48 protein-coding genes and 1 tRNA gene (1 of these 49 only partly in view) are annotated in these 57,671 nt (G+C 40.5%); 20 read left to right on the forward strand and 29 right to left on the reverse strand.

Annotated elements, in window-relative coordinates; translation table 11 throughout:
- Positions 1 to 92: 92 nt before the first annotated feature.
- The 7 genes from ACO6S2_RS18560 to ACO6S2_RS18590 all read right to left on the reverse strand — a co-directional run bounded on the left by ACO6S2_RS18560 (position 93) and on the right by ACO6S2_RS18590 (position 10,320).
- A complete protein-coding gene (locus ACO6S2_RS18560; protein WP_422360058.1) occupies positions 93 to 680 on the reverse strand; it encodes a 3'-5' exonuclease in 588 nt (195 codons plus the stop codon).
- A gap of 7 nt (positions 681 to 687) precedes the next feature.
- Positions 688 to 2,139, reverse strand: coding sequence for a Na+/H+ antiporter NhaC (gene nhaC, locus ACO6S2_RS18565; protein ID WP_422360059.1), 1,452 nt, complete (start codon positions 2,137 to 2,139; stop codon positions 688 to 690).
- A gap of 281 nt (positions 2,140 to 2,420) precedes the next feature.
- Positions 2,421 to 3,587 carry a proline dehydrogenase family protein gene (locus ACO6S2_RS18570; RefSeq protein ID WP_422360060.1) on the reverse strand — a complete coding sequence of 389 codons (1,167 nt, stop codon included), beginning with the start codon at positions 3,585 to 3,587 and terminating at the stop codon, positions 2,421 to 2,423.
- 123 nt (positions 3,588 to 3,710) lie between these two features.
- Entirely contained in the window at positions 3,711 to 7,112 is a 3,402-nt protein-coding gene (locus ACO6S2_RS18575) for an efflux RND transporter permease subunit (protein WP_422360061.1), read from the reverse strand.
- Positions 7,113 to 7,141: 29 nt separating this feature from the next.
- Complete coding sequence (locus ACO6S2_RS18580) at positions 7,142 to 8,320, reverse strand: efflux RND transporter periplasmic adaptor subunit (protein ID WP_422360062.1); 1,179 nt, start codon at positions 8,318 to 8,320, stop codon at positions 7,142 to 7,144.
- 25 nt (positions 8,321 to 8,345) lie between these two features.
- Positions 8,346 to 9,614, reverse strand: a complete 1,269-nt coding sequence (locus tag ACO6S2_RS18585) for a TolC family protein (RefSeq protein ID WP_422360063.1) — start codon at positions 9,612 to 9,614, stop codon at positions 8,346 to 8,348.
- 79 nt (positions 9,615 to 9,693) lie between these two features.
- Positions 9,694 to 10,320 carry a TetR/AcrR family transcriptional regulator gene (locus ACO6S2_RS18590; protein ID WP_422360064.1) on the reverse strand — a complete coding sequence of 209 codons (627 nt, stop codon included), beginning with the start codon at positions 10,318 to 10,320 and terminating at the stop codon, positions 9,694 to 9,696.
- Between the two features lie 107 nt (positions 10,321 to 10,427).
- Here ACO6S2_RS18590 and ACO6S2_RS18595 point away from each other — a divergent pair, with 107 nt between their 5' ends.
- The 8 genes from ACO6S2_RS18595 to ACO6S2_RS18630 all read left to right on the forward strand — a co-directional run bounded on the left by ACO6S2_RS18595 (position 10,428) and on the right by ACO6S2_RS18630 (position 18,759).
- Complete coding sequence (locus ACO6S2_RS18595) at positions 10,428 to 11,255, forward strand: alpha/beta fold hydrolase (RefSeq protein ID WP_422360065.1); 828 nt, start codon at positions 10,428 to 10,430, stop codon at positions 11,253 to 11,255.
- Between the two features lie 97 nt (positions 11,256 to 11,352).
- Entirely contained in the window at positions 11,353 to 12,189 is an 837-nt protein-coding gene (locus tag ACO6S2_RS18600; RefSeq protein ID WP_422360066.1) for a TonB family protein, read from the forward strand.
- Between the two features lie 90 nt (positions 12,190 to 12,279).
- Entirely contained in the window at positions 12,280 to 15,930 is a 3,651-nt protein-coding gene (purL, locus tag ACO6S2_RS18605; protein WP_422360067.1) for a phosphoribosylformylglycinamidine synthase, read from the forward strand.
- Between the two features lie 97 nt (positions 15,931 to 16,027).
- Positions 16,028 to 16,100, forward strand: a tRNA-Gln gene (locus ACO6S2_RS18610).
- Positions 16,101 to 16,157: 57 nt separating this feature from the next.
- Entirely contained in the window at positions 16,158 to 17,087 is a 930-nt protein-coding gene (locus tag ACO6S2_RS18615) for a ribose-phosphate pyrophosphokinase (RefSeq protein ID WP_422360068.1), read from the forward strand.
- A gap of 15 nt (positions 17,088 to 17,102) precedes the next feature.
- Entirely contained in the window at positions 17,103 to 17,744 is a 642-nt protein-coding gene (locus tag ACO6S2_RS18620) for a 50S ribosomal protein L25/general stress protein Ctc (protein WP_422360069.1), read from the forward strand.
- Positions 17,745 to 17,840: 96 nt separating this feature from the next.
- Positions 17,841 to 18,401, forward strand: a complete 561-nt coding sequence (gene pth, locus ACO6S2_RS18625; protein ID WP_422360070.1) for an aminoacyl-tRNA hydrolase — start codon at positions 17,841 to 17,843, stop codon at positions 18,399 to 18,401.
- 118 nt (positions 18,402 to 18,519) lie between these two features.
- Positions 18,520 to 18,759, forward strand: a complete 240-nt coding sequence (locus tag ACO6S2_RS18630) for a hypothetical protein (protein ID WP_422360071.1) — start codon at positions 18,520 to 18,522, stop codon at positions 18,757 to 18,759.
- 103 nt (positions 18,760 to 18,862) lie between these two features.
- Here the strand turns inward: ACO6S2_RS18630 and ACO6S2_RS18635 are convergent, their stop codons facing one another.
- Positions 18,863 to 20,056, reverse strand: a complete 1,194-nt coding sequence (locus tag ACO6S2_RS18635) for an ABC transporter permease (RefSeq protein WP_422360072.1) — start codon at positions 20,054 to 20,056, stop codon at positions 18,863 to 18,865.
- A 307-nt stretch (positions 20,057 to 20,363) separates the two neighbouring features.
- On the opposite strand from ACO6S2_RS18635, the gene queA reads away from it, so the two are divergent.
- Together queA and ACO6S2_RS18645 are read left to right on the forward strand one after the other, a co-directional pair.
- A complete protein-coding gene (queA, locus tag ACO6S2_RS18640; protein WP_318170629.1) occupies positions 20,364 to 21,410 on the forward strand; it encodes a tRNA preQ1(34) S-adenosylmethionine ribosyltransferase-isomerase QueA in 1,047 nt (348 codons plus the stop codon).
- Between the two features lie 85 nt (positions 21,411 to 21,495).
- Positions 21,496 to 22,167 carry a 2-C-methyl-D-erythritol 4-phosphate cytidylyltransferase gene (locus ACO6S2_RS18645; protein WP_422360073.1) on the forward strand — a complete coding sequence of 224 codons (672 nt, stop codon included), beginning with the start codon at positions 21,496 to 21,498 and terminating at the stop codon, positions 22,165 to 22,167.
- A gap of 63 nt (positions 22,168 to 22,230) precedes the next feature.
- On the opposite strand, the gene ACO6S2_RS18650 is transcribed toward ACO6S2_RS18645, so the two are convergent.
- Both ACO6S2_RS18650 and ACO6S2_RS18655 read right to left on the reverse strand, forming a co-directional pair.
- Positions 22,231 to 22,452, reverse strand: coding sequence for a DUF2795 domain-containing protein (locus tag ACO6S2_RS18650; RefSeq protein WP_318170627.1), 222 nt, complete (start codon positions 22,450 to 22,452; stop codon positions 22,231 to 22,233).
- A gap of 186 nt (positions 22,453 to 22,638) precedes the next feature.
- Entirely contained in the window at positions 22,639 to 23,907 is a 1,269-nt protein-coding gene (locus ACO6S2_RS18655) for a DUF349 domain-containing protein (RefSeq protein ID WP_422360074.1), read from the reverse strand.
- Between the two features lie 103 nt (positions 23,908 to 24,010).
- On the opposite strand from ACO6S2_RS18655, the gene ettA reads away from it, so the two are divergent.
- Together ettA and ACO6S2_RS18665 are read left to right on the forward strand one after the other, a co-directional pair.
- On the forward strand, positions 24,011 to 25,690 hold the full coding sequence (gene ettA / locus ACO6S2_RS18660) for an energy-dependent translational throttle protein EttA (protein WP_422360075.1): 1,680 nt from the start codon (positions 24,011 to 24,013) through the stop codon (positions 25,688 to 25,690).
- Between the two features lie 87 nt (positions 25,691 to 25,777).
- Positions 25,778 to 27,577: an ATP-binding protein gene (locus tag ACO6S2_RS18665; protein WP_422360076.1), complete on the forward strand. Its 1,800-nt coding sequence runs from the start codon at positions 25,778 to 25,780 to the stop codon at positions 27,575 to 27,577.
- Here the strand turns inward: ACO6S2_RS18665 and ACO6S2_RS18670 are convergent.
- The gene (locus ACO6S2_RS18670) at positions 27,574 to 28,128 is read right to left on the reverse strand and encodes a cysteine hydrolase family protein (RefSeq protein WP_422360077.1); all 555 of its coding nucleotides are present in this window, start codon (positions 28,126 to 28,128) and stop codon (positions 27,574 to 27,576) included. The genes ACO6S2_RS18665 and ACO6S2_RS18670 overlap by 4 nt on opposite strands.
- 103 nt (positions 28,129 to 28,231) lie before the next feature.
- On the opposite strand from ACO6S2_RS18670, the gene ACO6S2_RS18675 reads away from it, so the two are divergent.
- Positions 28,232 to 28,765 carry a hypothetical protein gene (locus tag ACO6S2_RS18675; protein WP_422360078.1) on the forward strand — a complete coding sequence of 178 codons (534 nt, stop codon included), beginning with the start codon at positions 28,232 to 28,234 and terminating at the stop codon, positions 28,763 to 28,765.
- A 54-nt stretch (positions 28,766 to 28,819) separates the two neighbouring features.
- Here ACO6S2_RS18675 and ACO6S2_RS18680 read toward each other — a convergent pair whose 3' ends face one another.
- The 4 genes from ACO6S2_RS18680 to ACO6S2_RS18695 form a co-directional block, all read right to left on the reverse strand.
- Positions 28,820 to 29,893, reverse strand: a complete 1,074-nt coding sequence (locus ACO6S2_RS18680; protein ID WP_422360079.1) for a hypothetical protein — start codon at positions 29,891 to 29,893, stop codon at positions 28,820 to 28,822.
- An 83-nt stretch (positions 29,894 to 29,976) separates the two neighbouring features.
- A complete protein-coding gene (locus tag ACO6S2_RS18685) occupies positions 29,977 to 30,510 on the reverse strand; it encodes a sigma-70 family RNA polymerase sigma factor (RefSeq protein WP_422360080.1) in 534 nt (177 codons plus the stop codon).
- Positions 30,494 to 31,621, reverse strand: a complete 1,128-nt coding sequence (locus ACO6S2_RS18690) for an MFS transporter (RefSeq protein WP_422360081.1) — start codon at positions 31,619 to 31,621, stop codon at positions 30,494 to 30,496. The genes ACO6S2_RS18685 and ACO6S2_RS18690 overlap by 17 nt, the downstream gene beginning before the upstream one ends.
- An 18-nt stretch (positions 31,622 to 31,639) precedes the next feature.
- Positions 31,640 to 31,807: a hypothetical protein gene (locus tag ACO6S2_RS18695; RefSeq protein WP_422360082.1), complete on the reverse strand. Its 168-nt coding sequence runs from the start codon at positions 31,805 to 31,807 to the stop codon at positions 31,640 to 31,642.
- Positions 31,808 to 31,957: 150 nt separating this feature from the next.
- On the opposite strand from ACO6S2_RS18695, the gene ACO6S2_RS18700 reads away from it, so the two are divergent.
- Together ACO6S2_RS18700 and ACO6S2_RS18705 are read left to right on the forward strand one after the other, a co-directional pair.
- Entirely contained in the window at positions 31,958 to 32,290 is a 333-nt protein-coding gene (locus ACO6S2_RS18700; RefSeq protein WP_422360083.1) for a PadR family transcriptional regulator, read from the forward strand.
- Entirely contained in the window at positions 32,290 to 34,971 is a 2,682-nt protein-coding gene (locus ACO6S2_RS18705) for an ABC transporter permease (RefSeq protein WP_422360084.1), read from the forward strand. Before ACO6S2_RS18700 ends, ACO6S2_RS18705 begins: the two co-directional genes overlap by 1 nt.
- An 80-nt stretch (positions 34,972 to 35,051) precedes the next feature.
- Here the strand turns inward: ACO6S2_RS18705 and ACO6S2_RS18710 are convergent, their stop codons facing one another.
- Complete coding sequence (locus tag ACO6S2_RS18710) at positions 35,052 to 35,390, reverse strand: T9SS type A sorting domain-containing protein (RefSeq protein ID WP_422360085.1); 339 nt, start codon at positions 35,388 to 35,390, stop codon at positions 35,052 to 35,054.
- A gap of 153 nt (positions 35,391 to 35,543) precedes the next feature.
- Here ACO6S2_RS18710 and ACO6S2_RS18715 point away from each other — a divergent pair, with 153 nt between their 5' ends.
- The 5 genes from ACO6S2_RS18715 (at position 35,544) to ACO6S2_RS18735 (ending at position 42,232) form a co-directional block, all read left to right on the forward strand.
- Entirely contained in the window at positions 35,544 to 36,071 is a 528-nt protein-coding gene (locus ACO6S2_RS18715; protein ID WP_422360086.1) for an RNA polymerase sigma factor, read from the forward strand.
- 51 nt (positions 36,072 to 36,122) lie between these two features.
- Positions 36,123 to 37,043, forward strand: coding sequence for a FecR family protein (locus ACO6S2_RS18720; protein WP_422360087.1), 921 nt, complete (start codon positions 36,123 to 36,125; stop codon positions 37,041 to 37,043).
- Between the two features lie 16 nt (positions 37,044 to 37,059).
- A complete protein-coding gene (locus ACO6S2_RS18725) occupies positions 37,060 to 39,603 on the forward strand; it encodes a TonB-dependent receptor plug domain-containing protein (protein ID WP_422360088.1) in 2,544 nt (847 codons plus the stop codon).
- Positions 39,604 to 39,683: 80 nt separating this feature from the next.
- On the forward strand, positions 39,684 to 41,498 hold the full coding sequence (locus ACO6S2_RS18730) for a histidine kinase dimerization/phosphoacceptor domain -containing protein (RefSeq protein ID WP_422360089.1): 1,815 nt from the start codon (positions 39,684 to 39,686) through the stop codon (positions 41,496 to 41,498).
- Positions 41,499 to 41,512: 14 nt separating this feature from the next.
- Complete coding sequence (locus tag ACO6S2_RS18735) at positions 41,513 to 42,232, forward strand: LytR/AlgR family response regulator transcription factor (RefSeq protein WP_422360090.1); 720 nt, start codon at positions 41,513 to 41,515, stop codon at positions 42,230 to 42,232.
- Between the two features lie 47 nt (positions 42,233 to 42,279).
- On the opposite strand, the gene ACO6S2_RS18740 is transcribed toward ACO6S2_RS18735, so the two are convergent.
- The 13 genes from ACO6S2_RS18740 to ACO6S2_RS18800 all read right to left on the reverse strand — a co-directional run.
- Complete coding sequence (locus ACO6S2_RS18740) at positions 42,280 to 44,169, reverse strand: amidophosphoribosyltransferase (protein ID WP_422360091.1); 1,890 nt, start codon at positions 44,167 to 44,169, stop codon at positions 42,280 to 42,282.
- 8 nt (positions 44,170 to 44,177) lie between these two features.
- The gene (locus tag ACO6S2_RS18745; protein WP_422360092.1) at positions 44,178 to 45,647 is read right to left on the reverse strand and encodes an NADH-quinone oxidoreductase subunit N; all 1,470 of its coding nucleotides are present in this window, start codon (positions 45,645 to 45,647) and stop codon (positions 44,178 to 44,180) included.
- Positions 45,644 to 47,281, reverse strand: a complete 1,638-nt coding sequence (locus ACO6S2_RS18750; RefSeq protein ID WP_422360093.1) for a complex I subunit 4 family protein — start codon at positions 47,279 to 47,281, stop codon at positions 45,644 to 45,646. Before ACO6S2_RS18750 ends, ACO6S2_RS18745 begins: the two co-directional genes overlap by 4 nt.
- A gap of 2 nt (positions 47,282 to 47,283) precedes the next feature.
- On the reverse strand, positions 47,284 to 49,227 hold the full coding sequence (locus ACO6S2_RS18755) for an NADH-quinone oxidoreductase subunit L (RefSeq protein WP_422360094.1): 1,944 nt from the start codon (positions 49,225 to 49,227) through the stop codon (positions 47,284 to 47,286).
- The gene (nuoK, locus tag ACO6S2_RS18760; protein ID WP_422360095.1) at positions 49,227 to 49,529 is read right to left on the reverse strand and encodes an NADH-quinone oxidoreductase subunit NuoK; all 303 of its coding nucleotides are present in this window, start codon (positions 49,527 to 49,529) and stop codon (positions 49,227 to 49,229) included. The genes ACO6S2_RS18755 and nuoK overlap by 1 nt, the downstream gene beginning before the upstream one ends.
- Positions 49,516 to 50,043 (reverse strand): NADH-quinone oxidoreductase subunit J, encoded by a 528-nt coding sequence (locus tag ACO6S2_RS18765; RefSeq protein WP_422360096.1) that lies wholly within the window; start codon positions 50,041 to 50,043, stop codon positions 49,516 to 49,518. The genes nuoK and ACO6S2_RS18765 overlap by 14 nt, the downstream gene beginning before the upstream one ends.
- On the reverse strand, positions 50,044 to 51,174 hold the full coding sequence (locus ACO6S2_RS18770) for a 4Fe-4S binding protein (RefSeq protein ID WP_422360097.1): 1,131 nt from the start codon (positions 51,172 to 51,174) through the stop codon (positions 50,044 to 50,046).
- A 13-nt stretch (positions 51,175 to 51,187) separates the two neighbouring features.
- Positions 51,188 to 52,228 carry an NADH-quinone oxidoreductase subunit NuoH gene (nuoH, locus tag ACO6S2_RS18775; RefSeq protein WP_422360098.1) on the reverse strand — a complete coding sequence of 347 codons (1,041 nt, stop codon included), beginning with the start codon at positions 52,226 to 52,228 and terminating at the stop codon, positions 51,188 to 51,190.
- A 125-nt stretch (positions 52,229 to 52,353) separates the two neighbouring features.
- Positions 52,354 to 53,160, reverse strand: coding sequence for a glutamate racemase (murI, locus tag ACO6S2_RS18780; RefSeq protein WP_422360099.1), 807 nt, complete (start codon positions 53,158 to 53,160; stop codon positions 52,354 to 52,356).
- A gap of 64 nt (positions 53,161 to 53,224) precedes the next feature.
- Positions 53,225 to 55,231, reverse strand: coding sequence for a tetratricopeptide repeat protein (locus tag ACO6S2_RS18785; protein ID WP_422360100.1), 2,007 nt, complete (start codon positions 55,229 to 55,231; stop codon positions 53,225 to 53,227).
- 169 nt (positions 55,232 to 55,400) lie between these two features.
- The gene (locus ACO6S2_RS18790; protein WP_422360101.1) at positions 55,401 to 55,550 is read right to left on the reverse strand and encodes a hypothetical protein; all 150 of its coding nucleotides are present in this window, start codon (positions 55,548 to 55,550) and stop codon (positions 55,401 to 55,403) included.
- 179 nt (positions 55,551 to 55,729) lie between these two features.
- Positions 55,730 to 56,332, reverse strand: a complete 603-nt coding sequence (locus ACO6S2_RS18795; protein ID WP_422360102.1) for a hypothetical protein — start codon at positions 56,330 to 56,332, stop codon at positions 55,730 to 55,732.
- A 75-nt stretch (positions 56,333 to 56,407) separates the two neighbouring features.
- Positions 56,408 to 57,671, reverse strand: partial view of a fibronectin type III domain-containing protein gene (locus tag ACO6S2_RS18800; protein ID WP_422360103.1) — the final stretch only. The gene runs 4,883 nt beyond the window's last position; 1,264 of the gene's 6,147 nt are visible here — the last part of the coding sequence; its start codon lies off the right edge, out of view; it ends in the stop codon at positions 56,408 to 56,410.

A 57,671-nucleotide genomic window follows, 5' to 3' on the forward strand; every position in this document is an offset into this window, starting at 1 on the left:
AGAAACCCAATACGCTGCCTAACAATAAATATAGAAATATTTTAGCAAGCAGGATTGCAATGGTTTCTGAAAATATCCGGAAATAATGAGGCTTAGTTAGACTTTGCCTGAATTTCCATCATTTTGTTATAGATATCCAGACATATCCATGCATCTGTAGCTGCATAGCTTATTTGAGATTCAGTCAAGACCTCGTTTTCCCAATTGGATACTTGCTGACTTTTTGAAATCCTGTGATTCATAAACATACCGGCATAATTTCTTGCCCCGATACTTTCAAATCCGAGTGTAGCTCCAAGCTCATTAAGATCAACAAATCCACTGGGTTTGAAATTTCTCAGTTTCTGTAAATCCTTGATATCATCTCGAATACCAATCCCAACAATTTTTATCTTTGAGTCCTCAAAAAGACTCACAATATCTTCTGAAAGGCTGATTTTATTGAGCCTAAATAAAAATGCCATATTTGGCAACGACAGCTGTAACAAGGCCACTGGATAGGACTCCCCTTTTCTAAACGCTGGTTTTGTTTCTGTATCAAAACCTATAATTTCGGCCTCTCTGAGAGCCTCAACTGCTTCCTTTACTTGACTTTCTTCGTCGATTATCTGATACTCCCCTTCATATTTCATCAACGGAAGTGCGTTAACTTCCTGCTTCGTAATCTTCCTAATCTTCATTCAAATATTATTTTTTGTCACTCAGTCTTCGAATCTTAATTTTTAAATATCCGAATAATATAGTCATAAAAGGGCTAATGATATTAAAAAAACAATACGGAGCAAAAGCTAAGACGCCTACACCTAAGACACTGGAGTGATAAGCGCCACAGGTATTCCAAGGTACCAGCACAGAAGTTACCGTCCCAGAGTCCTCCAATGTTCGGCTTAGATTTTCAGGAGCCAAATCCTTTTCCTTGTATAGGTCAGCATACATTCTTCCTGGCACCACAATAGCAAGATATTGATCGGAAGCAGTGGCGTTGAAGAACATACAAGTGCCTGCAGTAGAAGCAATCAATGCTCCGCTCGACTCAATCCTTTTCATAATGGCCTGAGCAATGACTCTGAGCATACCTGCACCTTCCATTACTCCACCAAACATCATGGCAGACATAATCAGCCAGATGGTATTCAGCATTTTAAACATACCTCCCGAACTCAAGAGTTCGTTCACCATTTCATTAGAGGTTGTGACACCCACATGTCCGTACAAGGCCTTCATCACTCCTACAAACATGGTCTTCCAGTACTCACCAGAATAACCTGACACTTCGCTAATTACCTCTCTTTGGAAAATCAGGGCAAACAAAATCCCTAACAAAGTTCCAACCATCAAAGCAGGAAAAGCCGGCACCTTCTTCACGATTAGTATAATCACAACCACAGGAACAATAAACAACCACCCTGATATGTAAAACTTCGAAGATATCGCTTCTAATACCTCTCCGGTATTCACGTTTGCCTCTGTAGTGGTATTGAAAAAGCCCATAACCAGAAAGATCACCAACGTTATTGCGATCGATGGAAAGGTTGTGTAGACCATATATCGGATATGAGTAAACAAGTCTGTGCCAGCCATGGCCGGTGCGAGGTTCGTTGTATCCGAAAGTGGTGACATCTTATCACCAAAATATGCACCTGACAGGATTGCTCCTGCAACAATTCCTTCATGTATTCCCATCGCCTGACCAATACCAATCAAAGCGATACCAACTGTCGCCGCCGTGGTCCATGAACTTCCTGTAGCCATAGATACGATAGCGCAAACTATGCATGCCGCAAAAAGGAATATAGTGGGATTTAGAATCTGAAGTCCGTAATAAATCATAGCAGGTACGATCCCGCTAATCAACCAACTCCCGGCTAAGGAGCCTATCATCAATAAGATCAATATTGAGCCCATGGCTGAAGTAATGCTCTTAACCATAGACTTTTCGATATCCTTCCATTTATATCCCAAACGTGAGGCCAATATGGCCGCTACCATGGCGGACAGAATTAAAACAATCTGGTTGGATCCGGAAAGGGCATCATCTCCGAAGATGGAAACATTGACGGATAAAAAAACTATGAGGAATATTATAGGTATGAATGCCTCAATAAGCGAAGGCTCTCTCTTCTCACTGCTTGTACTCATTCGCTAGTGCATTTTTGGTATAAAAAATATCGTTTCTGGGGCACCAAACTAAAAACATATACTCAGTCTATCAGACGCATTTTTTGCATATTAGCAGCAAGGGTCCCATGTAAAAACTCGGAAGTTAATCATTTTTGACCAACCAAAAAGCAGTGTTCAAAAATTACCAATCAAAATAAGTACTGATGATAAAATAGTATCAGACAAAAAGGCTGTACAAACCTTGCGGTAAAGATTAATCTCTTCCAGATTTTAAACTTTATGAGAAGTAAGAGTCAATATTATTTCGACTTTCGTCGGGCAATCTCCTTTTTCACCAAAGTGAATTCACGGCTGCTTTGTCCGGCAATAGAAGTATTCTCTTCTGCACGCCTCATTAAATAAGGTAAAACCTTAGCAACTGGCCCATAAGGGACATACTTAGCTACATTGTAACCTTCGTTCGCCAATGTATAAGATAGATTGTCGCTCATTCCATAGAGCTGTGCAAAATAGACTTTCGGATCAGCCTTGGCTATACCATGGTGATCCATGAGCTCAGCGGTAAGCCTGGAGCTGTTCTCATTGTGTGTTCCCGCACACAGATAAACTTCATTGATATTTTCTAAACAATAGGTAACCGCCGCGTCGTAGTCTTTGTCCGAAGCTTCTTTGTTCGGCTGAATCGGGTCTTGATATCCTTTGCGTTCTGCTCTTTCTCGTTCCTTCTCCATATAGGCTCCCCGAACAAGCTTAGCACCTATTTTGAAACCTTTGTCTAATCCCAATTGATGTGCATCTTTCAAATTTTGTAAGGATGCCGTTCGATACATCTGATAGGTGTTGAATATGTACACTGTTTCCTTATTGTACTTCTCCATCATGGCATATACTACCTCGTCAATTACATCCTGAATCCAGGTTTCTTCTGCATCAATGAAAAGGTATTTGTGCACTTCCACTGCCTTAGCACAAATCTGGTCTACCCTTTCTAGAAATGTCTCATATCGACTGGATTCATCAGGAGTTAACGGGTCTCCACTTTGCTTTTTGGCTAGTAAATCAAAAGCTGTGAAACCAGTAAGTTTCATTACTCCAGTTGGAATATGCGTGTTATTTGACGCCATCTCTAACGAGCGAATGATCTCATCTCGGTTGAAATCGAACACCTTCTCCGACTCCTCGCCTTCTACAGAGTAATCCAATATGGTATGGATATTTGATGCCGCCAATTTTTCTACAGTCCCTTTTGAATCCTCTAAAGACTCCCCTCCACAAAACTGAGCAAAAATGGTTTTTTTGATCATCCACTTGATTGGCAAATGAATTTTCAAGGCAAAGACGGTCATCCAAATCCCAATCTTGGCTATTGCAGGATTGTTCATGGTAAGGAACAGAAAATGCATCCTTTTCAAATCAAAATTCGACTTGTCTGCGAATGCCACTTTGGTGTCATCGAAGTTTATCATTGGTCAATAATTGTTGCTCATTTTTTGGACGGCAAATATATGCACGAATTCCTTTTAAAAAGATACAAAAAAAGCGAGACCTTTTACAAGACCTCGCTTCTATTACCTTTTGCTCATAGGATCTTAACTTATCCCAAGTTTCCTATTCACCTTGGCAAAGAATAAATACATCACTGGCACAATGATCAACGTTAAGAACGTCGCGAAGGTCAATCCATAAATGATCGTCCATGACATTGGCCCCCAAAAAGCTACATTGTCTCCACCTAAGAAAAAATCTGCGTCGTAGACTGAGAATAATTTCAAGAAGTCAATATTGATACCTACTGCCAACGGAATCAAACCTAGTATCGTGGTGATTGCTGTAAGTAGTACCGGGCGAAGTCTGGTGGCTCCAGCGGTAATAATTGAATTCACAATCTCTTCGAATGGCAGCTTGTCAACTCCCAGCTCAGCACGCTTTCTATCTCGGCTCAATTCAATAAAGTCAATTAATACAATAGCATTGTTTACCACAATACCTGCCAACGAAATAATACCAATCATGGTCATCACCACAGAGAACTTCATTCCAAAAATAACCAAGCCTAAGAAGACACCAATGGTACTTAGTACTACAGACATCATGATGATAAAAGGAGCTGTTACCTTATTAAACTGTGAAACAATGATCAGGAATATCATAAACACAGCGATCATCAACGCCTTACTCAAGAAAGCCATTTCTTTAGCTTGCTTTTCTTGCTCTCCACCAAATTTGTACTCGTAACCCACGGGCAAGTCAAAACTGGTTAACAACTCCTTTATTTGATCATTGATTTGTGTTGGATTATATCCACCGATCACATTAGAACTGATGGTAACCACTCGCTTAAGATCCTTTCTTCTTACCGAACCATAAGTAGAACTCAACTCCGCTTTCGCTACCGAATTGATGGGTATGCTTCGCATTTCTCCACTGGTTTGGTTTCTGTACACCACACTCTTATTCATGAGGGCATCTACATCGTATCGATATTTCTCCTTCAACCTGAGTTGAATTTCGTAATCATCTTCACCCTCTTTGTACTTAGAAATTTCCTTTCCAAAGAGTGCTGTTCTGACCTCCATGGCAATGGACTGAGTAGAAAGACCAAATCTTCTTGCCTTCTCGCGATCAATGTTTACGATCAATTCTGGCTTACCAGTCTCAAGATCCATCTTGAGTTTTTCAATACCCTCGATTCCTGAGTTGTTGATATAGCTCTTCATACGCTCGGACACATCAATCAGGGTTTCGAAATTGTCTCCAGAAATTTCAATACTGATTGGCTTACCTGCCGGTGGTCCGTCTGCATTTTGATCTACTGTTACTAATACACCAGGGTGACCTCGCATTGCATTCCTTAAATCATCCAGCGCATCCTTTGTGGAAATGCCATTTCGATCTTTAAACTCCTTAAAATCGACGGTAATCCTTGCCTTATTCGGGGTGGACTTCTGACCAAATGCAGAAGAGTCATTGGGATCAGCCGTGCCCTCTCCTACATTGGCAATTACAGACTCTACGATTCCCATGTATGGCATAATCACCTCCATCACCCTAGCCTCAATTTTTTCAGCAAAGGTGTTGGTGGTTTCTACATCCGTCCCAATAGGATATTCAATGAAAACATTAATATACTTAGGGTCTGTTTTTGGGAAATATTCTACCTCGGGAGGAAAAATTGCCATCAACACGAATGAGAAGAAAAGCATACCTACAGTTCCCCAGAAGAAGGCGTAAGGTTTCCATCCAGCCAGTGCATATTTAAGCGTTTTGCTATAGATGCCCTCAATCCAAGGCAAGAATACACTCTGAAATCTTCTAGAAAGTGGCACCAAGACGTATACATTCACACCGGTAATTAAAGCTACGGCAAACGCCAGATTGCTAAATACGGCAGAACCCATCACCAAGAACATCAAGCCAATCACAAGGGCTGCTCCAATAATGGTTAAAATCTTACGATCGTTTCTTTTTTCACCAGAATCTAATTTCATAAAAATGGCGATCAATACAGGATTGATAACCAAAGCCACAAACAATGAAGAACCCAGAGTTACCATTAGGGTAATAGGTAGGTACTTCATGAATTCGCCCATAATTCCTGGCCAGAAGGCCAGAGGTAAAAATGCTGCTAAAGTAGTGGCAGTAGATGCAATAATAGGTAGCGCAACTTCTCCTACGCCTCGTTTAGTGGCTTCAAAGGCTGACAAGCCTTCCTCACGCAAACGATAAACATTCTCTACAACCACAATACCATTATCCACTAGCATACCCAATGCCATGATCAATGAAAACAAAACCATCATATTGATCGTAATGCCAAACGCCCCGAGTACAAGGAAAGACATGAACATAGACAGTGGTATGGCCACTCCTACGAATAAGGCATTTCTTGATCCAAGGAAGAAGAGCAAAACAAGTACTACCAGAATAACCCCAGAAATAATGTTGTTTTCCAAACTATCCACCATATCCCGAGTTTGCTGAGACTGGTCATTGGTAATTGTGATTTCCAAATTGGCTGGAAAGACATTCTTCTTTGCATTTTCAAGGATGGCATTGATTTTATCTGTGGCGATCAAGAGGTTTTCACCACTTCTTTTGATCACATCTACCATCACTACAGGCTGTCCACCTAATCGAGCATAATTCTGCTTTTCTTTATAGTCAAACTCGACTTCTGCTATATCTCCGAGATAGACAATGTTGCCTTTCTCGTTTTTGATTACCACATCCAACAAATCCTCTGGCCTTTCGAACTCTCCAACCACACGAATAGAACGTCTGATATCCCCTTCTTTAAGGTTACCACCTGAAAGGGTAATGTTCTCCGCTCTTACAGCATTTTCGATATCACCGAAATTGACCAAACGAGACTCCATCTGATATGGGTCAACATTTACACGAACTTCTTTTTCATCAATCCCACGAATTTCAACCTTTGAAATTTCTGTCAGTTTTTCAATTTCATCCTCCAGATACTCAGCATAATCATTGAGTTGGCGAATACTGTAATCCCCCGATAAATTGATATTTAGAACTGGAAACTCAGAAAAATTCATCTCAAACACATTAGGATCATTTTCCAAGTCAGACGGTAACTCAGGCTTCGCTCGGTCCACCGCGTCTTTCACCTTAGTTAATGCATCTTCTATTTCCGTATCTGGGGTAAACTCTACAATAATTGTAGAATAGTCCTGAACCGATGTCGATTTGATTTCATCTACATCGGCGATTGTATTGAGTTCCTTCTCAATCGGTCGAGTGATTAGGTTTTCCATATCCACAGGCGAATTACCTGGGTGCGGTGTCCCTATGTAAACAATGGGCTGCTGTATCTCTGGAAAACTTTCCTTTGGTAAAGTGATATATGTGGAAATACCCATAGTCACAATCAGGAAGGTAATCACCATCACTGTTGTCCTGTTAGTCAGGGACAACGTGGTAAGCCCAAATTGCTTATTTATTTTCTTTTCATCTTGCTTATTCTCAGCCATGATAAAATTTGGTTAAATATTGTTTGAGTTTATTTTGCGGCCGTATTGGAATTGGACTGAGTCGCTCCTTCATTGATCATCTTCACAATAGCTCCTTCAGACAATTCTCGGTATCCTTTAAAAGCAATTTTCTGATTCTCCTTCACACCTTGCACAATTTCTGTCTCATTGTTGAATGACAATCCGGTCTGAATGTGCAACTTTTTAGCCACCATATTTTCTCCATCTTTCACCAATTCATACACATAACTTCCCTTCTGATCTTTCTGAATCAATTTGGTAGGTAACTTAAAAGCTACATCATTGTTGTAATCTTCTAAATTCAAAACCACCACCTGATTCGGTTTTACAGGAAAATCTAGCTTAGGAAGGGAAATCTCGATTTCAAAGGTTCTATTCTGACTGTTAATCACTTGACCAACAGACTTGATAATTGACTTCAATCTCTTGTCTTGTGAAGGAAAGTAAATTTCAACTGGATCAGACTTCTTGAACTTGCCTATGTACCGCTCAGAAACGTCCGCATTGATATGAATATCATTCGGGTTTACAATTCTGAGAAGTGGCATACCTGGTTGAGCCATTTCACCTTTTTTCGCTATCACGGCATCTATACTGCCTGAAAAAGGCGCCTCAATTCTACTTTGTCTCAATTGAGACTTAGCGGTCGCTAACTTTCTCTCCAAAGACTCTTTATTATTCTTAGCCTGTAAATATTGAATTTCAGTTCCAATATTCTTTTTCCAGAGATTTGCCTGTTTTTCAGCTACAACAGTTGCCAATTCCAAAGCCGTTTCAAGTTCTGCAATATTGTTTCTAGTCACCTCATCGTCCAACACGATCAAAGTTTGACCTGCTTTTACATTTTGACCCTCCTTTATATATACCGTTTTGATTTCACCTGGAATCTTAGCACTTACATTTACGTTCCGTCGAGACTCTACTCCTCCACGAACTTCTATTTTGTGCTTGAAAGACTCTGGTTTAACTGTAATTGCCGTTACCAGTACAGAGTTACTTGTCGCTTCCAAGAAGGAAGGATCCATCTCTGCTATTTCCTTTTCCAAAGACTTTATTTGAGCCTGGAGCTCTACAGCCTGTGCTTTCATTTCAGACAAAGAAGCTTTTTTGGCATCAAGGTCCGCTTCACCACCACCGCATGCGCTCGCAAGGACAACAATGGCCAGTAGATAAATATATTTTGTCATGATTGTTAGTTTTTCGTTGTTGAATTTATAGCAAAACACCGTAGGCTTTTTGCAGGTCAATTTTTGATATCAGCGCATCATAAAGCGCATTGTAATAGTTTATTTGTGCTTGTTTAAATGTGGCATCTGCATCGATTACTTCAATGTTGGAACCAACCCCCTCATTGTATTTGATTTTGGCTACTTCGTATACCTCTTGAGACAGCTCCATATTTTCACGCTGTGCCTGCATCATTTCGATTTGCCTATTATAGGTAGTGAGCGCCTGTTCGATTTCCACATCAATATTATTCTCCAGCAAATTCAAAGAATAGTCTATTTGTTGAGCTTGCAATTGTCTTTGTTGCACTTGACGCCTCTTTCTCATACCGTCGAAAATGGGTACAGTCGCTCGCAATCCTATCGCACCCGCACCAAACCACTGATCAGTGAACACATCACCCAACGATGTGTTACCGGTATTCCTACCATAGTTGGCCACCAGGTCAATTTTTGGATAGTATTTGGCTCTCACATTTTTTATATCCAATTGCTTGAGTTCCTTTTGTATATTCATTTGTGAATACTCGATTCGATTCTCATAAGCAAAACCTTTCGATTGTTCGAAATTAAAATATCCAATAGATTGAATTTCTGTGGTAAGCTGCAAAGGAGTATTTGGCTTCAGTCCCATTTGAAACTTGAGAAGTGATTTAGACAAATCAACAATCTGCTGATAGTTTTCTTTCTCCACCTTCACATTATTAAACTGCACCTTGACCCTATTCACATCAATTTTCTCAGCAAACCCATTCTCGTACATTACTTCAGTTTCTTGTAACAAAGAATCCAGTCTGGAATAGTTACGTTCAACCAGAGCCAACCGCTCTACATTTACCAGTACTCCAAAATAGGCCTTAGATACTGCCTCTGCAATATCAATCTTTGTCTTAATATGGTCTTTCTTAGAAAGTTGGGTAAAAGTTTTTGCCGCTTCCAATCCAATAAAAAAGGAACCATCGAATACCATCTGAGTTAGTCCAAAATCAAAACCAGATGTATAAGGAATTCCAAACTCTAGAGCAACAGCCTCTCCTTCCGGAACTCCTGGTGGAAATCCATTTGAAGACTCTACAATAGTCTGTTGAATCTTATAGTTGTGCATCAGGCTTGCATTTGCATTGACCTGAGGCAGTCCGTCAGCAAGAATTTCACCGACTTGCTTGTCAGCAATTTCCTCTTCCAATCTGGCGTTTTTCACCTGCTGGTTATTCTCTAAAGCATAATCAATCGCCTCCTGCAAAGAGACGCTCATCGACTCGGAGTTTTGGCCCAAGCTCACCTGGTGAACTGCCACAAAACCCATTGTAAGTAGTAGTAAAAGTATTGGTTGTTTAATTACTCTCATAAGATTTAGCATCTATCAAGCTATCATATAGTTCTTGACCTTTTACGGTCATTAGTCCGTGTACGAAATGATCAAAAAGTGTCATTTGTACCTCGGTAAAATCAAATTTGTCTCTTGGAAATATCTTTTCATCAAAACTCAGTTCTATAGACTCCACACGGAACGTTGAAATTATTTCTGCATCTAGTACTTTTCTAAAATATCCCTCGCTTTTGCCTCTTGCAATGACATCCAGAATAGTGTTTTTAATAAAAACACCCTTGTATTCTAGCCAAAGTGCCCAAGCATTCGGGTGATATTTTTGAATGTCAAACAGCATAGAAGGATTAATCTCCTTGACATGCTCTCGAATACAATGTGAAAGTTTGAACAATTCGTCAATAGCATTTTCGGCAGAAGACTTCACTGTGGCCATTTCTGATCGCTCACGATCTATATGCCCCTTCGTGATAAGTGTAACCAGTTCGTCTTTATCCTTAAAAAACTGATATATCGTCTTTTTAGAAATCGCGAGCTCTCTTGCTATATCATCCATAGACACACTGCGCACCCCATATCTATTAAATAGTGCTTCAGCGTTTTCTAATATTTTCTCCTTCGTATTATTAATCATTGTACCGCAAAGAAACTAAGGAAACTTTATGTTTACCAAAAGTTTCCGAAGTTTCTACGAACAAAATCAATATTTGTTCGAATTTTTCTGGTATTTTTTTGTCCGCAATGAACCATTCACCCCAACTATATACTTATTCCTCGTCCATTCAACTTGAATATGCTCTCTTTGGTAAGGGCGTAAAAAAGCTAGTTTGTTTTCACGGATTTGGTCAAAACTTAATGGTATTCAATGACTTATCTACAAAACTCGATGACCACCAAATAGTGAGTATCAACTTGCTTTTTCATGGAAAAAGCCGTCGGCAAGAAGGCCCAAAATATTTACACCAAAATGAATGGAAAGACATATTTGATGGGTTTCTAAATCACCTGAAGATTAATCACTTCTCAGTTTTGGGATACAGTTTAGGTGGTCGATACACGGCTAGCACGCTAAAGTCTTTCGAAAATCGAATCGATCATTGTATACTTATTGCTCCTGATGGCATCGTGAAACGTAGCTCCTATGAGTTCGCTACTTTTCCTTTGGGTTCGGAGCAGTTGTTCGGTTTCTTCATGAAAAACCCCAAACCGTTTTTTATTTTTCTCTCCTTGATTGAAAAAACAAAACTATTTAACCAATGGACCATTGACTTTTCGCGAGCTCAGCTCCAAGATGAGGAACAGCGGATGAGAGTCTATCATTCTTGGATTACTTTGCGAAAATTTAGGATGCGACAACTCGAGCTTATCAAAAGGATCAACGCTGGCAATTTTCAGTCCACGGTTATTTTCGGTAAATACGATAAAATCATTCAGCCCAAACGACATTTCTATTTCTTAAATCAAATCCCAAAAGCTAAAGTCATTATCTTAGACACAGGACATACCAAACTTTTGAATGAATCTTTTGCCGAAGTATCTGACGTTCTTAACAAATCCAAATCCTTATAAATTACTCATCATTTGCCTCTTTATTCAGGGTATTTGTATAGCTCAAGCTAGTAGAACTCTATATTTTGACAAAGCAGGAAATCAAGTAGATCAAAATATGGCCTACTACTCAGCCACAGGCGCTATGCCTGCAGGCAAAAATTATTTTGTGGGAAAAGTCACTGAGAAATTCATTTCTAACGGAAAGGCTAAAGCAAAAAAGACATATGATAAAAGTGGCCAACAAACTGGTATTGGAGTCGAGTATTATGAAAGCGGTCAGCTTAAAGAAAAATACCAACTGAAAAATGGTCACATTTTTGGCGGCTACGTTTTCTGGTATCCCAATGGAGTCAAAGCCTTGGAACGAGAATACACAGGGTATTCCAATTCAACTGAAATTAATCACCGCACCTATAATGCGTGGGACTCTCTTGGCAATCAAATAATCAAAGATGGAATGGGCAATCTGATTGAATACTATGATGACTTAAGCATTTCAGCCAAGGGAAAAATATATAAAGGCATGAGAAGTGGAACATGGAAAGGGTACTACCCAAATGGAAACTCTTTTTACACTGAAAAATATAAGGGGGGAGAACTGGTTAGCGGCTCAAGCATAAAAACAGATAGTTCAAAACACAGCTATACACAAATTAATGTTTTGCCATCACCAGAAATTGGCTTCCCGAAGTATTATGAAAAACTGACCAAGGAAATGAAATACCCTAAAAGTGCTAAAAAAATAGGACTTCAGGGTACTGTGCATATCGTCTATACGATTGACAAAAAAGGTCAAGTTTCAGACTATTACATCCTCAAAGGATTAAGTCCAGACTGCGATCAGGAAGCCTTAAGAATATTCGAAGAAACACCGGTGGAGTGGATTCCAGGAACTTCCAGAGGCAACCCTCAATCCTTTATCCTTTCGCTCCCGGTTTCATTCAAACTGTAACCAAAGAAAAATCAGCAATAATACTATATCCCATACCCAAATTTTAAGTCAATCATCTTACTTTTGCGGCTTATAAACAGTCCTTCTTCGATGATCTTTATATTCAAGAAAAACCCCACCACCTACTACCTTCTGAAATCAAAATCTGACCTTGACTCTGCCAACATAAAAAAGCTTCAATGGCTTTTCGGAGATGCAGAGGTATTGAGTGAAAAAAATCTTGCTGGTTCATTCATTGGACCGCGTCAGGAGATGATTACTCCATGGAGTACCAATGCAGTCGAGATTACGCAAAACATGGGCGTCGAAGGCATTGAAAGAATCGAAGAGTTTTATACAGAGGGCCACTTCGACCCAATGCTCAATCAAAAGTATGATGCGCTGAATGAAGAAGTATTCATCATCAACAATCAGCCTGAACCAATACAGGATATCGAAGACATCAGAAGCTACAACCAAAGCGAAGGTTTAGCGCTGAGTGAAGAGGAAGTAGTTTATTTAGAAGGTGTTTCAGAAAGATTAGGCAGACCACTGACCGACAGTGAAGTGTTTGGATTTTCTCAGGTCAATAGTGAACATTGTCGCCACAAGATTTTCAATGGTCAGTTTATTATAGATGGCGAAGAAAAAGAAACTTCGCTTTTTAAGCTTATCAGAAAAACTTCTGAAACTCATCCAGGACAAATCGAATCAGCTTACAAAGACAACGTGGCTTTTGTCAAAGGGCCAAAAATGGAGCAGTTTGCACCCAAGACTCAGAACAAGGCAGACTTCTTCGAGACCAAAGACATAGACTCCGTGATCTCGCTTAAGGCGGAAACACACAACTTCCCGACAACCGTAGAACCGTTCAATGGTGCTGCAACAGGTTCAGGCGGAGAAATCAGAGACCGTATGGCTGGTGGCCAAGGCAGTATTCCATTGGCTGGAACAGCAGTGTACATGACCTCTTACCCTAGACTAGAAAAAGGGAAAAAGTGGGAAGAAAATATAGAAGCTCGAGATTGGTTGTACCAAACGCCACTTGATATTCTAATCAAAGCTTCAAACGGCGCCAGTGACTTTGGAAACAAGTTCGGTCAGCCAGTGATCTGCGGAAGTGTACTCACCTTCGAACATGAAGAAAATGGCGAAACGCAAGGTTTCGACAAAGTAATCATGATGGCCGGAGGTGTAGGCTTCGGAAAACTATCTGATGCACAGAAAAAACCATTGACCAAAGGAGACAAAATTGTAGTGATGGGTGGCGACAACTACCGCATCGGCATGGGAGGTGGTGCCGTATCTTCTGTCACCACAGGAGAATTGGCCAATGCCATAGAGCTCAATGCCATTCAGCGTTCGAACCCAGAAATGCAAAAGAGAGTAGCTAATGCGTTAAGAGCGTTAGCAGAAAGTGATAACAATCCAATTGTCTCTGTACATGATCATGGTGCGGGGGGACACTTAAATTGCCTTTCTGAATTAATCGAAGACATTGGAGGTCAGATCAACATTGATCAATTGCCTGTAGGCGACCCTACTCTCTCTAATAAGGAGGTCATCGGCAACGAGTCTCAAGAAAGAATGGGATTAGCAATTGCTGACAAAGATATCCCTGGACTGAAAGAAATAGCTGATCGAGAAAGAGCACCGCTATTTGTGGCTGGTGAAGCCACGGGTGACATGAAGTTCACCATGAAACACAAAGACAGCGAAAAGGCAGCTATGGACTGGGGGCTTTCGGATATGTTTGGCTCTGCGCCAAAAACCATATTGAAAGACAAAAAGCTCCAAAAGCCTTACCAATCGGTAACTGCCAATGACGCCAATTTTGTAGAAGACTTGAAGCAAGTGCTTCAGTTGGAAGCCGTGGCCTGTAAAGATTGGTTAACAAATAAAGTAGACCGATCAGTAACCGGACGAGTAGCCAAACAACAGACTTGTGGCGAGATCCAACTACCACTAAATAACGTGGCCGTGATGGCATTGGACTTTGTGAATAACAAAGGTATTGCTACTTCTATTGGGCATGCGCCTGTAGCTGCCATAGCCAATCCAGCCAAAGGTTCGCAACTAGCGATTACCAAAGCTTTAACCAATATCATTTGGGCACCATTGACTCATGGACTGGATGGCGTATCGCTTAGCGCCAACTGGATGTGGCCTACCAAAACAGATGGTGAAAGAGCCAGACTATACCAAGCAGTAGAAGCTGTGAGTGAATATGCTATCGCCCTGGGTATTAACATTCCTACCGGAAAGGATTCCTTATCAATGACCCAGAAGTACAACGATGGCAAAACTGTAGATTCACCTGGTACAGTGATCATCTCTACTGTAGGTGAGGTTTCTGACATTCGTCAAACAATAACACCAGACATTAAACCAGTAAAGGATTCAACATTATTGTATATTCCTTTATCAGATGGATCATTCGCTCTGGATGGATCCAGTTTTGGACAGATCAAAAATGCTGTAGGTACCAACCCAGCTACTTCACCTGAAGCAGGATACTTTAAGAAAGCATTTGCAGCAGTTCAACAATTAATCAAAGAAGGAAATGTATTGGCCGGCCACGATGTATCTGCGGGTGGTTTGATCACTACCCTGCTTGAAATGAACTTCCCTACTACACAAAGTGGAGCTAACATCGACCTAACAACTTTAGGCAACAACTTAGCCCAGATTGCATTTAGCGAAAGTCCTGCCTTGGTTATTCAAGTAGCTCAGGATGCTTCCTTGGAGGCACTGTCTGAAATCACATTTGAAAAAATTGGCACCGTCAATCTGAACAGAGCATTCAATATCAATGGCCTCTCTCTCAATATAGATGAGTTAAGAGATACTTGGTTCAAAACTTCTTATTTGCTAGAGCAACATCAGACAGCAGCTGCTGATGCTAAATCGAGATTTGAAAGCTATAAGAGTCAAGCGCTACAATATCAATTTCCAACGAACTGGACAGGCCACTTTGGCGACCTGGGTATCAACCAAAAAAGAAAAGAACAATCTGGCACAAAAGCAGCTATCATCCGAGAAAAAGGAGTGAATGGAGACAGAGAAATGGCCTACGCATTACATCTCGCAGGTTTTGATGTGAAGGACGTACACATGACGGATCTGATCGCTGGCAGAGAAGATTTGTCGGATGTCAACATGATCGTCTTTGTAGGAGGCTTCTCTAACTCAGATGTACTAGGATCAGCCAAAGGTTGGGCAGGTGCTTTCCTTTACAACGAGAAAGCCAATACAGCACTGAAGAATTTCTATGCCAGACCCGACACGCTAAGCTTGGGCGTTTGTAATGGATGTCAGCTTATGATGGAATTGGGATTAGTCTTCCCTGAAATTGAAAACCATCCAAAAATGGCTCACAATGCTTCCGGCAAGTTTGAATCAATCTTCCTGGATGTAACTATCCCTCAAAATGATTCTGTGATGCTAGGCAATTTATCCAATACAAGGATGGGGATATGGGTAGCTCACGGCGAGGGAAAATTTGAATTACCACAAGCAGAAAGTGACTATACTGTTTGTATGAAATACGCCAATGAAGCCTACCCTGGCAATCCTAATGGATCAGATTACAATGTAGCGGGTGTATATTCAAAAGACGGAAGACATCTGGCCATGATGCCTCACCTGGAACGCTCACTCTTTCCATGGAACTGGGCACACCACACCGATTCATCACACGAAATTACCCCATGGATTCAAGCATTTGTAAACGCCAAGGATTGGGTAGAGGAACACAAGTAAAAAAAAGTAAAATTATTTAGCTTTTTTAGTTCCAACGCTTGGCATTATTCAAGCAAATCTCTACTTTTGTGTTCCCAAAATAAAAGGGGTACTACACTGGTCTATGGTGTAACTGGCAACACGTCTGGTTTTGGTCCAGAAGAGTCTAGGTTCGAGCCCTAGTAGACCAACTAAAAAGAAGCTATCTCTACTGAGATAGCTTCTTTTATTTCACTAACGCACGAGACATGTCTGCAGTTAAAATCTTCGCCGGAAACGGTTCCAAAGAATTAGCCACCAAAATCGCTAATAGTTACGGTAAACCACTTGGAAATTCTACTTCCAAGAAATTCAGCGACGGCGAGCTCTCTTTTAGTTATAACGAAACGGTTCGTGGATGCGACGTTTTCATTATTCAATCCACAGGTCCTTCTGATAACCTTATCGAGCTTTTGCTCATGATTGATGCAGCTAAAAGAGCAAGTGCCAAATCTGTAACCTGTGTGGTTCCTTATTATGGTTACGCCCGCCAGGACAGAAAAGACAAGCCAAGAGTTTCGATCGCAGCCAAGCTAATGGCAAATGTACTACAGGCTTCCGGAGCAGATAGACTCATGACTTGCGACCTGCATGCTGATCAGATTCAGGGGTTTTTCGACATCCCGGTTGATCACTTGGTAAGTGCTTCTATTTTCGTACCATACATCAAGAATTTAAAATTAGACAACTTAATTTTTGCAGCACCAGATGTTGGTAGCACGAAGAGAGTAAGAGAGTTTGCGAAATTCTTTGAAGCAGAAATGGTCGTTTGCGACAAGCACAGAAAAAGAGCTAACGAAGTAGCTTCTATGCAAGTCATTGGAGATGTAGAAGGTAAGGACGTGATCCTGGTCGATGATATCATTGACACTGCTGGCACCTTGACCAAAGCAGCCAATCTATTGAAAGAAAAAGGCGCTGTATCTGTGAGAGCATTCTGTACGCACCCAATTCTATCTGGTAAGGCTTACGAGAATGTAGACAATTCTGAATTGGAAGAATTGGTCGTAACAGACAGTATAAAGATAAACGAAGGTCAATCTTCGAAAATTAAAGTGGCAAGTATGGCAGAGTTGTTCGCGAAAGCGATCAGAAAAATCCATGACCACGAATCAATTAGTTCATTATTTATTCAATAATATATTTAAAGTAGTATGAAAACTATAGAGATTGTAGGGTATAAAAGAGCGAATCTCGGCAAAACTGAAGCGAAAAATCTTCGTGCCGAAGGCCATGTACCATGTGTAATTTACGGTGGCGAAGAACAAATTCACTTCTACGCACCAGCAATTCTTTTCAGAGAATTGGTTTATACTTCTGAAGCACACTTTGTAAAAGTGAACGTTGAAGGAGCTGAGTATGACTGTATCATGCAGGACATTCAATTTCACCCAGTAAGTGAAATGATTGTACACGTTGACTTCTTGCAGTGGTTCACTGGCAAGACTATCAAAATGGATATTCCAGTTCACTTGACAGGTGTATCTAAAGGTGTATCTAACGGTGGTACTTTGATCCACAAAAGAAGATCATTGTCTATCAAAGCCTTGCCTAAAAACATGCCTGAGCATATCGACCTTGATATTACAGAGCTTGATTTCGGTAAAGCCATCAAAGTAAGTGACGTAATTACTGACAACTTTGAAATCTTGGATACTCCACAAGCATCAATTGCAGTGGTAGAAGTACCTAGAGCATTGAGAGGCAAGTCAGCTGACGAATTAGAAGGCGAAGGTGAAGAAGGAGCTGAAGGCGAAGAGGCAGCAGAAGGAGCTGAGGCACCTGCAGCTGAATAAGCTACTGAAAACAAAATTTCAAAAATCCTGCTCTTCGAGTAGGATTTTTTTTTGACTAATTTTTATAAGTATTAATTTTCTCCTAAAAACAAACGAATGAAATATCTCATAGCAGGCCTTGGCAATATTGGCCCAGAGTATGAACTCACTCGTCACAATATTGGCTTCTTGGTTTTAGACCGATTGGCAGAGGCCCAGGGTGCGAAATTCGAACACACCAAACTGGCCAACAAATGTGAATTCAAATACAAAGGAAGAACCATCCACTTGATCAAACCTACGACCTACATGAATCTTAGTGGCAAGGCTGTTAACTTTTGGATGCAAGACCTTAAAGTAACCAAGGAGAATATACTAGTAATTACAGATGACATAGCTCTTCCTCATGGCAATCTTCGTATGAGAGCCAAAGGAAGTAACGCTGGCCACAATGGCTTGAAAAATATTGACGAGCAAACCGGCGGCAACAATTATGCTCGTTTAAAATTTGGCATAGGCAATGATTTCCATAAAGGGCAACAGGTCGATTATGTATTGAGTCAATTCTCAAAAGAGCAACTAGAAAACCTGCCATTCGACATGGACAAAGCCTGTGATATGGTACTTTCTTTTTGCACGATTGGAATTTCCAGAACAATGAACCAATTCAACGACTGACTCACAAATCACTGCAAATCAGCATGTTGAGTCAAACCGTTAACAAACATTAACATTTTTTCTTGGTAAAGTGAAAATTACGTTCTAGCTTCAAGTTTCACTAAACCAATTCGTATTTATGAAGTTTTTAAGAAACCTTAGTTTGATTGCTGCGGCAATGAGTTTTTTGTTTGTAGTAGGATGTGGCTCTAAAAGCTCATCTGAAAGCACAGAAGAGGCTCCAATGGAAGAAGCTACTGAAGCTGTAGAAGAAGCAGTGGAAGAAACTACTGACATGGCTGAAGAAGCAATGGAAGCAGTGGACTCTTTAGCTACTGAAGCCGTAGAGGCTGTTGACAGTGTGGCTGCAGAAAATTAAGAAAGCTTACGGGAAAAATTAAAAAATTGAAATCAGCTATTTAAAACTAAAGATTTCATAAAATCCTGGAAAATTTCAAAGTCCCGATGAATCGGGACTTTTTTTATGACCTTATGGCTATAACCGGATCCATTTTGGCTGCCATACCAGCAGGAACAATTCCTGATATTACTCCGATCACCACCGAGACACTCAGTCCTATTGCTATATTTTTCAAATTCATAATAAGCTCCAGACTGCCCAAGTCTAAAAACGTCAATAGGTAAACCAAAAAAATACCGAACATTCCCCCAAACAGGCTTAGGAAAATAGACTCAAACAAAAACTGATAAAGAATGAAGTTATTTTTTGCTCCTAGTGACTTCTGAATGCCTATTATATTCGTTCGCTCACGAACGGATACAAACATGATGTTGGCAATCCCAAAGCCACCCACCAGAATAGAAAAACTACCAATGATCCAGCCAGCTACATTCAACACACCAAAAATCTGACTCAAGAAAGTAGCAAACGCCTCTGGCCGATTCATAGCAAAGCTGTTATCCTCTTTCGGCTTAAGGCCTCTCTTCTTACGCACCAATCCAGTGAGTTCTCCTTCCAGTCGTTCTTGACCAGGGTCATCCGCCATTCCTTTGATATTAATAGACGAACCCAAACCTTTGTGCTTACTCACTAAATAGAATTTACTAAGGGTTTTATAGGGAATCAAGATATTATCATCATTACTAGGTGTATCTAACAAGGCTTCTCCTTCTTCTTCTATCACCCCTATCACTCTAAACTTAGTACCCTTGACTTTTACTTCTTTACCTAGTGCCGATTGAAACGGAAAAAGTTCGCTTGCAGAACGCTGACCAATAAGCGCGACATTACTTGCATTCTCGGTTTCCTGAATACTAAAGTATCGTCCGGCTTGCAGTTGCAGGTCATTTATATCTTTGTAGCCATAAGACACACCAATCATATTTAACCCCGAACTACTACTGCTTCCTTGCTTAGCGGTAATATTCGATTTGTAGGCATAAATAGCTATTCCATCATGATTTACCAGGTTTGCTTGCAAATACTTGAATTCCTCATAATCTGGATTCGGTCTTTGGTAATACTTCCACCAAGGGTAGAATTTACCCCCAAACTGGTAAGGCCACTTTTCAAGGATGATATTATCAGCGCCTAAAAAATTGAGACTGTTATTGATGTTTCGCTGCAGGGAATCCACCAAGGTAAAAACCGAAATAATTGCAAAAATACCAATCGTAACCCCAAGGAATGACAAGACCGTCCTCATCATATTCATCTTGAGGGCATTGAAAGCAAACCTGAAACTCTCCCAAATCAACCGGAAAATCAACATCTTATAATAAATTTATTTACGAGCAATATTTATCAGAACAATTTACTAATTTTGCCCTCTTATTTTGACGTATTGGTCGTACAATCGTTACTTTTATTACATGAATGCAATTGAATATTTTAAACTTCCTTTTTCAACCATTTATTCAATTCAGAATCCATTCCAAAAAACAGATTTAGATGAAGCAAACCACGAGTGCAACAAATCGTACTGGCGTGTTTCATGTACTGATTAAATAAAATACAAACAGATGAAATTATCAGAATTCAAATTTGACCTCCCACCAGGATTGCTAGCGCTTTATCCTACCGAAAACCGTGACGAGTCTCGATTGATGGTCGTGCATAAGGATACTGGGGAGATCGAGCATAAAGTATTCAAAGATTTAATCAGTTATTTAGATGAGGGTGATAGTGTAATCCTCAACGACACCAAGGTATTTCCTGCCAGATTATATGGCAACAAGGAAAAGACAGGAGCTAAAATTGAGGTTTTTCTACTGAGAGAACTCAACAAAGAACTTCACCTTTGGGATGTGTTGGTAGACCCTGCTAGAAAAATTAGAGTAGGCAACAAATTGTATTTTGGAGAAGGTGATTTGGTTGCAGAAGTAATCGACAACACAACTTCGAGAGGAAGGACCATCAGATTCCTTTTTGACGGAACGGATGAGGAATTCTACAAGTCGATTGACGAGTTAGGAGAAACACCGTTACCAAAAGAAATCGCTAGAAAAACTGAGCCAGAAGATAGAGAAAGATTTCAAACAATCTATGCTGATAAAGTTGGTGCCGTAGCTGCCCCTACTGCAGGCATTCACTTCACCAGACAAATGCTAAAGAGACTGGAGCTGCAAGGTGTGGATACCAAGGCTATTACATTACACTTGGGTTTAGGAACTTTTAGACCTGTGGATGTTGAAGATTTGACCAAGCACAAAATGGATTCTGAAAACTACATCGTTCCAGAAGACACGGCTACATTGGTCAACAAAGTCTTGGATGATAAGAAAAAGGTTTGCGCAATAGGAACCACCGTTCTAAGAGCACTAGAATCTTCCGTATCCGCCAATGGCAGACTCAAAGCGAATGAAGGTTGGACCGACAAATTCATCTTTCCTCCTTACGACTTTAAAATCGTAAAGTCATTAGTTACCAACTTCCATTTGCCAGAATCCACACTACTCATGAATGCAGCGGCATTCGGTGGATTTGATTTGATTATGGAAGCTTACCAAGTGGCTATTAAGGAGAAGTATAGATTTTTCAGCTATGGAGATGCCATGCTGATTATCTAATAAGTTTAAAAAAATCATAGAATGAAAAACTCCGAAGATACCTTCGGAGTTTTTTTGTTTTATAGAATCACCTAATATTGTTGCAATGAAAAATTACGCTGTGATCGTAGCTGGGGGCTCTGGTAGCCGAATGCAATCCAATCAGCCCAAGCAGTTTCTAGAGCTTGCTGGCAAACCGGTCCTGATGCATACTTTGGAGGCCTTTGCGGATTGTGGCCTTGACATGCACATCATTTTAGTATTACCAGCCGATCACATAGATACGTGGCAGAAGTTAGTAAGCTTACTTCAATTTAATATTGCACATCAAATTACCTTGGGTGGAGCCACTCGGTTCGACTCAGTTCAAAATGGACTCAATGAAATTAAAGGAGAAGGTATAGTAGCCATACATGATGGTGCACGTCCGCTGATTTCTACAGAGGTAATCAAACGAACGGTGAATCAAGCAAAAAAAACGGGGAATGGAGTTGCGGCGGTTCAAGCAAAAGACTCCATCAGGCAAATGAAAGATGGTAAAAGTCTTGCCGTCGATCGTAGTCAATTTTATTCAGTCCAAACTCCACAAACCTTTAATGTTGGCTTAATAAAAAAAGCCTTTGATCAAAGTCAGACCAATCAGTTTACCGATGACGCTAGTGTGATAGAAGCTTTTGGAGAAAAGGTAGAGTTGGTGGAAGGGAGTTATGACAACCTGAAGATCACCACACCTGAAGATCTAATTATTGCCGAATCAATACTAAAGCTGAGAAAATAAAAGGCCTGACCTTTCGAAGAAAGCCAGGCTTAATTTCTTATTGCTGTAATTGGCAGCGAGTATCTAGTACTCGTCTTCGTTAAAGAAGAAGTCTTCTTTGGTAGGATAATCTGGCCAAATTTCTTCAATCGTCTCAAAGGGATGTCCATCTTCCTCTAACTCTTGCAAGTTTTCTACCACTTCCAAAGGAGCCCCTGATCGAATGGAATAATCAATCAATTCATCTTTTGAAGCCGGCCAAGGTGCGTCCTCCAAATACGATGCTAATTCTAATGTCCAATACATAATTTACTTCCTTTAATTCTGGTGTTTTATATAATCGTGCAAAAATAAATTTTTCAACCAATAATCAAACTATTGACTCCCTTATCTCAAAATTTATTTTAACTGAATATAATCTGTATCAAAAAAAAATACAACTGATCTTAAAATGATTCTGATGTTTTTTTTGAACTCCTAACGCAACGGACATTAGAGTTGTTTTATTTTCTCCTGACATTCTTTCAAGAGATTTTTTTTCAGCGCTACTTTTTCCTGTTGGGTTTTAAGCTTGTCGTTGAGCATATCTACAAAAGAGCCTTTGTTGATATGCATATTTCCCATGTTCTCATTAAAAGATTTGAGTTCAGTTTCGTCTCTATGCAAGAGGTCTCGAATCACCCTTGTCAAATCCTTCAACTGACTTTTCTGATCCTTCTTAGCAAACCCTTTATTCTTTTTGTGAGTCAGGTTCCAAACAAATTGTCTCTCCTGCCACTCTCTGGAAAGCTGTATAAATGATTCGTGAACTTCTGGATGGGCTTTCTTTGAAACATGTCCACTATTTTTCCATTTTGCCTTCAAAGCCTCAAAAGCCTGCACATCGCTACCAAATGCATTTCCAACAAGTGTTTTCAACTCAGCAAGAATTTCTTGCTTTGATTTTAGGCTTTGCTTTTCGTCCTTTGCTTTGAGCTTACGGTCTGAGCTCCTTCTTTTCTTCTGCTTATCAAAATAATCTTGAGTAACCTTCCAATACGTATCGTTGATTGTTTTGTATTCTTTTTCAGGGATTCGCCCTACTTCCTTCCACTCTTTCTGAAGTTCTTTCACCCTATCCACACTAGACTGAAATTCTTTTTTCTCAATGAAGGATTTGATCTCAGAAATAATTGATTGATACGCATCAATCCGAGCTTTGACCAATAGTTTCTTATCCTCTGTGAAGGCGTTTCTTTTTTCGAAGAAGCCATCTACTCCTGATTTAAACTTTTCTTCTAATTCAGCCCTCACAGACTGATCAGCACTACCTGTCTTCAACCACCTGGATTTCAAATCTTTGATTTGTTCGAACGCCTCTTCTTGGTCATTGTTCGATAAGATAGCATCCAGTTCTAAAAGCAAGGCTTGCTTAATGTCTGTGTTTTTAGCTCGATTCTTCTGCACATAGTCCTCTAGTAATGACTTCAATGGGACTATTCTATCTAGCAAAAGTTGATAATCTCCTAAACCATCGTGTGAAGGTATGGAGTCCTCTATGTTCTGAAGACTAGATAAAAAAGAACCTTTGTTACTCTGAGTATTGATCTTATCTTCTATCTCATCCAGCTTAGCTTTTAGCTTTTCGTATCGAGTAGTGAAATAAGCAACTGCCGCTTCTATTTCATCCTCTTTGATTTCTTTTAACTGGAGCGCCTCTACCTGACCAAAAGCTGATCGAAAGAGAGCATTATTTTCTACGTGACCGAATGGTATTTCCACAATATTTGGCAAATGCCTTTTCTTTGATAAATCGGCTGCAAATTTACAAAATCAGGCCAAAGGCAGAATATTTTTTGCATATTTGTCGGAAAAATTACTACCCATGAGCGACGAGAAAATCATCTTTTCAATGGCTGGAGTAAACAAGATTTACCCACCTCAAAAGCAAGTACTCAAAAACATCTACCTCTCTTTTTTTTACGGAGCCAAAATTGGTGTTTTAGGTCTTAATGGATCTGGAAAGTCGTCGCTGCTAAAAATCATTGCAGGTATTGACAAAGAATATCAAGGTGAAGTAGTTTCTTCCAATGAGTACAGTGTCGGGCTACTCGAGCAAGAACCTCAATTAGACCCTTCTAAAACTGTCAAGCAGGTGGTAGAAGAAGGTGTGCAAGAGATAGTGGATCTTTTACAGCAATTTGAGGAAATCAATGCCAAGTTTGCAGATCCTGAAGTACTGGACAATCCTGACGCTATGGATAAGTTGATCCAAGACCAAGCGGTAGTACAAGAGAAATTGGACGCTTCCAATGCCTGGGAATTGGATAGTAGACTAGAACGTGCCATGGATGCCCTGAGAACTCCGCCTGGAGATGCAGAAATAAAAAACCTATCCGGAGGAGAAAAAAGAAGAGTGGCACTATGTCGTCTGCTACTTCAAGAGCCGGATGTACTTCTATTAGACGAACCTACGAACCATCTAGACGCAGAATCGGTTTTATGGTTAGAACAGCACCTCAATCAATATAAAGGGACGGTTATCGCTGTAACTCACGATAGATATTTCCTTGATAACGTAGCGGGATGGATTTTAGAATTAGACCGAGGAGAAGGTATTCCTTGGAAAGGCAATTATTCTTCCTGGTTGAACCAGAAACAAAAAAGACTGGCTCAGGAAGAGAAAACCGAGTCCAAAAGACAAAAGACACTTGAGCGAGAACTTGAATGGGTTCGCATGACACCAAAAGGTAGACAGGCAAAAGGCAAAGCCAGACTAGCAGCTTATGACAAACTCGCCGGGCAAGATGCCAGCGAGAGAGAAAGCAAGTTAGAACTCTACATCCCACCAGGACCAAGATTGGGTGATAAGGTAATAGAGGTAGAAGGCGTATCTAAAGCTTTTGGAGACAAGTTACTTTACGAAAATCTAACGTTTTCTCTTCCACAAGCCGGGATTGTTGGGATTGTTGGACCCAATGGGGCTGGTAAGACCACTTTGTTCAATATGATTACCGGAAAGGAAAAACCAGACAGTGGAACCTTCGACATAGGATCAACTGTGCAAATCGCTTATGTAGATCAAGAGCATGATGATCTTGATCCAAATAAATCCGTTTGGGAGGTTATTTCCGAAGGAAACGAGTTGATTGAATTAGGCGGTAAGCAAATGAATTCACGGGCTTATGTGAGCAAGTTCAACTTTGGAGGATCAGATCAAGGCAAGAAAGTAAGTGCTTTATCTGGTGGTGAGCGTAACCGTGTCCATCTGGCCATGACACTCAAACAAGGAGCCAACTTACTCCTCCTAGATGAACCGACCAACGACCTAGATGTAAATACGCTCCGAGCACTCGAAGAGGCTTTGGAAAACTTCGCAGGTTGCGCAGTTATCATTAGTCACGACAGATGGTTTTTGGATAGAGTTTGTACGCATACTTTAGCTTTTGAAGGCGACAGCCAAGTATATTTCTTTGATGGGCCATTTTCGGCTTATGAAGAAAATCGCCTCAAACGTCAAGGTAATGTTGAGCCTAAGAGAATAAAGTATAAGAAGCTTCAATAGTAAATTACCAAGAAGTCATACTAAATTGATTTCATTTATGAGCTTTATCATATTGCTAAACCCAAGTTATTTCCGCATATTTATCCTATGCGCTTATTTTTTCTGAGTCTAACCTTTTTAGTATTTATTTCTCCCAGTGTGTTGGCTGATTCCTGGGATCAGGCCCAAAAGGATAAAAAAGCAGAGTTAGATTTATTATGGTTTACCTCTAGACCCTTTGTCCAGCATAATGCTAAACAGGAATTGATTGGCCTTGAATACGAGTTAATCGAGGCTTTCAGGGAATATCTACTTCAAAAGCATGAAATAGAGTTGAAGTTGAATTGGATCAAAGATGAAAGCTTCAATGATGTTCTTACCAATATAAACTCCTCTGGTAAACCAAATAAATTCGGAGTATCAGCTTTTTCCATTACGGAAGAAAGAAAGCAACAAGTTCAATTCACAAACTCATATCTGCCCGATATCAGTGTCCTTGTATCTAGTCAAGGGACCCCCATAGTACGCGACTTAGAGCAGGTAAACGAGCTCATGAATGATCTGGTGGCAGTTACCATTAAAGGCACAACCTATGAAAAACATCTCATCCGATTGAAGGAGGAACTTCAGATGAATTATGAGATTCGATATATTGATAGTGATGAAAATCTTTTAGACCACATCAGTAAATCTGACCATATGTTTGGGTTCATAGATTTACCCATTTATCTCATATGGCTCAAAAATGGCCGAGATCTTACCCGTCAGAATTTCTTCACCATCCGAGGAATTGGTTACGGCTTTATCATGCCCCAGTCTAGCGACTGGAATGTTCCATTCAATGAATTTCTTGCTGACGAAGATTTTAAAGCCACAATATCGAGTATCATATCTAAGTATCTTGGCAATGAGTTATATCAATTTATTGACAACGCCTATGACCGAGAACAACTAGGCACCTATATCCTAACCAAAGAAAAAGAAATACAGTTGGCCCTGATCAAGAATGCCAACTTAAAACTTGAAGAAGAGAAAACTTACAAACGTATGCTGTTGCTTGGAATTGGTGTGGTATTGCTGTTCTTGGTAATTATTATGTACTTTTTCTACAACAACCAGAAAACAACGAAGCTCATCATAGCACAAAAAGATCAAATCGAGTTGCAACAGAAGGACATCGAACAAAAGAATGAGCAATTAATAAACAGAAATGCTCAGTTGTTAGCATTGAATGAGGATAAAAATAACCTAGTAAACATTTTGGCACATGATCTTAGATCTCCACTAAACAACATCCTAGGGCTATCTGGAATTATGGTGAATGAAAGCAAGAAGCTGGATGAAGAGCAAAAAGATTATTTAGATAAGATTGGAGCAACCGCCAATCGCATGAATCAAATGATTACCAAAATTCTTAATCCTCATACACTTGAAGGCCACAATAAAGAAATATTGAAAGAGGATGTGAAAGTAAGCCAATTGGTTAATGATTTGGTTTCCAGATATGTGCCAGTTGCCACTAATAAAAACATTGAAATCAAAGTAAAAAAAGAGCAAAATCTGACGCTCAAAACAGATCATATGTTGCTTTTTTTGGTTCTCGAGAATTTGCTTTCGAATGCCGTTAAGTTTTCGCCTTCAGATACAATTGTATTATTAAATGTTGAAAAGAAAGAGGATCAAGTCATTTTCTCTGTAAGTGACCAAGGGCCTGGATTTACAGAAGAAGACAAGCAATTGGTATTCCAGCGATTTCAAAAACTAAGTGCTGAACCGACAGGCAACGAATCATCTACTGGTCTGGGATTGTCCATTGTAAAAAAATATGTAAAGGATTTGGGAGGTAAAGTTTGGCTCGAATCCGAAGTTGGTAAAGGCAGTTCCTTTTTTGTGAGTCTTTCCAATTAATTCTCTCCCAGTACTGTTTGGGTATCTATAATTTCAGCAAATTCTCCCTTTAATGTAGCTAATGAAGTGAAATGGATTGTTTCCGCATCATAGGATTCGCCACGTATTCCAATTTTATTAAACGCTGCAGTTGCATCAGAAACTACCTGCACTTGATATCCTAAATTCGCCGCCATTCGGGCTGTGCTGGAAATGCAATGCTCTGTGGTGAGACCTACAATAACCACATCTTCAATCTCCTGTTCGTCAAGTAGCTCTTTTAATTTTGTATCCACAAATGCGCTATTCATTTGTTTTTCTATTACAGGTTCACCGTGAGCTGGAGCCACCATTGCTTTTATCTGGTTGCCTTGTTTAGAGGGATGCAAAGGAGAATCTTCATTCGTTGAATTGTGCTTAATATGAAAAATAGGACAATTTCTATCTCGAAAAAACTGCAGCAATCTGCTACAGTTGACCTCTGCATTAGAATTATTTCGCTGCCCTCCATAAAAATCGAGTTGGTCCAGTCCATCTTGAATATCGATAAGAAGTAAGGCTTTTTTAGTCATAAATTGAATCACTTAAAACAGTAAATCCCTGAGTATAAGGACGTTTATCAAAATTGCAAAGTTAATTAGCTAAATTGAAGTATAACAAACTTATAATTTACCAATGAAACTATTAAACTCAACGATTTGCGCCTTGTTAGTACTAGGTGCCTGTCAACCGCCCCAAGACAATGCAGTGAATGAAGCATTTGAGAAAAATTCAAAAGTGATAGAAGCCTATGTGGAAGGTTACCAAACCGAAAATCTAAATTATGACGCCTGGTATGCAGATGATGTAGTAATCCTAGGAACGGCATTTGGAGCACCCGACTCAGTAAGTCTTAAAGAAATCAAAGAACAGGACAAAATGTTTTTAGCTGATTTTGACTTAGAGTTGACCACGGACCTCGTACTTCTACCTGGAGTAGATGTAGAAACCAAAAAAGCCGATGGCTCTGTCCGATACTATGGTGATTGGAAAATGATCATGTCAGCAACTGACTCTACAGAAGAGAGGTCCGTAGTTGTGAAAGTGTACGAATCTTTTGATTTCAATGAAGAGGGAAAGATTGTCTTTCAACAATCTTACGGAGACATGTCCGCAGCATATGACTATTTAGTGAACGGTGATGCGGCAGAAGACGATCAAGAAATGTAATTAACCTAAAGCTTTTGATTCTGGCCGTCAAGAATAGAATTCCTGGCGGCTTTTTTATGGAGCATAATACTCTAAAACCTGCTGGCTCAGCTCCGCATAGCTCTGATCATTAGTCAAAGCTGCCATATAGTAAAAGGCGTAAACAGTTTTTTCTACATCAACCTTCTTCTCCCTTCCTCCGAGTGACTCTCCACCAGGATACACCCTGGTATTTCCTTCTGTACTTATCTCACCCGACTCCAGCACTCGGGAGAATTGCCAATCAGCCGAGCAAGAAAGGCCATCATTTAGTACGTTATGCAATTCAACACCCGAACCTAACAAAGCATACAATTCAAAGCCTAACTTAAGCGCCACACCATTATAGCTAGAGTCCCAACCCTGAGCTTCAATAAAGTATCCTGCGGTTTGCTCCCGTAGCGTCATAGCATGGCCTGCCAAGCCCAAGCCAGTTTGCTGAGCATTAGCATCCTCTAAATATGCTCCAAGAGTATAAAATGCCAAACCATCAAAGAGTAACCTATTGGGTGACGCTCGATCGTATTCCTGTATCAATTCTAAATTTGACTTAAGATAGGTCAACAGACTTTCTATATTAGTTTGCAAGCCTTCAATCGTTTGTTTTGAAGCATGGTCATCCGGCAGCCCCTGGTACCACTCCGAACTTTCAAACGCATGAAGACTTATGCCGAGCCCATAGGCAAAAAAGAAACTTCCACTCGCCAAATCAGCAGGTAACGGCTGACGATCCGCAGGTGCATCCGGAGGAGCTATGAACTCAAAATCACCAGCTTCAGTCTGATACAAAAAGCTATAATTTATACTCTTTACCCATTCGCTCAATGCTTCTTCGCTTTCAAAGTGCACGGCATAGTTAGCCAGGTGGGTAGCCGCCAGCTGAAAGCGTGCATGAGCATAACCATTCTTGTTTCTTCCCAGCGCACCTTCCTCGTCTGGTTCCTCAACAAATCCAGTCAGTACTTCATCAGGTACAGCATCTATCAAATCCGAATAAGATAAGGAATTATTGAGCGCAACAGATTCACATGAATAAGTCGCTTGGTCTTCCTCCTCCTTGCATGACATAAACACAAATACAAAGGATAAAATAAATGCTGCTGATTTCATAGCCGCAAATGTATCAACAATTTGAAAAATGAATAAAAAAATGGTTAGCTGACAGTGCAACGCTCACTTCTAACTTGTCGTGGCTAATCAGACTTTGTTGCGCAAGAACTCTTTTTCTTATATTGTACGATACTACCTTTCACACCTTGTTCCACATGGCAACATTCGGATATTAACACTTTAAGCTTTTTTCTACCTCTCTGTATTTTAGATCGTAAGGTGGTGTAATTTATATCTAGCTGTTTGGCGATTTCTTTTTGCGGAATTCGCTTCAGCTCAGACAGCTGCAACACTTGTCTGTATTCATCTGGTAGCTGATCAATAAAGGGAGCGATACAGCTACTCAGTTCATGCACAACATCCGCTAGTTCTTCCTCTCGGAATACCTGCTCATCAAGCTCATTGGTTGCTATTCTCTTTTTTCGGTAATAATCAACAATCGTGTTTTTAGCGACGGCGTACACCCAACTTTTCACGCTACCCATGGCTGAGTCATCAGATTTCACCAACTTGTAAAAAACCTCTTGAGTCAAATCTTCAGCGTCTTCCCTATTCGATATTCTTTTCTTAATAAATTGAGAAAGAGGTTTATACAAATTGTCAATTTGAGTTTTCATAACGGAATTTATAATTCAAAAAAATTAAGGCGCTCACTACAGAAACGATCATGAATAAGTAATGTTGACCTATACTATTCAAAAGCCCTATACCTACAAAGGCCCCAACACCCGCTCCTAAATCCCACCATGAGCTTACTTGAGAGACTGTCAACAACTGATTCTGTGTAGAACGCATAGCTACCAGAGGAGCAAAACATACGACTACTGTATTAAAAAAGAAACAAAATACTATGCCCTCTACGACAAAGCCTATGGCAATCAAAAAGAGACCAAGCAAACAACACCACACAGAAAAGTTGAACATGATCGCCGGAGATATTCGCATGGACACAAAGCCACTCAATAAAGAAACCCCAATCATAAACAACCGAGAAAGAAGCATGTAGCTAGCCGCTGTGACGATCAAGTCGGAAGTCTCATGAATAGAAACACTCAGCAAGTGAGCCAACCCAACAATCAAAATACCGTCAATAGTGCAGGCCAGAACAAACACCAGCAGGTTAATTGGCGTAGGGGCAAAAGTCTTTCTGAATTCAATTCGATTAGAACCAACCTGAACGGCAGGGGTAAAAAGTGAAAATACTACTGCAGGTAAACTGCACACGGCCAGAACCAAAAAAGCCATACCAATTCCAAATTGGACCACCAGCCACGGGCCTAACATAAATGCAAACAAAACTGCCAGTGACTTCAGGCTTTGAGTAGCTCCAAAGGCCAATCCTCTACCTGATTTAAACTGCGCAGCAATACCCAGAGTAGAGGTTTTCATTCCGGAATAAGCTAAGCCCCAAACAATTCTTGCCACCAGCATTGACCACAATCCAATACTCAATCCATAGATGGAGGTTGTAATTACCCCCAAGAGTCCCGAAAGCATTAGCACCTTTTTTATTCCAAAATGACGCACAAGGTTGGCTACCCAGGTATTTCCAATGATTCTCACAAAGCGGTTTGCAGATAAAAGAACGCCAATTCCAAAAACTGGAATGTTTAATGAAGCGGCATACACAGGCAATACTGGATATAGCACTGCATCACCAAGGCCAGCGAAAGCCATGACTCCGCTGGCCAAAAGGGCTGCCTTGAGATTTCCTTTTTCCTCAAGCATTAATTCGGGAAAATTTGGTTAACAACAACCTGTAGTGGCGGCATTCACCTCTTTTGTTTCACTTTTATCACAGCAAAGCGACCCATCAGATGGCTGATCACAGCAGATCTCGTTAGTGTTTGAAGCTGCCTCATTTGTGGTACAACATCCGTTTACATTTTCTGATTTTAAATCTTTCTTTTTCATGATTATAAAAATATGTTTCATAGGCTAAGACGAAGGCGTTTAAAAATGATGCACTTTTTAAGAGCGAAAGATGCTCTACAACATTTGTTGTACAAAAACGCAACTAATTATTTTATTTCTTGTATAATTGTACAACAAACCCCTAAAATCATGAAAGGAGAACATTTAGGTGAACTGGAAGAATTAGTACTGCTGACCATTGGCTCACTCTACCAAGAAGCTTATGCTGTGGCGATTCTCGAAGAGATTAAAAAAAACACCAACAGAAAAATGGATGTGACGGCCATTCATTCCGTCTTGCGAAGGCTGGAAAAGAAAGGCTATACCAAATCTGAAATGGGTGGAGCTACAGCAGAACGCGGTGGTCGACGCAAGCGATACTTTGTTTTGACACAGATAGGAAGAAAAGTCTTGGACGACACCATGGAACTCAGAGTCTCACTTTACAACAAGATGCCCAAACTGGCATTTGCTGGAATCTAATGAATCCTCAACCGCCCAAATGGGCTGATCGGTTCCTAGCCTGGTTTTGTCATCCAGATTTACTCGAAGATTTGCAGGGTGACCTCTATGAGATTTTCGAACAGAAACTACTTCAGGGTCAGAAGAGAAAAGCTCAATATCTCTACATCTGGCTGGTACTACGCTCCTTTCGTTGGTCAGCCTTAAAAGAAAATCAAAAACTCAAAAACTCATTTTTTACCATGACAAAAAACAACATAAAAATCGCCATCAGGGTGCTTTGGAGAGACAAATTCAATAGTGCCATCAATTTGCTGGGTCTTACCCTTGGCATTACTTGTTTTCTACTTCTAGGGCTCTATGTCAAGCAAGAAGTTACTTACGACCACTTTCACAGCAAAAAGGATCGCATCTATCGCAGCTGGGTTAAAGAGGATTATGGAGATGGGCGGGAGTTTTTCAATTCACACACACCACTACTCTTTGAAGCATTGTTTGAAGATAACTTTCCTGAAGTCGAAAGGTCCGTTCAGTACATTGAACATGACTTTTTGGTCGGACGCAATGAAAATCGAATTGATGAAATCATTGCGTTGGTAAGCCCTGACTTCTTAGAAGTCTTCGATGTTCCTCTGATTTATGGAGATAAATCTACTTTTCTACCTTCTAGAGAGCACATTGTTATTTCACGAAGTTATGCCGAGAAGTATTTTGGGTTGGAGAACCCAATGGGCAAGACGATAGCTGTTGAAGTGGACACCTTAATTCATGACTTGACTGTCTCAGCAGTATTTGAAGATTTTCCCGTCGAGTCTAGTATCCGCTTTGATATGGCAATCTCTGCCGAAAATGGTCGTCGGATTTACCGAGATCGACTATATACTTCATGGTTTAATATAATACCAGAGACCTATGTTCTTCTCAAAGAAGGCACATCTATTTCGTCTATGGAAAGTAAAACACAAGACGTAGTCTTGAGCCAAGGGGTAACCTACGGAGATGAGCCACTGGAAAAAGATCAATACCAAATCGGATTTCAACCTTTGACGGATATTCATTTGAATCCAGACATTCCATTAGGTACTGCGCCAGTAGGCAATCCTCAATATGTAATCATCCTTGGTGCTATTGGCTTCCTAGTATTAATCATGGCCTGTGTCAATTACACTACCCTGTCAGCAGGCCAATCTTTAAAAAGGTCAAAAGAAGTTGGAATGCGAAAAGTACTTGGTGCTTCTAAACGTACTTTGATCTATCAATATTTAAGTGAAAGCTTGGTGTTGGCCGTAGTAGCTATGACGATCGGTACAGTAATTACATTTTTCTTAATCCCAACATTCAATGCCCTGACGGGCACAGAGATTTTCTTTCAATTCGAATGGTGGCACACGGGAATTTATTTGGCCATTGGGCTTGCCATAGGACTACTCGCTGGCGCCTACCCAGCACTCATTATTACTGCCTTTAAAACCATTAATATTATCAATGGAAGTAATCAGTCCACTGGAAAACTCGCCGCGCGAAAAGGACTCGTCATTTTACAGTTCTTGGTGACAGTTTTTCTAATTAGCACAGTTCTAATCATGCGCCAACAAATCAATTTCCTGATGGACAAAGATCTTGGCTACGATTATAAAGCTGTAATCTCTTCTGAATTGCCCATAGACCCCAACGGCCGTGGAATCCGTGATGCACTCAAATCGGGTCTGGACAACGGGGAGTTGCTAAAAGCAAAACTTGAAAAGCATCCCAAAATATCAAAAATAGCCATTGGCAACCACCTTTTCGGCTCCAATGGCTGGACGCATGTAGCATTTAATGATGATAATGATGACTTCAAATGGTTCCGTTTGTTGGTAGTCAATGCTGAATATTTGAGTGCATTCAACATTGAACCGATACAAGGTAGAAATTTTGAAGTAGGCAATGGGTTAGACAAAAGGCAGTCGGTAATCATCAATCAAAGTGCAGCCAAATATTTTGGTTTAGAAAACCCCGTTGGAGGAAAATTGCCTGGCCCTGAATTTGGTGAGCATCAAATCGTTGGGGTTGTAAAAGATTTTCACTATTCCTCTCTACATACTGAAGTAGAGCCTTTAGTAATCGTCCAAAACATTATGCCAATATTCGCTGGTGTTACGGATGCGGATGTGAAGGATTCATACTCACCTAAAATTGTATTTACCTATAGCGGAAATAATTTACACGATGCCATCGAGATTTTGGAAAATGAATGGGAGACCACATTTCCATCCGAAGCACCAAACTTCGAATTCATAGATGATCGCATCAGCAGACAGTACGAAAGCGAAGCACGTCTAAATAAGCTTATCGTGATTGCCACAATCCTCTCCATACTTATTGCCGGCCTTGGCCTGTTTGGATTGATTATGCTGGTCGCCAATAGTAAAATCAAAGAGATCGGCATTCGAAAAGTCATGGGGGCTTCTCCACTTTCGATATTTCAGCTACTCATCAAGGGATTTGTTATTCAGCTAATACTCGCGATTGTATTGTCTGTACCTTTAACTCTCTACCTAATCAATCAATGGCTGGAAAATTTTGCTTATCGAGTAGATATCGGCAGTTTGCCATTTGTTCTTAGCGGGCTTGCGACGCTTCTCATTGCTGTGGCCGTGGTGGTGTATCATACCATTCAAGCCACGCGAATCAATCCCATTGAGTCCTTGAGAGTAGAGTAAAGTAGAATAAAACAAGAAAGTCAGCCTTTGGTAAATAATTCCACCAACGGGCTGACTTTTCTATAACCTCAAATTGTGTCTTATTGCACTACCACTTTATACATACTTTCCAAATCACCCTGTTTATGATGAATCATGTATATTCCTTTTTTCCAATTCCCAACAAATATGGAAAGCTCAGTGAAGGTCTCATTGACCTGATAAACGTTGCGCCCGGAAAGGTCCATGATTTCCAGCCGTGATGCTTGTCCATCAAACTGGATTCGCTTAATATTCAAATACTCAACCGCTGGGTTAGGGAAAATTTCAATCGTACTCGTAAGGCCTAAGTCTTCTTCCAATTCTAATTGATTTTGTCCCCAGCTGTTGTTTAAACAAGTGATTAATCCAAAAAATAAAACTATCGTTAACCTTTTCATCCTATCATTTTCCTTTCTGATAAATACAACGAGATCGTCTTCACTCTCCCTACTTGATTTCAATTGAACCAAAGATTGTTCCAATTTTTTTCAAGGTGATTGTTTCGTCTATCTCAAGGTGATTATATTTGGAATTCAATACCCTAAAGAACTATGGATCAACCCTCTGTTTGCGAAGAACAGTCCTTTACTCGCTTGCATCAATCCCATGCTACCGCTCTTCAGAATTTTTTATTCTATCGATTTGGCAGTTTGGAAAAAGCAAAAGATTGTGCACAAGAAGCCTTCGTCAGACTTTGGAACAACTGTAGTAAAGTAGCGTTTGACAAAGCGAAGAGCTTTCTGTTCACTACAGCTAACCGTATCTTTTTAGATGATGCGGCTCATCAAAAAGTAGTACTGAAGTTTGAAAAAAGAAGTGACACTGCAGAGGCTCAATCAGAAACCAACCCTGAATTTCTATACCAGATTGATGAATTCAAAGAACAGTTAGAGTCTGTTGTCTCAAACCTCCCAGAAAAACAGAGAGTAGTCTTTTTGATGAGTAGAATAGACAAAATGAAAAATCAGGAGATCGCAGATACCTTGGAAATTTCGGTAAAAACAGTAGAAAAACATATCACATCGTCTTTAAAATCAATTCGAGCCAATCTAGACGAACTAAATCATTTTTCAATTTAGGTAGGGTTTCCAAAACGTTAGCCGTCATAACATCAGACAAACGAAAAAGTCATGGAAAATAATCACAAAGACAAAGATGCAATTCTCGCCCAATGGCTGAATGGAGACATCTCAGCAGATGAAGCTGAAAAGCATTTGTCTCGTGATGAATTCATGAAGTATCAACAAATATTAGATGAAGTAGACACCTGGACACCGAGTTTAGAAGCATCTACTATCAACCTGAACGAAATTTTAAATTCAAAGAAAGAGGCCAAGGTCGTAAAAATGACTACTTGGAAATATGCTTCTATAGCGGCAGCCATAGTCTTAGCTGTTTTCCTTGGCCCTAGACTCTATGAGTCAATAACAACCGTTACTTATGAAACGGCTTATGGAGAAACACAGACCATAGATTTACCAGATGGCAGCTCAACACTTTATTTAAGTGCCAATTCCAAAGTGAAATGGAAAAAAGGAGATTGGAAAAGCGGCAAAAGAATATTGAACCTGGAAGGAAAAGCCTACATCGAAGTGCCAGAAAAAGGGAGCTTCGACGTTATTACATCTGAAGGAACGGTCTCAGTCCTTGGTACCCGATTTACCGTCTATCAAATGGAGCAAGCGCTACATGCAGTATGCTATGAAGGTCGTGTAAAAGCTACAGCTCCAAAGGGCGAATCTGTAGAGCTCTCCAAAGGAGAATCTAGCTTGTTTTTCGAAGGATTATGGAGTGCCAAAAGGTTCTTTGATGCAGCCTATCCGGAATGGATTCAGGGGCATTTAGCCTTTGACAATGCACCGCTCAAGCAAGTATTAGATGAACTATCATCCAACTATGGCATCAAGGTTGACATTGGAGGAATTAATCTGGCCCGACGATTTACAGGATCTATCCCTAAGGATAATCTTGATCAATCCCTGAAAATTATCTTCCCAACCTTGGGCATCTCTTATCGATTGGACGACAATACCCTATATTTGTCCGAGTAAGAGAGAAAAGTTGAAAATGCGATATTTATTGATCACACTTTTGGTGTGCGCTGGGATGAGTCTATTATATGCGCAACAAAAAGCGCCATTTCTGGAATCCATCAAACATTATGAGTCCACATTGGACGCAAAATTCTCCTACGATCCAGTCATTTTTTCTGAAATTGATCAAGATTTTGACACCAACCAGAGCTTTCCTGAGTTTACCTCTTTGGCTGAATCTCAGCTACCCATCAAGATTCAAAAAGTAGGTGAAAGTTATTATACCATATCATTGACAGAAAGCACATATGCCTTGTCGCTGTCAGATTCATTGGCCTCTAAAGCCATAGAACCTCCATTTTTCTTTCTAATCAATTCCGTTCCGGTAGATATAAAGCTTAGTGACGAAAAGGCCACTTTCCGATATAAACCCAGCATGAAAGACACGTTGATTGTCTATGTACCCGGTTTTGAAAAAAAGGTAATTCCTGTTTGTCAATTGTTGAACTCAAAAACTCTCGACATACCACTAATGACACAAACTTACCTGTTGAGTGATGTGGTAGTAGAAGACTACGTTACCAAAGGTATCAATCTGGATCCGGCTAATCAGAAAATTTCGATTGACGTCAAGGATCTTCCCTTATTGCCCGGAGAAACCGATGGCGACATCTTTGCTTCATTGGCTGCCCTTCCAGGGATCACTACACCAGATGGGCGCCCTGGAAATCTATTCATCAGAGGAACTTCTCCTGATCAATCGCTCATTCTTTTTGACAATATCCCGATGTACCACCGCGGTCATTATTTTGGAACTATTTCCCCTTACAACCCAAAAACGGTCAATAATGTAGAAGTTTTTAGAAGTGGATATCATCCTAGAATGGGCGGAAGAGTCGGTGGTGCTGTTTTTATTAACTCAGAACAAGAGATAAACAATGATTCACAATATGGTATTGGTGCGAATACTCTTTATGCCATGGCCTATGCCAAAACACCATTAGCTAACAATAAGATTGGGTTAGTTGTGGGTGCTAGGCATTCATACCCTTCAAGTATCAGATCACCAAAGCTTGACGCAATTACCGAATCAGTTTTCGCCGCTACTGGAATATCCGATGATCAAGGAAACATTGGAACCGACGTGCGAGTTAAATTCCAGGATTACCATGCCAAGGTTATATTAAAACCCAATGAAAAGCATAAGGTCACGATATCTGGAATATATAGCGACTCTGACCTAAGATATGAGTTAATTGATGCGCCTCCGGGAATTGATGAACATATAGATTTTGAAAACTATGGAGTAAATACTGTATGGAGCTTTAAGATTGATCAGAAATGGACAGGGTCCTTAATAAACACGCTGGGTCAATATACTTATTCTACAGAATCACCCGTGCCCATGGGCGAGCAAAAAACAGAAAACACTATTCAAGATTACAATGCACGATTGGAGTTATCTCAAACGAACCATCAATCTCATCAACTTCAATTAGGTGTGGACTACCAACTACAGTCATCCGCACTAGACTATAGCAATATCACTAGTCAAATAACTAGTGGAAATATGGAATCTGTTGTTCGAAATGAGTCAGTTGATGCTCACACTATTTCCCCTTTTGCAAACATGCATTGGTTTGGCAAACAAATAAATCTTCAGCTGGGCTTGAGAGGTAGTTTTTATAGCCCAACCCAAACTTTTTATTTATCACCTAGAGTTTCAGCCAATTACTCAGTAAATCAATCGTTTGACTTAAAGGCCTCAGCTGGACGTTATCATCAGTTTCTCAGTCAAGTCCGAAATTTACAAATAGGTACTGGAGGATTTGATAATGCGCTTTGGCAATTAGCTTCTCAGGACCAAGGAAGCGTAATTTCTGGTTCTCAATTCATGACTGGCTTCATGTTAAACAAAAACCGATGGCTATTAGATGTGGAAGCCTTTTATAAAGTGGCTAATAACATCACCTACTATGAAAGTCTATTCTTTGACAATACCAGCGACTTTTTTACGGCTGACAATGTGCTTTATGGCATTGATACCTATCTCCGAAAGGAAATTACCTCGTCCACTTCTGCTTGGTTAGGTTATTCTTACGGAGGGTCTAAAATTACGTTGGACACTACCAATCAAACCACCTACAAATCAAAATACGTTCAACCGCATGTCTTTTATATCGGCAGCGCCTACCAAAAAAACCGATGGAAGTTCTCAGGGGTTTGGAAATACGGTTCAGGACTAAATGGCCAATCCCTGGAAATTGCCTATGTACGAGGAATATATGAACGAGCACAAGACAATCGCCCTCCTGGATCCCCAAGAGCCCCAGATCCATTTGCCGACCAACCAGAGCGCTATCCTAATGTACACTCTTTGGATTTATCGGTTTCTTACAAAATACCCCAAACTGAGCAACGCCCATGGTCTGTTTCATTCGGGTTGTCTGTCATAAATGTATATGATCAGGAAAATCTAATCGATCGAGCATTTCGAGGAAACCCTCCTCCTCCGCGATGGATCGACAGAAATGCCCTAGGGTTTGCTCCAAACCTGATGATTATGTTTGAGTGGTAATTATTTACAAATAACTCCATCATAGCTTTGAAAGAATTAAGGAAAGCACTTAACTTGATTCTTTCTAAAATGGAGCCTTCATGTTTAAAAAGCTAGCCAAGCAATCATTCTTTTTGTTTACAACAATTTTTGCTTTATGGACTTCACCTTACCAAACCAATGGACAGAATAGAATAGACAGTCTGAAACAACAACTCAGTCTACAATCGTCTGATAATCTGAAAATCAGTTTACATGTACAACTTGGTCAGGAGCAAAGGCTCATTGGCCAGCACGACTCCAGCCTTATACATTTTCAACACGCACTTGATTATTATCGGTCCAATGATAGTAAAAAGAAGGAAGCCGATCTTATCGTCGAGATCGGAGAAACGTATAGAAACAATGATGTTCCAGATCGAGCCATGGACTTTTTTCTACAAGGAATCAAAATTTATGAGCCGCTACAGGATTATGCTGGAATTGCAACAACCTACAATAAAATGGCCGACCTTGTTATGCGCCAAAATGATTACCCACGGGCAAAAATATATTCAAATACAGTAAAGGAAATTTTAGCACTTTCGCCCTATTTTCCTGCCAGAGCACATTGGTATATGAATAGAGGTAGAATATTCAATAGCGACATGCAGTTTGACAGTGCGATTCACTATCATCAACTCGCCATTGACCTGTTTGACTCTCTTCACATGTATCACGACAAGGGGAGAGCACTTCACAATAGGGCCAACTCCCTGCGAGAATTGGGAAGGTTTGACGAAGCTATGGAGCTATGCCAACAAGCGCTTGATATTCCTGAACTTAGTGCCAATATCAAAAGTCAAATATTCACCATTCTCTTAATTGCCAACATATATCAAGACACCAATCAACTAGAAAAAGCCGTTGAATATTCCTTAAAAGGACTCGAACTGGCCACCAAACACAACTTTATGGATCGCAAGCGTGTAGCGCTGCTATACCTTTCTCAGACTTATGAAAGAGCCCGGTCATACGATTCAGCCTACTTTTATCACAAGCGGTATGCTAATATGATTGAATCCATTTTTGACAAGGAAAAATACGAGCAGGTTAATCGTTTAAACACGCTATATGAAACAGAAAAGAAAGAGCAAACCATCGCTATCCAGCGAGCCAACCTTGCACTACAAGAAAACCGACAAAATCAGCTCTATTATGGCATAGGTTTTTCTATTTTAATAGGAGCCATTCTATCAATTGCTTACGTGCAAAAGACCCGTACCAACAAGCTCTTGAGCCAACAAAAATTGGAGATAGAAAAACAGAACAGTGAACGAGAAGTACTGTTGAAAGAAATTCACCACCGAGTCAAAAACAACCTTCAGGTTATTTCAAGTCTACTGAGTATGCAATCCAGAAAGATGAAAGACAGTGATGCTAAAGTAGCTGTAAAAGAAGGGCAGAGTCGTATCAAATCCATGTCTCTCATTCATCAAAAGTTGTATAGCGAAGGCAACCTTTCAAGGATTAATATGAAGGAGTACATTGATGACCTAAGTGGCTTCTTATTCAAAAGTTACAAGACTGAAGCTCAAATTGAGCAATTGGTAGAAGCTGATAACGTTTCTCTAGATGTTGACACGGCAGTGCCACTCGGACTGATTATCAATGAACTAATTTCTAATGCCTTGAAATACGCCTTCGAACCTGAAGAGCAAGGTCAGGTATCCATTAGACTACATAAAAAACAAAAGACTTATGAGCTTCAAGTAGCGGATACTGGTAAAGGTCTGCCCAAAGATTTTGATAAAAAACAGAGCATGGGGATGCGTCTGGTTCATATTTTAGTTGACCAATTGGATGCAGATTTACAAATTGATCAATCAAAAGGTTTATTATTTACAATAATTTTTACTGATAAAAGAGCTGCATAATTTATTTTAACAAAATGATTAGTGTACTCATAGTTGAAGATGAATTGATCATCGCCAATGATCTGCAAGACATTCTGGAATCCAATGATTATCATGTCATTGGCATTGCCAAAAGTTATGACCTGGCTATCAAAAAGCTTTCAACAGAGCAGCCAGACATTGTACTCCTCGACATCCAAATTGATGGAACCAAGGATGGTATTGATTTAGCCAATACGATTAAAAATGAGTACGAACTACCATTTATTTTTATATCATCCCATACAGACCGAGCGACATTAGATCGTGCCAAAGAATGTAAACCATATGGTTTTTTGGTCAAACCTTTTGAAGATGATGATGTTCTTGTGGCTGTAGAAATGGCATTAAGCAACTTCTCCAAAGAACAAAACAACAACGAAGACAATCAAGACTTCACCATCAATGAAAGCCTCTTCATTAGGCAAAAGAATACGGCCGTGAAGGTCGCCTACGATGATATTCTGTACGCTAGCTCAGATGCCAACTACTGCACACTCTATACAGAAGACAAAAAGTTTGTCATGCGGTCAACGCTAAAAGAGTTGGAAAACAGGTTAGATGACAAAAGATTTTTTCGGTGCCACAAATCGCATTTAGTCAATCTGAATCACCTCTCATCTGTGAACAGTGAGTGCATTACAATTAAGAACGTCGAGCTCCCCATAGGACGTGACCAGCAAGCTTTACTCATGAGCCAGATTAATAAGATATAAAAAAGGCCACACAAGTGGCCTTTTTTATATCTATTACAATTTTCCAACTAATACGCTCTCACAGTCACACCCTTCATAAAGTTTACAAAGGCCTTGTTCACTACTCTATTTCCTCCAACAGTTGGAAAGTCACCAGTAAAGTACCAGTCTCCTTCATGATCCGGACATGCTTTGTGTAAATTATCCACTGATTGGAAAATCACTTCCAATTCAGCCTTCATGCCTTCAGGGCGAACAATATCTGTAATTTTCGCTGAAACTTGATCTGCTGTAAATGGCTTATAGAGCTCTTGCACATGATTTGGTGCATCTGGATTGCCTACGGACTCTTCACATTTGGCTAGCACTTCTTCTAGCATGTACGATTTATCGTTTTCCTCCAATAGTTCGAGTACAGCGCGGAAAGCCACAAAGTCCTTCATCCTACTCATATCAATTCCATAACAGTCAGGAAATCTAATCTGAGGTGCTGAAGAAACAATCACGATTTTCTTTGGTTCCAGTCGATCCAGTAAAGTCAAAATACTCTTTTCAAGTGTAGTTCCTCGTACGATAGAATCATCAATGATCACAAGGTTATCTACGCCTTTATTCACCACTTCGTAAGTGGTATCATATACGTTAGCGACTAATTCATCTCTAGAAGAATCATCAGCAATGAAGGTTCGAAGTTTGGCGTCTTTGATGACCATTTTTTCCACCCTTGGGCGGAAAGAAAGTACATCCTCTAGGTCTCCACTATGCGGTTTGCCTTCCAGTATTATTTCTTTGCGCTTGGCAACCAAGTACTCATCCAGTCCACTCATGAGACCCAAAAAGGCAGTTTCCGCCGAATTAGGAATAAATGAGAAGATAGTATTCTTCAGGTCAAAGTTGACCGACTCAAGCACTTTCGGTACAAGCAACTCACCTAGCTTCTTTCTTTCACGATAAATATCAGGATCAGAACTTCTAGAGAAGTAGATTCTTTCAAAACTGCATGACTTCTTTGGCAGCATATCTATAAACTGCTCTTCTGAGAAGCTACCATCTTGATTGATAATCAATGCGTGGCCAGGAGTGATTTCTTTAATATCTTGATAAGCACAGTTAGTAGCCGTTTTAATGGCTGGCTTTTCAGAAGCCACAATTACTACTTCTTCATCCGCGTAATAATAAGCGGGACGAATACCGGCAGGGTCGCGAGCAACGAAAGATGCCCCATGTCCTACCATACCCGCCATAGTATATCCCCCATCAAAATCTTTACAAGATTTTTTTAGGATGTTAATCATGGAAAGTTCTTCCTCTATTTTTTTGGTAATATCCTTATTAGATAATTTGAATTTGTGTTTGTCAAAAATCTCTTGATTCTCTTCATCCAAAAAGTGACCGATTTTTTCCATCACCGTAACGGTGTCTGTCTTTTCTTTGGGGTTCTGACCCAATGAGATAAGGATATCAAACAGCTCATCCACATTGGTCATGTTGAAATTACCGGCGACTACGAGGTTTCTAGATCGCCAATTGTTCTGGCGTAGGAATGGGTGACAGCTTTCAATACTATTCTTTCCATGTGTTCCATAGCGCAAGTGCCCTAGCCAAACTTCCCCTGTAAATCCATAATTCTTTTTGAGCCACTCTTCGTCTCGGAATTTCTCCTTCCCTCCTTCTTTAAGTGCCTTGTTGAATTTTTTGGCTACCTTATCAAATATCTTTTGCAAAGAATTGGCATCGATCGATCGATACCTACTTATGTATCTATAGCCAGGTTCGAGTCCCAACTTGATATTGGCAATTCCTGCCCCATCTTGGCCTCTATTCTGCATTTTCTTCATCAGAAGCAGCAGCTTATTGGCTCCATAAAGGGGCGTGTTGTACTTGTCAATGTAGTATTGAAGGGGTTTTCTCAAACGGAGGTGCGCTATCCCGCACTCGTGTTTAATAGGGTCGCTCATATCACTTCTTAAAGTGCAAAGTTAAACTGATTTAATACGTTCAGCAATAGGTCGGCTTTAAAGAATGATAATAAAACTAGGAACACGATGATAGCCACAATAGTGCCATCTTTCGTGGAAAAATTAATTTCTTTTTTCTCTTCACTGGTGTGAATGAACAAGTAATAAGGAATCTTAAGATAGTAAAACAGAGAGATTGCTGTATTCAATAGCCCCAACCCAAACAACCAAACCAGGTATTGATTGCCTTCAGTTTGATAAAAATCCCATAGAGCCGAAAACATCAGCAACTTGGCTGTAAACCCTCCGGTGGGTGGTAAGCCAGCTAAGGCTATCATAAAAATAACCGCAAACACTCCCAACCACGGAGCCTGCCTACCTAAACCCGATAAGTCATGAATTTTGGAAAAGCCCTCCTTTTGAAAAACATCAATAAGATAAAAGGCTCCCAAGTTCATAAATCCATAAACGATACCATAAAACAGCATGGACTGTACACCAAAGGCATTACCCACAATGACTCCTACTACTAACATCCCAGAATGAGCGATAGACGAATAGGCCATCATGCGTTTGGCATTCGTTTGATTCAAAGCGGAAAGGTTCCCTACAAACATACTGATCACAGCTAGTCCAGCAAATATCATTTTCCAATCGAAACTTAAGTCCTCCAAATTTGCTGTAATCGCCAGCTGTGAGAAGAAGATCAATACGGCAACTTTGGGCAATATCGAGATATAAGCTACCACAGGTGTAGGCCCTGCTTCATAGACATCAGGTGCCCAAATGTGCATGGGCGCCAAAGAAAGCTTGAACCATATCCCAACAAACAGCAAAATAAATGCAATGGGCAACCAAAAGCCTAACTCCGGCTGCTGACTAATAAACTCTCCAATAACATCTATTTGCAAAGATCCTGTTAAGCCATAAATCAGGGAGAGACCATAAAGCATCAACCCACTAGCCATCGCACCAAAGAGCAGATACTTGATCCCGGCTTCAAACCCCTTTCGATCAAAACTGAAGGTGATGAGTATATAGGAAGTAATAGAAATTAATTCAAGAGACAGGTACGCAAGCAGCAAGTTATTCACTTGAATAAGCAGCATAGTTCCCAGTAAGATCATCAAGAGAAGAAAATGGTACTCTCCTTTTTTGAGCAAGCCTTCTCCTTTCGGGAAAAGTAATATCACACCGGTAACCAATATAAAAAAGGGCTTGGCAATTCCTACGACCTGGGTCAAGGAAAGCAAACCATTGAAATAAACTCCAGAAATACTTGTAGTGGACACAGCCATTGCGATGAGTCCCAAAGCAAACAAACTAAAAGTCGTTTTGATCGTGCTACCCTTGTCCTTGAGGACCAGCTGAAGAATAATCAAAACAAAGCTGCAAACAATGAGTACGGCTTCAGGAAGCAATATCCCAAAATCACCGAGGATGGATTGTATCTGCTGATTCAACTGCTCCAAACTCATCGAACTGTTGCGTTTATTATGTCAAGATTGGACTGCCCTTGCGTGTTGACAAATTCTACAAATCCAGTGACCGTTTCGTTAGCCAAACCGAGCAGCAGATTAGGAAATATCCCGAACAGTAATGCCAAAATCACCAAGGGTACGATCATGATCCATTCTCGTGCATTCAAGTCCGGCAAAGACCAACTTTCTTCTCTCACCCAATATTTTCCAAAAAACATGCGCTGTATCGTCCAAAGAAAATATGCAGCTCCCAACACCAAACCAAGCAAACCGAGGATAGGCATGAAAGTGTCAACTATGTTTCCGTTAATAGCGCCATCGAAAGCCCCTACCAATACCAAAAACTCTGCGATAAATCCTGAGAATCCCGGCAAGCCTAACGCAGCAAAGAATGATACAATTACGGCTACGCTGTACCAGGGCATCTTGCTAGCCAGTCCGCTATAATTAGCAATCATGCGATCTCCTGTTCGATCATACAAGACACCGGCCATCAAAAACAGCAAGGCCGAAATGATACCATGGCTAAACATTTGAAATAACGCACCTGCACTACCTTCCACGGTCAATGCCGCCATGCCCAGCATCACAAATCCCATGTGAGATACAGAAGAGTAGGCAATCAATCTTTTTAAATCGGTCTGAGCCATAGCCACTAATGCAGCATATACAATGGCAATCACGCCAATCAGTGCGATCCACCAGCCATATTCGATGGCTCCATCAGGAAAAATCGTATAGCCTATTCTGTAAAAACCATAGCCTCCAATTTTCAATAAGATTCCCGCCAAAACCACTGAGATCGGCGTAGGTGCCTCCACGTGCGCGTCTGGCAACCAAGTGTGTACAGGCACCGCTGGCAATTTGATGGCAAATCCGATAATGAGCAAAATAAACGCCCAAGCCCGGTAAGTCAATCCAAAAAGGGACCCATCAAAATCCAAGGCCAACAATGAACCTGGAACAAAATTTTCAGGGTTCATCATTTTCATAATATCAAAAGTATGAACCGTAGAATCCGGGCTTTGTACTACCGAGAGGTTTAGTCCAATCATCACCATCAATATAAGTAAAGAACCGACGAGCGTATAAATGAAAAATTTAATAGAGGCATAAGCTCTTCTCTTTCCTCCCCAAATACCAATCAAGAAATACATCGGCAAGAGCATAAATTCGAAGAACAAATAAAAGAGAAAGAAATCTAAAGCTACGAAACATCCAATCACACTAGTGCTCAGCACCATGTATAGCAGGAAATACCCTTGCACACTTTGCTTGATATTCCACGAAGAAATAACGCCTATAAACAGCACAATAGCAGAAAGCAGCACAAGCGCCAAACTCAAACCATCTACTCCCACATGATACTGTACCAGTAAGCTTCCAAAAGAACCCACATTCAATTGAATCCAATCCATTTGCTGGGTAAACTGGAGGCTACCCGCTCCATATCCCACTACGCTTTTATCGAATGAAAAAACCAGCACGACAGAAAGTACAGTAACTACAGTCAAGGCCGCCAAAGCGACCCACTTGTATAAATGACCTTGTGATTTGGGTATCATCAGCATCACTGCCGCCGCCAAGAGTGGAAGGAAGACCAACCAGGAAAGTAAATGATCCGTTGCCATATTTATCCAATCAATAAATTAAAAAAGTAAAAAATGAGCAGCACTCCAAAGACCGCCCAAACCAAATAGCCTTGCAAATTGCCACTTTGAACCTGACGGGTCCGGTTGCCCGCAAAGTTGACCGTCCAGGTGATCAGCTTCACCCCTCCATCTACAATATTTCTATCAAACCAGCCTGTGAAGTAGGCCAAAACGACTTGTGTTTTTCCAATCAGATTGACAATTCGATCAACAACTTTTTGATCCCACCAATAAGCGACTTTCGCTAATTGCAAAGCGCTTTGAACTAGCGCCACTTTGTATATTTCGTCGAGGTAGAAATTTTTATTTGACAGCGAATAAGCCACTGATTTGACACCAGAAACTAATCCAACAAACATTTTCTTTTCTACATATAGATAAGAAAAGATGAGTCCGGCTAGAGCGAGACCGATAGACGATACGGGCACCAATGTAAAATGCTCAGCCACAGCACCTCCTTCAAATTCCGACAAGGCAGGCAACAACCAGCTTCCATCTGGATTCAAAGGGTCGGCCGAAAACACAAAACCTATTGATAGTACCGAAAGCACTAGCAAAGGCCACTTAACAGCGATAGCTTCACTGTATTTTTCCTCTTTGGATTCGCCATTGAAGAAAACTGTGAAATACAAGCGAGCCATATAAGCGGCAGTCATAAATACCGATGCGAATCCAAATGCTAGTACAAATGAAGGTAAGTGATTAGCCGAAGCCAGACCATTCAAAATCATCTCTTTGGAAAGGAATCCAGAAAACAACGGCAAACCAGCCAAAGAAAGCATACACAATGTGAATGCAATAAAAGTGATCGGAAGTATCTTTCGCAAGCCTCCCATATTGGTAATGTCCTGTGGATCGAAACCACTTTCGTGCTTCGTCTCATGATAATAGTGAATGATGCTACCAGAGCAAAGAAAAAGGCCAGCTTTGAAGAAAGCATGCGTGGTCAAATGGACGAAAGCAGCCACCGGAAATCCGGCGCCCACAGCCATAATCATATAGCCCAACTGCGATACTGTAGAATAGGCCAATATCTTTTTAATGTCGTTTTGAGCGAATGCGGCAAAGGCTCCCATAAAAGCGGTCAGACCACCTACGATGCCAATAATTGTAAGCACGTCTGGTGCCAACAGCGGAAATACCCGTACCATCAGATATACACCTGCTGCCACCATAGTCGCCGCATGGATCAATGCTGAAACAGGTGTGGGGCCCGTCATCGCATCGGGCAGCCAAGTCTGTAGCGGAAACTGAGCCGACTTACCCACTGCGGCAAGAAATAGTCCAATGCCCATCAGTACGAGTATAGTCGTAGGTAGACCAGCATTCAATGGATCCAACCCAATGAGCGTTTGAATGTCTAATGTTTTGAAATAGGCGAACAGGATAAAGATGCCTAGTAAGAACCCAATGTCTCCTACTTTGTTCATCAAGAATGCCTTGAAAGAAGAAATCGGCGGTGCTTCATTTTCGAACCAAAACCCAATTAACAGGTAAGAGCTAAAGCCAACCAACTCCCAAAAAACGAAAGTTAACAGCAAATTTGATGACAATACAATACCATACATGGAGAAAGCAAATAATCCAAGTAGTGCAAAGTATCTTGGCTGTGCTTCGTCGTGCTTCATATACTCCAAAGAGAATATGGCCACCAGCAAGGCCACAATAGCCACCACGATCGCCATGATGCCTGCCAGCTGGTCATAGTACAGCCCTACCTGAAAAATATTAGTACCTACCACGATCCAATCGAAATCTACGCCAGTTCCAACAGGCACATTGAACCGAGCCCAAATAGCCGCGAATAGTACCAATGTAGAGAATCCAACCAACACCTGACCAGCCCACTTTTTTAACATAAAAAAAGAGACTCCTCCACTAACAAGCGAAGCAAACAGAATGATATATAACAGCGTTTGATCCATCAGCCTTTCAGTTCATTGAGTTGGTCCATATCCGATACACCCTGATGCCTGAATATCTGATAAACGATAGCAAGTGCAACGGCACTCTCGGCTACTGCCACCACGATCACGAACAAAGTCATCATCTGTCCGGATAGATTCGGATCATTTTGGGAGAAGGCTACCAGGTTGATGTTGGCGGCATTGAGAATGAGTTCGATGCCTACCAAGATCATGATCACGCTCCGCTTGATCAGTACGATCATCATCCCGATCACTAACAGCAGGGCACTAAATATGATATAATGCTCAATCGGTACCATGTTTCTTTTTTAAGTTATGTCCAGCAATATAGGCTGCCCCTACGAGCGCCATCAATAACAGAACAGCCGTGACTTCCAACGCGATCAATTCAGTAGTCATCAAATGCACGCCAATCTGCTCAGTAACATTCAATCCACTATCAACTCCTTTTTCAAAGTCAAACAATGGAAAGCCATCCTTGAGTGGATACAGCAAAATACCAAGTAACCCTAATCCCAATAAACTGGCTGCGAATACTCTTCTATTCTGTGTTTCAAGCCGTTTGCCATCTATACGGTGCGTCAGCATAATGCCGAACATCATCAGTATCAACACGCCTCCGATATAGATCATAATCTGAGTCACACCCACAAATTCTGCGTTGGATATAATAAAGACACCCGCAACACCAAAAAAAACCAGTACAAGCATAAACACGGCGTGTACCACATTTTTGGCAAGCAATATCCCCAGCGCTGAAAACACCGAGAATCCAGCCAGGATATAAAACGCTATTACATTTAATCCTTCCACTTAGTCCTTCTTTTTGGGTTTGATCTTAGGTCGGAAAACTGGCTTCTTTGCCTTAGGCTTCTCACCTTCTATGTTTTGATCTTGCGCTTCTGCCTTCAAGTTCTCGTCTTCAGATTTCTTAACCACTGGTTTTATTTTCGGCTTAAACACTGGCTTAGCTGCCTTCGGTTTGTCTTCTGACTGTATAGTATCACCTTCCAAACCATCTGATTTTTTAACCACCGGTTTCACCTTAGGCTTAAAAACAGGTTTGGCTGCCTTCGGCTTTTCATCACTAGCGCCTTCAGCCTTTTTTACTATCGGCTTCACCTTTGGTTTGAACAGCGGTTTTACGGCTTTTGGCTTGTCTTCTTCTTCGCTTTTAGCTTTAGGTACGGCTGGTTTCACCTTCGGCTTGAAAGCTGGCCTCGCAGGCTTGGTCTCTCCAGAGGGCTCTTCAGATTTTTCCAATGGAGGTTTTGGCACTGCGGGTTTACCCATTTTTACCTTCGGTTTAAAACCACCAACCTTAGGTTTTGAAGCAGTTGCTTCCGTAGTAATACTTTCCGTTTTGGCCGCAGCGGCAGCTGCTTTTGCTTTTTCCTTCTCTGCTTGATGTGAGTCGAATTCTGCTTTTTTCTCTGCTACCATTTCAGGGCTCATTTCACCAAATTCGAAATTGTGTTCCTTCAAGTCAAAGACGCTGAAATCATAATCTTTAGTCATGGTGAGACACTCTGTAGGGCAAACCACCGTACAGAGGCCACAGAAGCAACATTTCGACATATCAATATCGAACTTGGCTGCATAAATTCTTTTAGATGTACCATCCGACGTTTTACCAATTTCATCGACAGCACGAACTGGCTCAATGTCAATACAGTTGACTGGGCATACTTTAGCACATTTGTCGCAAACGATACAGTCATCTATTTCATTGTGCAATTGATAGCGACCAGTATCAGGCACTGGAAGCTCTTCAAATGGATATTGCAAAGTCACAATACCATCCTTTTGCTCAAAGTAAGTTTTGTCCTCCACGCCCACAGGCGTACGAGACTTCCTCGCCTGCCAGAAGTGGCGCATGGTGATCTTCAGCCCGTAAGCCAGAGATGAAGTCGTTTGGATGATATTTTTAAAATACTGTTTCAATTTTTTTAGTTGGTTAGCCGATCCACAATTTCCAAATGCCACATACAAAAACCATCAATAGCCCTATAGGCGTCAGGTATTTCCAGCTCAAGGCCATCATCTGATCCACTCGTACCCGAGGATAAGTCCACCGTACCCACATTTGTACAAATACCAGTACCATGGCTTTGCCAATGATCCAAAAAATCCCGATCGCATCTCCTAAGAGGGTGCCATGAGTACCCGAGGTCCAGTCAGCTAGTTTCACTGCGCCGATATTGGGCAAAGGTGTATTCCAGCTCCCAAAAAACAACACTACGGCTACCAGTGAAACCAGCAACATCATACCATACTCTCCCAACATGATAATGGCCCATCTAAACCCAGAGTATTCGGTATGAAATCCGCCGATGAGTTCAGACTCGGATTCCGGCAAATCAAAAGGCGTACGATTCGATTCCGCCAAGGAGGCAATGAAATAAATCAAGAACACGATCCACAACATTGGATAGCGCATGACATTCCAGGCTAGAAAACCACCGTAAGTATTTTCTTCATTGAGCAGTCCCTGCTGAATGGACATCTCTTGGAGGTTTAGCGTCTGCGTAACCATCACCACGCAGAGGATGGAAAGTCCTAGAGGAATTTCATAAGATACGATTTGGGCTACTGCTCTGAGTGATCCAAAAAGAGAGAACTTACTGTTCGATCCCCAACCAGCCATGAGTATACCAATCACATCGAGTGAAATGACAGCCATCAGAAAATAAATGCCTGTCTCTGCTTGAGAACCTGTAATATCTGATGTAAGTGGCAAGACAGCGAAGCCCGCAAAAATCGCAGTAAAAATGACCAACGGAGCCGTAACAAACAATATCTTATCAGCAGACTTTGTAATAATATCTTCTTTCTGAAGCATTTTCAATACATCGGCCAGCGTCTGGAGAATTCCGTACTTACCTACCACCATAGGCCCCAATCTGTCTTGCATAAAAGCAGACACCTTGCGTTCGGCATAGACCGCCAAAAGCACAAATACCAGCAGAAATGGGAGATAGAATAAGAATGCTATCATCAGTGATTGAAATTAAAAAGTAAGTTAAGAATTCTCAGAGGAATTTCCAGACTATAAAGCCGTCTGGTAGGCAGAAAAGAATGATCCTATTTTCAGGATCAAATTAGCAACAACAACAGCAACAATTACTCCCAGAGAGGGTACTTCTCAAGGTGAATTTCCTTGTTGAAGAAAAGGCGCGCTGCTTTTTCAAAAGCTGGGGTGTAATCCGATACGAGAAATTGGTCGTTGCCATCTGTCTTGTCGCTTAGTAAATTCAGGGCCTTTAATTGCTGTTTTAAGCTTCGAGCTACAATATTAGCAGAATCAACTAACTCTACCTTGCTTTTGTAAAATTCTTTTATGTCTTCTTTGATGATGGGGTAATGCGTGCAACCCAATATCAAAGCATCGATATTCGCTAACGAAGGATCGTTGAGATAGTTGGCTATAATCTCGTGACTGACCGAATTATGAATAAATCCCTCCTCGATCATGGGTACCAATAGTGGTGTGGCTAACGCACTAAAAGTTACTTCTTTGTTCAGTTGGTCAATTTTGGTTTCAAAGACTTTTGAATTGACGGTTTGCAATGTGCCTATCAGTCCAACGTTCTTCCTTGGTAAGTTTTGCTCCACATGATCTACCACCGGGTCAATTACGTTGATCACATGGGCCTTACTCCCTACATAGGCTTTAATCAGATCGTAGGCAGCAGCTGAAGCAGAATTGCATGCTATCAAAATGACCTTGCAACCTCTTTGAAGTAGGATGTCCGTGATTTTTATGGAATAAGCCTGGATAGTCGCTGCTGACTTATCGCCATACGGCAAATGCGCACTATCACCAAAATAGATCATATCTTCTTCAGGTAGCAGTCGTTTGACAGCCTGAGCCACTGTAAGTCCCCCTACGCCGCTATCAAATATGCCAATGGGTGCGTTTTTATTCAATGCCTTTGGTGTTGAGTTGCAAAGATGTGTTTTAAATTATAAATGAAAAAAGTATAGAATGAATCTATTTGTTCAATTCTTTTAGTAACTCAGCAGCCTCTATCACACCAGCCTCTGAAGCCTCCGTCAAATCACTCTTTGCACCTTCAATATCACCCAGCTGCACTTTGGTTTTGCCTCTCCAAAATAATCCTCCTCTCCTTTCCTGATGATTGCCCCTGAGCCAAACGGTGAAATCACTTTCAGCTTTCTCATACTGACCCAACTTATATAAAGCTATTCCTCGATAGAAGTAGGGCATTGAGTAATATGTATTTAATTTGATGGAGCTTGCAAAGTCTTCTAATGCCCCATCTAACTGGTTGCTTTCCAATTTAAGTCTTCCTCTCCAATTGTATGCATGGTATAATAGAAGCTTTCCATCCGAAGGCAATTCCCTGAGCAACATATCGATAGCTTGATCATACAATGCTATTGCCTTTGCAGTGTCCTTTTGCTGCTGTCTAATGGAAGCCAAACTGACAAACGCATTACCTTTCACTTGATAAGGGCTAATTTCCAGTACTGTCTCATAGTCGTCAATAGCCAACTTAGTATAACCCATTTGAATATAGCAGTTGGCTCTATACTCGAGTATGTCTGTATCTAAATTGTTGTAATTCAAGTAGATATTGAAATCTTGAATGGCTTTTACAAATCTTCTATATCTAGCCCTGTTGAGTCCACGAAGCTTGTAGCCTTCTGCTCTATTTCTGTCCAAATACAGCATTTTAGAGAAGAATTTTTCAGCATTATCAAAATTTTTATTGTAAACGTAAAACTTGCCAAGACTTCGATATACATGATAAATAGAGGAGTCTCTTTCAAGTATTTTCAAATTATCAGATTCCCAATATGCTTTATTGAAGGCGCTTTCAGCAACTATTGCATGCAATAAGTAAATTCCTGTGGGAATGAAACCAGTATAATCACCTATCCTTTCAAATACACCAGAATAATTGGACATCTTTGGATTATCAATATAGTTCAAACAGGTCAAAGCAAGGTTTTTCATTGTTGGAGAGTAACTATCAATCTCTTTCGATATATAGTTAATTGCATAAATCAACTTGAGTTGTTGATCTCTACTTTTACTGATGCCAAATTCTTCATTTGAAAATTCAATACTTTCAAAAGATTTAGAACAAAACCTAAAGCCTTGTGCAATTTCATTATTGTCAAAATAAATGAGTCCTCTCATCAAAAGTGCTACTGGACTATCCGAATTTTCCATCAGAATCTCATCTAGCAGCTTTGTACCTTTCTTTTTTTGTCCTTGAATAAGGTACAACCTTGCTTTGGCAAGTTGGGCAGATTCATCATTATCATGATGCTCCAATAATCTATTCAGTACATTTTGAGCTTTGCCAAACAATCCTTGATTCACTCGAAGTTCCATTAGGAGAAAATAGCCTTCCGTTCTTAGCGGTTCTAGCTTAATACAATTCTTTGAGTAATGTATGGCTTCCTCGATTTGGCCCATTTTAAATGACGAATATCCCAAAGCATAATTAACCGAGTAATCTTCCTTATTAAATTTATATGCTAACTCAAATTGCTCTTTAGCACTAGTTATATCTTCAAAGAAAAATGCCTTGATATATCCTATTTCCAGATAACTCGGAGCGTAAAAGTCTAAATCGGAAAGTCTTACTGCTTTCTTAAAGTCTGCAATTGCTGAATCAATTTTAAATTCAGATTTATAACAAATTCCACGATAATAATAACTACCTCCAAAAGAGGGATTTTTACTAATTAGATAATTCAAATCCAACTTGGCAGAATCGTATATCTCTTCATCAAGATAGTTTATGGCTCGCAAGAATATTGTCGAAAAGTCATTTGGGTTTATGAGCTTTTTTTCACTTTTCTCTTCAACTTGTTCCAAATAATCAAAACTTGGTCGGTTCCTTAGCAATTGCTGATTACTGAAATCATTCAACATTTGACCAGCAGACTTATTGATCAATAGAAAAGAAAACAAGAAAAAAATCGAATACTTTTTAATCAGTCTGATGTATAATTCATTCATTGTATATCACAACGCTGCTACTGAAAAACTTACTCTGTACCATTCAAAAAATCAAGGTCGGCCAAAAAGAAACGACTTCTTTTTTCATCAATTTTTGAGGTACTTAATCGCAAATATGAATTATTCTTTCATAGCAGCAAACAACAAATTCAATATCCGACCAACATTTTTATTCTTCGCCGGCTCCTATGAGCTCAAGCAGGTCTCTTTCTTCTGTTTTTTTCTTCAGGGAGCTTGGCTGAATCTCATCTTCTTCCAGTGCACATGAAGTAGAACTTAGCACTATCAGGATCAACACCATTCTGGTTATTAGTTTCATCTTGCTTACATTTTGTTTTCAATGCAAGCATAGTTTTCTATTGTGAACTACCGTTTAATCTAGCTTTAAATCAGAATGAACTTTTGCTTCGGTTATGAAGAAATTATTAAGTCAATCTTGAGTACATCTCACCGCATGGACTAACTCAGACCGAATTATTCGCAATCAACTTTGTGCAGCTATATTTTAAACTCGATGCTTTCTACTGACCGAGCACCGTCTGACCGATAGGAAATAGAAATTCTATAGGTCCCGGGTTTACATTCAGATTGAGTAAACTTATTTTCATTACAGCCATCTTCTTTCTTTGACCATTTCACTGAATATGATTTCCCTGGTCGGATTTCACGTGTTTCCGGAGGAGCAGGACAAGGACGGCACCTACAGTAAACGACATTGACAGAGGCCCATTCACCATTTTTTAATCGTTCAACATTTTTTCTCATAGGATTGTAGAGTATAATGGTTTCATCAGAACTATTAGTGAATGATACCTTCACCTCTTCTTCTTCTGAATAGCTGGGTAGCGCAGTGACACTCCAAGGGCCCGAATTCGAACCGGCTTCAGCCTTGGGCTCAAAGCTGTGGGAACTAGCATTTGTTTCAGATTCTGCTTGACCTTTTGATGGATTGGGTTCAACTTTGATCTCATCCTCGCTAGCAGCCACTTCTTGCATTGTCAGACTATCGTCCCTTGAATTCTTGTCCAAGCTGGGCTTTGAGGCTTCACATCCCAAAAGAGCAATGAAAGCAATGATTAATATTGAATGATAATTTTTCATATAAACAAGATATAAAAAAAGTCGAGAGGTCTGATTGACCTCCCGACTTTAAGTTGTGTTGTGAATTTGAATTGATTATTGTTTTATCAATGAGAGACTGCCAGTTTTCAAACCGTCAGATATTCTCATGATGTATGTGCCTTGGGGTTGGTTTGTGATATCTATGATCACTGTCTCATTTCTTTGGAATGAGCTCTTCTTAACCAACTGACCAAAAATCGTATATACACCTACTTCTACCTTTTCTACGGCATTAATATCCAACTTGAATATTCCAGTACTTGGATTTGGATATAGATATAAATCTGCTTTTGAAAATTCAGCGATACCCAATACAATAGAAACAGAAATCTCATTGGAATTTTCAGAGGCTCCGGTAGCATTAGTACTTCGTAGTCTATATTTAAAATCTCCAGCACCTATTCCGGCTACGGCATGAGTAGTACCTGTAACTTCTAGTGCTTCAAACCCTGAGACAAACGTTGCGAAATCATCTGTGGAAACATCCAATAGGAACGACTCTGCTCCATCTGGTGTCGTCCAATTAGCTGTGAACCCATCGTCAGAGACTTCTGTCGCATCTGTTGCTGTAGGTGCAGCAGGCAATGTCAATACAGAAAGAACAGAACTATAGGCCGAACTTCCTGAAGCATTGGTAGCTTTCACTCTTACTTGATACGTAGTATTAGAACTTAACTCGAGTGAGTTGTAAGTGAGTGAACTCAACTCGGCTTCTTCAACAACAAAGGTCTCGAAATTGTCAGTAGAAACATCAATGACAAAATCACTGGACTCATCAGAAGCTGTCCAAGCTATAGTAAACTCGTCAGTAGAGATATCAGAAGATGCCAAAGTAACTGGAGCAGCCGGCAAAGTAAGTGCCGATGCTGTCTCACTTTCATCAGAACTTCCGCCATCATTGACGGCTGCCACTCTTACCTGATAGGTCTCATTTGAATTCAACCCAGTAAAAGTGTAGGTCAATGCATCGGAAACAGCAATACCTTCTGAAACAAAAGTCTCAAAATTGTCCGTAGAAATATCTACCTCAAATTCAGTAACCTCATCCTCCTCAGACCAAGTTAAAATAAAGCCACTTGATGTAATATCACTTACAACTAGCTCATCAGGAGCTACAGCTAAGGTTGTTGTCTCATAAATTTCACTTTCTTCAGATTCACCAGTTTCATTCTCAGCAGCCACTCGGAATTGATAGGTACTGTTCGAACTCAATTCTCCAATTTCTATGGATGTCCCAGATTCTGAGAGATCAGACTGTATCGTAGTGGAAAAATTATCATCAGAAATATCCACCAAAAAGTCTGTAGCTCCATCATCA

The organism is Reichenbachiella sp. (assembly GCF_965233835.1).
In the GTDB taxonomy this organism is placed as follows: Bacteria; Bacteroidota; Bacteroidia; order Cytophagales; family Cyclobacteriaceae; genus Reichenbachiella.

Excerpts from the sequence above, each read along its gene's own strand:
- ACO6S2_RS18630 (WP_422360071.1), top strand. The coding sequence starts at position 18,520 with ATGAAGTTTTTAAGAAACCTTAGTTTGATTGCTGCGGCAATGAGTTTT.
- queA (WP_318170629.1), top strand. The coding sequence starts at position 20,364 with ATGAAATTATCAGAATTCAAATTTGACCTCCCACCAGGATTGCTAGCG.
- ACO6S2_RS18615 (WP_422360068.1), top strand. The coding sequence starts at position 16,158 with ATGTCTGCAGTTAAAATCTTCGCCGGAAACGGTTCCAAAGAATTAGCC.
- ACO6S2_RS18720 (WP_422360087.1), top strand. The coding sequence starts at position 36,123 with ATGGAAAATAATCACAAAGACAAAGATGCAATTCTCGCCCAATGGCTG.
- nuoK (WP_422360095.1), bottom strand. The coding sequence starts at position 49,529 with ATGGTACCGATTGAGCATTATATCATATTTAGTGCCCTGCTGTTAGTG.
- ACO6S2_RS18670 (WP_422360077.1), bottom strand. The coding sequence starts at position 28,128 with ATGACTAAAAAAGCCTTACTTCTTATCGATATTCAAGATGGACTGGAC.
- ACO6S2_RS18730 (WP_422360089.1), top strand. The coding sequence starts at position 39,684 with ATGTTTAAAAAGCTAGCCAAGCAATCATTCTTTTTGTTTACAACAATT.
- ACO6S2_RS18745 (WP_422360092.1), bottom strand. The coding sequence starts at position 45,647 with ATGAGTTTGGAGCAGTTGAATCAGCAGATACAATCCATCCTCGGTGAT.
- ACO6S2_RS18705 (WP_422360084.1), top strand. The coding sequence starts at position 32,290 with ATGAATCCTCAACCGCCCAAATGGGCTGATCGGTTCCTAGCCTGGTTT.
- ACO6S2_RS18575 (WP_422360061.1), bottom strand. The coding sequence starts at position 7,112 with ATGGCTGAGAATAAGCAAGATGAAAAGAAAATAAATAAGCAATTTGGG.
- ACO6S2_RS18700 (WP_422360083.1), top strand. The coding sequence starts at position 31,958 with ATGAAAGGAGAACATTTAGGTGAACTGGAAGAATTAGTACTGCTGACC.
- nuoH (WP_422360098.1), bottom strand. The coding sequence starts at position 52,228 with ATGATAGCATTCTTATTCTATCTCCCATTTCTGCTGGTATTTGTGCTT.
- pth (WP_422360070.1), top strand. The coding sequence starts at position 17,841 with ATGAAATATCTCATAGCAGGCCTTGGCAATATTGGCCCAGAGTATGAA.
- ACO6S2_RS18650 (WP_318170627.1), bottom strand. The coding sequence starts at position 22,452 with ATGTATTGGACATTAGAATTAGCATCGTATTTGGAGGACGCACCTTGG.
- ACO6S2_RS18600 (WP_422360066.1), top strand. The coding sequence starts at position 11,353 with ATGGCCTACTACTCAGCCACAGGCGCTATGCCTGCAGGCAAAAATTAT.
- ACO6S2_RS18560 (WP_422360058.1), bottom strand. The coding sequence starts at position 680 with ATGAAGATTAGGAAGATTACGAAGCAGGAAGTTAACGCACTTCCGTTG.
- ACO6S2_RS18695 (WP_422360082.1), bottom strand. The coding sequence starts at position 31,807 with ATGAAAAAGAAAGATTTAAAATCAGAAAATGTAAACGGATGTTGTACC.
- ACO6S2_RS18735 (WP_422360090.1), top strand. The coding sequence starts at position 41,513 with ATGATTAGTGTACTCATAGTTGAAGATGAATTGATCATCGCCAATGAT.
- ACO6S2_RS18755 (WP_422360094.1), bottom strand. The coding sequence starts at position 49,227 with ATGGATCAAACGCTGTTATATATCATTCTGTTTGCTTCGCTTGTTAGT.
- ACO6S2_RS18725 (WP_422360088.1), top strand. The coding sequence starts at position 37,060 with ATGCGATATTTATTGATCACACTTTTGGTGTGCGCTGGGATGAGTCTA.
- ettA (WP_422360075.1), top strand. The coding sequence starts at position 24,011 with ATGAGCGACGAGAAAATCATCTTTTCAATGGCTGGAGTAAACAAGATT.
- purL (WP_422360067.1), top strand. The coding sequence starts at position 12,280 with ATGATCTTTATATTCAAGAAAAACCCCACCACCTACTACCTTCTGAAA.
- ACO6S2_RS18645 (WP_422360073.1), top strand. The coding sequence starts at position 21,496 with ATGAAAAATTACGCTGTGATCGTAGCTGGGGGCTCTGGTAGCCGAATG.
- ACO6S2_RS18715 (WP_422360086.1), top strand. The coding sequence starts at position 35,544 with ATGGATCAACCCTCTGTTTGCGAAGAACAGTCCTTTACTCGCTTGCAT.
- ACO6S2_RS18665 (WP_422360076.1), top strand. The coding sequence starts at position 25,778 with ATGCGCTTATTTTTTCTGAGTCTAACCTTTTTAGTATTTATTTCTCCC.
- ACO6S2_RS18785 (WP_422360100.1), bottom strand. The coding sequence starts at position 55,231 with ATGAATGAATTATACATCAGACTGATTAAAAAGTATTCGATTTTTTTC.
- ACO6S2_RS18690 (WP_422360081.1), bottom strand. The coding sequence starts at position 31,621 with ATGCTTGAGGAAAAAGGAAATCTCAAGGCAGCCCTTTTGGCCAGCGGA.
- ACO6S2_RS18795 (WP_422360102.1), bottom strand. The coding sequence starts at position 56,332 with ATGAAAAATTATCATTCAATATTAATCATTGCTTTCATTGCTCTTTTG.
- ACO6S2_RS18580 (WP_422360062.1), bottom strand. The coding sequence starts at position 8,320 with ATGACAAAATATATTTATCTACTGGCCATTGTTGTCCTTGCGAGCGCA.
- ACO6S2_RS18595 (WP_422360065.1), top strand. The coding sequence starts at position 10,428 with ATGAACCATTCACCCCAACTATATACTTATTCCTCGTCCATTCAACTT.
- ACO6S2_RS18590 (WP_422360064.1), bottom strand. The coding sequence starts at position 10,320 with ATGATTAATAATACGAAGGAGAAAATATTAGAAAACGCTGAAGCACTA.
- ACO6S2_RS18740 (WP_422360091.1), bottom strand. The coding sequence starts at position 44,169 with ATGAGCGACCCTATTAAACACGAGTGCGGGATAGCGCACCTCCGTTTG.
- ACO6S2_RS18710 (WP_422360085.1), bottom strand. The coding sequence starts at position 35,390 with ATGAAAAGGTTAACGATAGTTTTATTTTTTGGATTAATCACTTGTTTA.
- ACO6S2_RS18570 (WP_422360060.1), bottom strand. The coding sequence starts at position 3,587 with ATGATAAACTTCGATGACACCAAAGTGGCATTCGCAGACAAGTCGAAT.
- ACO6S2_RS18635 (WP_422360072.1), bottom strand. The coding sequence starts at position 20,056 with ATGAATATGATGAGGACGGTCTTGTCATTCCTTGGGGTTACGATTGGT.
- ACO6S2_RS18790 (WP_422360101.1), bottom strand. The coding sequence starts at position 55,550 with ATGAAACTAATAACCAGAATGGTGTTGATCCTGATAGTGCTAAGTTCT.
- ACO6S2_RS18750 (WP_422360093.1), bottom strand. The coding sequence starts at position 47,281 with ATGGCAACGGATCATTTACTTTCCTGGTTGGTCTTCCTTCCACTCTTG.
- ACO6S2_RS18585 (WP_422360063.1), bottom strand. The coding sequence starts at position 9,614 with ATGAGCGTCTCTTTGCAGGAGGCGATTGATTATGCTTTAGAGAATAAC.
- nhaC (WP_422360059.1), bottom strand. The coding sequence starts at position 2,139 with ATGAGTACAAGCAGTGAGAAGAGAGAGCCTTCGCTTATTGAGGCATTC.
- ACO6S2_RS18675 (WP_422360078.1), top strand. The coding sequence starts at position 28,232 with ATGAAACTATTAAACTCAACGATTTGCGCCTTGTTAGTACTAGGTGCC.
- ACO6S2_RS18680 (WP_422360079.1), bottom strand. The coding sequence starts at position 29,893 with ATGAAATCAGCAGCATTTATTTTATCCTTTGTATTTGTGTTTATGTCA.
- ACO6S2_RS18685 (WP_422360080.1), bottom strand. The coding sequence starts at position 30,510 with ATGAAAACTCAAATTGACAATTTGTATAAACCTCTTTCTCAATTTATT.
- ACO6S2_RS18620 (WP_422360069.1), top strand. The coding sequence starts at position 17,103 with ATGAAAACTATAGAGATTGTAGGGTATAAAAGAGCGAATCTCGGCAAA.